This window comes from Vibrio sp. 10N.247.311.51 (assembly GCF_041467855.1).
Taxonomy (GTDB): Bacteria; Pseudomonadota; Gammaproteobacteria; order Enterobacterales; family Vibrionaceae; genus Vibrio; species Vibrio coralliirubri.
The window spans coordinates 1-57,671 of record NZ_JBFSVK010000022.1 but is presented as its reverse complement, the minus strand read 5'-3'; the positions used below and the strand labels follow the sequence as shown (position 1 = coordinate 57,671).

General features: G+C 42.0%; 45 protein-coding genes and 3 pseudogenes (1 of these 48 running past the window's edge). 10 read left to right on the top strand and 38 right to left on the bottom strand.

Features of this window, described 5'->3' with window-relative positions; all coding sequences use genetic code 11:
* The 4 genes from AB6E85_RS18140 to AB6E85_RS18125 all read right to left on the bottom strand — a co-directional run.
* Window positions 1-137 carry the 5' portion of a hypothetical protein gene (locus AB6E85_RS18140; RefSeq protein WP_372143484.1) on the bottom strand. 181 nt of this gene lie to the left of the window's left edge, so 137 of the gene's 318 nt are visible here — the first part of the coding sequence; it begins with the start codon at window positions 135-137; its stop codon lies beyond the left edge, outside the window.
* 300 nt (window positions 138-437) lie between these two features.
* The gene (locus AB6E85_RS18135) at window positions 438-818 is read right to left on the bottom strand and encodes a hypothetical protein (RefSeq protein WP_372143482.1); all 381 of its coding nucleotides are present in this window, start codon (window positions 816-818) and stop codon (window positions 438-440) included.
* Window positions 819-1,055: 237 nt separating this feature from the next.
* Window positions 1,056-2,519 carry a hypothetical protein gene (locus AB6E85_RS18130; protein ID WP_372143480.1) on the bottom strand — a complete coding sequence of 488 codons (1,464 nt, stop codon included), beginning with the start codon at window positions 2,517-2,519 and terminating at the stop codon, window positions 1,056-1,058.
* The gene (locus tag AB6E85_RS18125; protein ID WP_372143478.1) at window positions 2,512-2,700 is read right to left on the bottom strand and encodes a hypothetical protein; all 189 of its coding nucleotides are present in this window, start codon (window positions 2,698-2,700) and stop codon (window positions 2,512-2,514) included. Before AB6E85_RS18125 ends, AB6E85_RS18130 begins: the two co-directional genes overlap by 8 nt.
* A 979-nt stretch (window positions 2,701-3,679) precedes the next feature.
* Here AB6E85_RS18125 and AB6E85_RS25855 point away from each other — a divergent pair.
* The 3 genes and pseudogenes from AB6E85_RS25855 to AB6E85_RS18110 all read left to right on the top strand — a co-directional run.
* Window positions 3,680-3,838 (top strand): annotated as a pseudogene (locus AB6E85_RS25855) (IS3 family transposase); the annotation flags it as partial.
* A 741-nt stretch (window positions 3,839-4,579) separates the two neighbouring features.
* Window positions 4,580-4,702: a hypothetical protein gene (locus AB6E85_RS18115; protein WP_372143476.1), complete on the top strand. Its 123-nt coding sequence runs from the start codon at window positions 4,580-4,582 to the stop codon at window positions 4,700-4,702.
* A gap of 251 nt (window positions 4,703-4,953) precedes the next feature.
* On the top strand, window positions 4,954-5,976 hold the full coding sequence (locus tag AB6E85_RS18110; protein WP_372143474.1) for an integrase domain-containing protein: 1,023 nt from the start codon (window positions 4,954-4,956) through the stop codon (window positions 5,974-5,976).
* Between the two features lie 1,616 nt (window positions 5,977-7,592).
* Here the strand turns inward: AB6E85_RS18110 and AB6E85_RS18105 are convergent.
* The 18 genes and pseudogenes from AB6E85_RS18105 to AB6E85_RS18020 all read right to left on the bottom strand — a co-directional run bounded on the left by AB6E85_RS18105 (window position 7,593) and on the right by AB6E85_RS18020 (window position 23,164).
* Window positions 7,593-7,919, bottom strand: coding sequence for a hypothetical protein (locus AB6E85_RS18105; RefSeq protein ID WP_108122693.1), 327 nt, complete (start codon window positions 7,917-7,919; stop codon window positions 7,593-7,595).
* 67 nt (window positions 7,920-7,986) lie between these two features.
* The gene (locus AB6E85_RS18100) at window positions 7,987-8,466 is read right to left on the bottom strand and encodes a hypothetical protein (RefSeq protein ID WP_372143472.1); all 480 of its coding nucleotides are present in this window, start codon (window positions 8,464-8,466) and stop codon (window positions 7,987-7,989) included.
* Window positions 8,467-8,648: 182 nt separating this feature from the next.
* On the bottom strand, window positions 8,649-9,182 hold the full coding sequence (locus AB6E85_RS18095) for a hypothetical protein (protein WP_123284782.1): 534 nt from the start codon (window positions 9,180-9,182) through the stop codon (window positions 8,649-8,651).
* Between the two features lie 135 nt (window positions 9,183-9,317).
* A complete protein-coding gene (locus AB6E85_RS18090) occupies window positions 9,318-10,064 on the bottom strand; it encodes a hypothetical protein (RefSeq protein WP_108021172.1) in 747 nt (248 codons plus the stop codon).
* A 180-nt stretch (window positions 10,065-10,244) separates the two neighbouring features.
* Window positions 10,245-10,643, bottom strand: a complete 399-nt coding sequence (locus AB6E85_RS18085) for a hypothetical protein (protein WP_372143470.1) — start codon at window positions 10,641-10,643, stop codon at window positions 10,245-10,247.
* 180 nt (window positions 10,644-10,823) lie between these two features.
* Window positions 10,824-12,014: a HEPN-associated N-terminal domain-containing protein gene (locus AB6E85_RS18080; RefSeq protein ID WP_123284787.1), complete on the bottom strand. Its 1,191-nt coding sequence runs from the start codon at window positions 12,012-12,014 to the stop codon at window positions 10,824-10,826.
* 167 nt (window positions 12,015-12,181) lie between these two features.
* A pseudogene (locus AB6E85_RS18075) lies at window positions 12,182-13,361 on the bottom strand (IS3 family transposase).
* A 31-nt stretch (window positions 13,362-13,392) separates the two neighbouring features.
* Complete coding sequence (locus tag AB6E85_RS18070) at window positions 13,393-14,397, bottom strand: DUF4238 domain-containing protein (RefSeq protein ID WP_123284789.1); 1,005 nt, start codon at window positions 14,395-14,397, stop codon at window positions 13,393-13,395.
* Between the two features lie 140 nt (window positions 14,398-14,537).
* Window positions 14,538-15,122, bottom strand: a complete 585-nt coding sequence (locus tag AB6E85_RS18065; protein ID WP_102250272.1) for a hypothetical protein — start codon at window positions 15,120-15,122, stop codon at window positions 14,538-14,540.
* A gap of 105 nt (window positions 15,123-15,227) precedes the next feature.
* Window positions 15,228-15,803, bottom strand: coding sequence for a hypothetical protein (locus tag AB6E85_RS18060; protein ID WP_123284796.1), 576 nt, complete (start codon window positions 15,801-15,803; stop codon window positions 15,228-15,230).
* A 104-nt stretch (window positions 15,804-15,907) separates the two neighbouring features.
* A complete protein-coding gene (locus AB6E85_RS18055) occupies window positions 15,908-16,681 on the bottom strand; it encodes an FRG domain-containing protein (protein ID WP_372143467.1) in 774 nt (257 codons plus the stop codon).
* Window positions 16,682-16,873: 192 nt separating this feature from the next.
* Window positions 16,874-17,095, bottom strand: a complete 222-nt coding sequence (locus AB6E85_RS18050) for a hypothetical protein (RefSeq protein WP_372143465.1) — start codon at window positions 17,093-17,095, stop codon at window positions 16,874-16,876.
* A 168-nt stretch (window positions 17,096-17,263) separates the two neighbouring features.
* Window positions 17,264-18,337 (bottom strand): PIN domain-containing protein, encoded by a 1,074-nt coding sequence (locus AB6E85_RS18045; protein WP_372143463.1) that lies wholly within the window; start codon window positions 18,335-18,337, stop codon window positions 17,264-17,266.
* Between the two features lie 155 nt (window positions 18,338-18,492).
* On the bottom strand, window positions 18,493-19,158 hold the full coding sequence (locus AB6E85_RS18040; RefSeq protein WP_372143461.1) for a hypothetical protein: 666 nt from the start codon (window positions 19,156-19,158) through the stop codon (window positions 18,493-18,495).
* A 157-nt stretch (window positions 19,159-19,315) separates the two neighbouring features.
* Window positions 19,316-19,723, bottom strand: coding sequence for a DUF1330 domain-containing protein (locus AB6E85_RS18035; RefSeq protein WP_372143459.1), 408 nt, complete (start codon window positions 19,721-19,723; stop codon window positions 19,316-19,318).
* Window positions 19,724-19,862: 139 nt separating this feature from the next.
* Window positions 19,863-20,723, bottom strand: coding sequence for a hypothetical protein (locus AB6E85_RS18030; protein ID WP_048612026.1), 861 nt, complete (start codon window positions 20,721-20,723; stop codon window positions 19,863-19,865).
* Between the two features lie 1,142 nt (window positions 20,724-21,865).
* Window positions 21,866-22,246, bottom strand: coding sequence for a cytidine deaminase (locus tag AB6E85_RS18025; RefSeq protein WP_372143456.1), 381 nt, complete (start codon window positions 22,244-22,246; stop codon window positions 21,866-21,868).
* 117 nt (window positions 22,247-22,363) lie between these two features.
* On the bottom strand, window positions 22,364-23,164 hold the full coding sequence (locus AB6E85_RS18020; RefSeq protein WP_372143454.1) for a hypothetical protein: 801 nt from the start codon (window positions 23,162-23,164) through the stop codon (window positions 22,364-22,366).
* Between the two features lie 293 nt (window positions 23,165-23,457).
* Between AB6E85_RS18020 and AB6E85_RS18015 the strand changes: the two genes are divergently transcribed.
* From AB6E85_RS18015 to AB6E85_RS18005, 3 genes are all read left to right on the top strand, one after another.
* Window positions 23,458-23,736: a hypothetical protein gene (locus tag AB6E85_RS18015; RefSeq protein ID WP_065546146.1), complete on the top strand. Its 279-nt coding sequence runs from the start codon at window positions 23,458-23,460 to the stop codon at window positions 23,734-23,736.
* A gap of 247 nt (window positions 23,737-23,983) precedes the next feature.
* Window positions 23,984-24,958: an integron integrase gene (locus AB6E85_RS18010; RefSeq protein WP_017091129.1), complete on the top strand. Its 975-nt coding sequence runs from the start codon at window positions 23,984-23,986 to the stop codon at window positions 24,956-24,958.
* A gap of 427 nt (window positions 24,959-25,385) precedes the next feature.
* Window positions 25,386-26,345 carry a nuclease-related domain-containing protein gene (locus tag AB6E85_RS18005; RefSeq protein WP_102384131.1) on the top strand — a complete coding sequence of 320 codons (960 nt, stop codon included), beginning with the start codon at window positions 25,386-25,388 and terminating at the stop codon, window positions 26,343-26,345.
* 50 nt (window positions 26,346-26,395) lie between these two features.
* Here the strand turns inward: AB6E85_RS18005 and AB6E85_RS18000 are convergent, their stop codons facing one another.
* The 8 genes from AB6E85_RS18000 to AB6E85_RS17965 form a co-directional block, all read right to left on the bottom strand.
* Entirely contained in the window at window positions 26,396-27,658 is a 1,263-nt protein-coding gene (locus tag AB6E85_RS18000) for an integrase (RefSeq protein ID WP_372143451.1), read from the bottom strand.
* Window positions 27,659-27,868, bottom strand: a complete 210-nt coding sequence (locus AB6E85_RS17995) for a hypothetical protein (protein WP_010434910.1) — start codon at window positions 27,866-27,868, stop codon at window positions 27,659-27,661.
* 494 nt (window positions 27,869-28,362) lie between these two features.
* Complete coding sequence (locus AB6E85_RS17990; RefSeq protein ID WP_372143559.1) at window positions 28,363-29,124, bottom strand: nucleotidyltransferase domain-containing protein; 762 nt, start codon at window positions 29,122-29,124, stop codon at window positions 28,363-28,365.
* A 14-nt stretch (window positions 29,125-29,138) separates the two neighbouring features.
* Window positions 29,139-29,675 (bottom strand): GNAT family N-acetyltransferase, encoded by a 537-nt coding sequence (locus AB6E85_RS17985; protein ID WP_372143449.1) that lies wholly within the window; start codon window positions 29,673-29,675, stop codon window positions 29,139-29,141.
* A 40-nt stretch (window positions 29,676-29,715) separates the two neighbouring features.
* The gene (locus AB6E85_RS17980) at window positions 29,716-30,111 is read right to left on the bottom strand and encodes a DUF3465 domain-containing protein (RefSeq protein ID WP_372143447.1); all 396 of its coding nucleotides are present in this window, start codon (window positions 30,109-30,111) and stop codon (window positions 29,716-29,718) included.
* A 67-nt stretch (window positions 30,112-30,178) separates the two neighbouring features.
* The gene (locus AB6E85_RS17975; protein WP_372143445.1) at window positions 30,179-30,427 is read right to left on the bottom strand and encodes a TIGR03643 family protein; all 249 of its coding nucleotides are present in this window, start codon (window positions 30,425-30,427) and stop codon (window positions 30,179-30,181) included.
* A gap of 125 nt (window positions 30,428-30,552) precedes the next feature.
* Window positions 30,553-31,365 carry a hypothetical protein gene (locus AB6E85_RS17970; protein ID WP_372143443.1) on the bottom strand — a complete coding sequence of 271 codons (813 nt, stop codon included), beginning with the start codon at window positions 31,363-31,365 and terminating at the stop codon, window positions 30,553-30,555.
* Window positions 31,366-31,583: 218 nt separating this feature from the next.
* Entirely contained in the window at window positions 31,584-32,009 is a 426-nt protein-coding gene (locus AB6E85_RS17965; RefSeq protein ID WP_372143441.1) for a hypothetical protein, read from the bottom strand.
* Between the two features lie 528 nt (window positions 32,010-32,537).
* Here AB6E85_RS17965 and AB6E85_RS17960 point away from each other — a divergent pair.
* A complete protein-coding gene (locus AB6E85_RS17960; protein ID WP_231624734.1) occupies window positions 32,538-32,729 on the top strand; it encodes a hypothetical protein in 192 nt (63 codons plus the stop codon).
* Between the two features lie 335 nt (window positions 32,730-33,064).
* Window positions 33,065-33,484 (top strand): BLUF domain-containing protein, encoded by a 420-nt coding sequence (locus AB6E85_RS17955; protein ID WP_372143439.1) that lies wholly within the window; start codon window positions 33,065-33,067, stop codon window positions 33,482-33,484.
* Window positions 33,485-33,591: 107 nt separating this feature from the next.
* Here AB6E85_RS17955 and AB6E85_RS17950 read toward each other — a convergent pair whose 3' ends face one another.
* The 3 genes from AB6E85_RS17950 to AB6E85_RS17940 form a co-directional block, all read right to left on the bottom strand.
* Window positions 33,592-34,542 (bottom strand): OmpA family protein, encoded by a 951-nt coding sequence (locus tag AB6E85_RS17950; protein WP_372143437.1) that lies wholly within the window; start codon window positions 34,540-34,542, stop codon window positions 33,592-33,594.
* Between the two features lie 62 nt (window positions 34,543-34,604).
* Window positions 34,605-38,120, bottom strand: coding sequence for a hypothetical protein (locus AB6E85_RS17945; RefSeq protein ID WP_372143435.1), 3,516 nt, complete (start codon window positions 38,118-38,120; stop codon window positions 34,605-34,607).
* 33 nt (window positions 38,121-38,153) lie between these two features.
* Complete coding sequence (locus AB6E85_RS17940) at window positions 38,154-48,542, bottom strand: hypothetical protein (protein WP_372143557.1); 10,389 nt, start codon at window positions 48,540-48,542, stop codon at window positions 38,154-38,156.
* A 306-nt stretch (window positions 48,543-48,848) separates the two neighbouring features.
* On the opposite strand from AB6E85_RS17940, the gene AB6E85_RS17935 reads away from it, so the two are divergent.
* On the top strand, window positions 48,849-50,708 hold the full coding sequence (locus AB6E85_RS17935) for a helix-turn-helix domain-containing protein (protein ID WP_372143433.1): 1,860 nt from the start codon (window positions 48,849-48,851) through the stop codon (window positions 50,706-50,708).
* Between the two features lie 137 nt (window positions 50,709-50,845).
* Here AB6E85_RS17935 and AB6E85_RS17930 read toward each other — a convergent pair whose 3' ends face one another.
* The 5 genes and pseudogenes from AB6E85_RS17930 to AB6E85_RS17910 all read right to left on the bottom strand — a co-directional run bounded on the left by AB6E85_RS17930 (window position 50,846) and on the right by AB6E85_RS17910 (window position 56,958).
* Window positions 50,846-51,349: a membrane integrity-associated transporter subunit PqiC gene (locus tag AB6E85_RS17930; protein WP_372143431.1), complete on the bottom strand. Its 504-nt coding sequence runs from the start codon at window positions 51,347-51,349 to the stop codon at window positions 50,846-50,848.
* Complete coding sequence (gene pqiB / locus AB6E85_RS17925; RefSeq protein ID WP_372143429.1) at window positions 51,349-52,974, bottom strand: intermembrane transport protein PqiB; 1,626 nt, start codon at window positions 52,972-52,974, stop codon at window positions 51,349-51,351. The genes AB6E85_RS17930 and pqiB overlap by 1 nt, the downstream gene beginning before the upstream one ends.
* A 24-nt stretch (window positions 52,975-52,998) precedes the next feature.
* A pseudogene (locus AB6E85_RS17920) lies at window positions 52,999-54,253 on the bottom strand (PqiA/YebS family transporter subunit).
* Window positions 54,254-54,481: 228 nt separating this feature from the next.
* Window positions 54,482-55,876 carry a polysaccharide lyase family 7 protein gene (locus tag AB6E85_RS17915; RefSeq protein WP_372143427.1) on the bottom strand — a complete coding sequence of 465 codons (1,395 nt, stop codon included), beginning with the start codon at window positions 55,874-55,876 and terminating at the stop codon, window positions 54,482-54,484.
* Between the two features lie 215 nt (window positions 55,877-56,091).
* A complete protein-coding gene (locus AB6E85_RS17910) occupies window positions 56,092-56,958 on the bottom strand; it encodes a LysR family transcriptional regulator (RefSeq protein WP_372143425.1) in 867 nt (288 codons plus the stop codon).
* A 141-nt stretch (window positions 56,959-57,099) separates the two neighbouring features.
* Here AB6E85_RS17910 and AB6E85_RS17905 point away from each other — a divergent pair, with 141 nt between their 5' ends.
* On the top strand, window positions 57,100-57,474 hold the full coding sequence (locus AB6E85_RS17905; protein ID WP_372143423.1) for a nuclear transport factor 2 family protein: 375 nt from the start codon (window positions 57,100-57,102) through the stop codon (window positions 57,472-57,474).
* Window positions 57,475-57,671 lie beyond the last annotated feature (197 nt).

Here is a 57,671-nt window from a genome sequence, read left to right as displayed (position 1 = left end):
ATCGAACTCATTCCCTTGTCAGGATTTGAAAAGCGGCCATTTTGAATATCTTCAAAAACTGATTGTTGGTGATCTCTTAACGTTTTCTCATCACCACACAATTGATCTAACTCTGCTGAGTTTCTAATATGAGCCAATATTTCCCGCTCTGCTGTGCTTACTTTTTTACAAGTTCAGTTACCTTTTCATTCACGGCCAACGTAAACCATACGTTTCGATCGTGCCTAATTCAGAGCTTGTGGGATCTAGTTGCGAAATTCTAACTTCATCTACCATCGACTACTTCCTTTCTATTCCAATACCAAAATTAACTCTTTCGAGACGGATGGTTGATCCGCTTCTTTCCATTACTAAAAACCGCCTAGAAATTGCGACACAATAAATATTTTCATGAGGGATAAAGAACGGTGCATAAATGACAGTGATTTTGGTGCAACTCATGAATTATTCCCCCTAGTGCTATCGCGTGTAATCGTAAAGTCACCACTAATGATCCGCCTTCTAGGGAAGCCCGATGGAGGCGTAAGCTCCAAATCAAAAACGCCGTAAATCTCGAGATAGCGGAAGCGGAAGGATTCAGTTTTACCTCTATCAATGGTCATTCGAAATCGGCCGTTGCTAGCATCAGTTATTGCAACGCCGTCACCAAGGTTCACACTGAAAATGAGCCTGCCGTTAGCGTCCTCTAAACGAAACTCACCCTCTATAACATCTCCAGTTAAATCTCTTGGCTGCGAATCATCCTCGCCTTCGTAAACTGTAAAGTCGTGCTCATAGTAACCTCCGGCTTTAATTAATAAATCAACGCTTGTCGTCATAGTTAGCCCACCGATAAATTGAGTTTTGCGATCATACTGAACACTCTTCAGACTTTGCCCATAGGGCAAATGGATGCATTTGAGCTATTACCGATTTTAGCCAGTGACAAGTTTTGATTGCATTCGCTTTTGTTTGAGCTCTCCTTGAAAACCCCAAAAAAGCATAAAAAAAACCGAAACATTTCTGCTCGGGTTTAATCGCTAATAATGGCGCCATCTAGTCAGCTAGTCAGCTAGTCAGCTAGTTTTATTTAGACACCGTATGTTGTTGGATAGCTGCTTCTTTACAGAATCAACTGGAATAAAGTCACGACCTAGAATTGCTTTACGAGAAAAAATGGCGTTAATCTCATATGAGAGTGGGTATCTCTTGTAAATCTCAAGGAGCGTCTTGTAGTTAATTTTCTCAAAGTTCACCCTCAAGAATTTATACTGACTTAGCAAGATCTTGTGCTTTTTATAATTAACTTTGACTATATCCATATAGCCATCAGGCATTTTTTCGTTAGTATTGGTAACTAGGTCAAACAGCCTTTTGGAATCACGTAAGCTACCCAACTCTACTGAAACTGTCTTTTTAATAACTAGTGGCACTCCCGCACTCTCTAGCTTGTATCCTTTCGAATCCCAACGAGAAAGTAATAAGATTGCCGCCTTTCTCTTGTTGACACGAACAGCCATGAAGATAAAAAACAGTTCAAATATTGAAGTAACGTAACTCTTTTGACCAAGCCCAAATTTTTTAACCAAATTAGCAAGTAACTTTGTGTGGACCTTTCTAGTGTCAATATAATTCTGGAATGAATGCTTTGAACTTAACGCTCTGGCAAAAACAGAAAGAGAAAGTTTGTTGAAGTCATCAATAGACAATACACCAAACCTTTCCCTTAGTTTGATACCTCTTACTGCGCAATCATTTTTACCAGTTACCAGAGCCGAGAAAATCACTCCTGACAAACTATCTGAATCAAAGGGATGGAAGCTCAAAGACTCCAAGCAATAGACACTGTAGTTAACTAGGTCGCCACTATTTAAGTATCTATGTGCTAAGCACTTATTGGCAAAGTAAGCACAGCTAGGCTTTTTGCTAATTTTTTCTAACCGGGCGTTTGCAATGCTATTCCCTCCACCTACCCTCATAGATTGTATGAAGTGAAAATCGCTCAGCGAATGATGATCAAGCTCTCCAACAAGATCTTCATAAAATGCAGGCTTATGGTGGTAAAGCAAGTTAAGTACAAGTTCAGAGATATTGCTGTTTTCTTCAATTAGCTTTTTCAGTTTCACATTGCTCTCACACAACGCAAACTTTCTGATCTTGCCCAGCCTTACAAAATACTGATATTTGCTCTCAACCAAGCCCATGCTTGCTCTAAAAACAGACAAGTTAAGCAGCCCAACATGCGTAAGCATTGTTAATGGGTACAAAGCTTGTAGTTCCTTCAAAAACGGTTCATTTGGTTCAACGGCATGAACCAAAAATATTATCCCTTTCTTATTGAAACTAGCTGCTAACATCTCAATTTCAAGAAAGTTCTTATAAGAGTATTCGATATAACCTAACTGGCACTCATCTGGTATTTTGTGTTTAGCAAATGTTCCCGTTGCAACAGTGCCAAAACCTAAGTGCTCAAAAAGTCGCTTTACTTGAAATGATTTTTCTCGGCGTTCTGATACGCATAAAACCGCCTTGCTAATCATGCATTTCTCTCGGCTGTGCTTCTTTCTTCAGATATCCACTTACCGCTATTTCTTTATCAAATAATTCTGCGATTTTTGAATAGTCATCGTTACACATGCAAAGTACCTCGCCATCATCGATAATCCCCCAAGGGTCACAATGACAACAGTCTTTTGCCTTTACCTTGCTTAGCTCTGCCATAGAAAAACAACTCCAAATATAAAAAAAGCCCAAAGAGGACAGTCAATGGGCTGAGCAATAAGATGATTTCGGAATGATTCAAAAAGAAATCACGAGCCTAATTAACTCTAAAAAATGAATTTCCTTATCCATAAAAAAAGCATGTCATAGCGCGGGTACGCTATGTTTAGCCCGACAAGCGAGCTAACGGTGATATTTTAACAACAAAGTAATGCACAAAGTAACAAAAAACAGATCACAATCAATGACTTAGGCAGAAGTCGCAAAAAACCATACAAACAATAAGCCTAAGTAATCAATAGAGGTCAATTGATCGATCAGGGCGATCGAAATATAAAACGCACACTTATCACAGCCATATAAATCCTACAAAACCATCAACTAGATGTATTAAAAATCATTACAGAAGACTCACGAGCTTTAACGTATAGATCGGCCGGCAACTCGTCATAGCCGAAAACTGCCCGTTAGATAACGTATGCCCTCAGCCACCTTCTGATTCGCCAACAGTGAAAACCACATGGTAAGACCCTACACACTAATTAGTTATATAATCTAACAAACGAGGAGAAGTCATAATTAGCGGAAAACGTTATCCCGAAGATTTTAAAATCCGGGCTGTCGAACAGGTAACTAAACAAGGCCAAGTCGCTCAACTCAATAGCAGAGCGATTTAGCATTAACAACAAATCTTTGTGTAATTGGGTTAAGAAATACGACAAACCAAAGAAACAGCGCAGCATGAGGATGACCAAAGCGCGGAGTTACGCAAATTGAAGCAGAACTTAAGCCTGTGACGACGGAAAGGTCATTTAAAAAGAAGCCGTGGTGTCGTCACCACTCAGGCCAAAGAAGCTCAACGTTTACTCGGAAAAATCAAACAGTTTTGGCTCGAAAGTGGATTGGCTGCCCCTAACCTTCTTAAATGTGCATTTACGGTCGATAAACCAGATGTACACTGGGTAACTGATTTTACCTATATACGCCGAGCTATTGGCGCAGTTTCATTAAAGACCACAATATGGAAATTAGTATGAGTCGAAAACATAACTGCCATGACAATGAAATTGCTGAGAGCTTTTTCTCATTGCTTTTAAAAGACAAGGTGAAGAGGAAGATATACAAAACCCGAAAAGAAAACATAAATCGTGCTAGGTTAAAATTTGCAAAACATCAGGGGCTTGTTCCTTGCTTCTCACATTAACTGAAAGTATGGAATAATCATTTAGCTCAGTGTCTAGTCTTTCTGTAGCATCCAGATTTCATTTGATATACAGCAAGATCTCAAATTTTTCATTGGATAACTTTTAGTAGGTAAAATCCCAATTAGCAGAATGTGATTGAGTTATTAATCTAAATTATTTTGGGGCACTTTCGAGTTAATAAGTGCCATGGATAAAGATTCAAACTAAGAAGCTTTGGAACAAAAGACTTTAACCGTTCTCCCCCTCTGACTTGGTGCTGTCAAAAGTAATCAACCTGTTTTGTATTGAACTGTTTAATTGTACCCCAACAGTTAAACAGCCAAATTGGGTTCCCTAATTGAGAAGTAGCCACGAAGAAGCAGATATCCTGCATGTAAACCACGAGGTAGGAGCAGCATTCTTAATGCTGTGATTATCTCTCACATGTTAGAGCGCATGTACGAAATGCTATCATCAATTTGATGCCCCAACAGAGTATGTATTACTCACACACTCAAATGAAAGATCGCTTTCAACCCTTGGAGTTCGACTCCATTACTCAAGATTTATTATCTGTGTTGCTAAAAGGACCGCTAAAGTCTCCGTCTATTTTGGACGGCAGACAAAAATAGACGGAGACTGCATCCGATAACAGATCCATTGGTATCTCTAGCCTGACAGAGGTATTCAAAATCATGAAAATGCATGAAATGCATCGAACCAATCCATCAGTTACTGCCGGAACTCGTGATCATTCCACTCACTTGTACGTGACAGCAGCCACCAAGCAGCCTGAATTCAACGGACAAAACTTCTAGCCGACCGCTAAGGCCAACCTCAAAGTAAACATAGATTGTTCTCTCCCACTAATCAGTGGCGTCTTCGCCCACTCTATGTAAACGCCTTTGAGTACCAACCTTTGCCAAGTCAGCTTCAACAGCGTAAGCGCTGGGATCGCTTCTTATCTTCCCAACCTCTGCTAATGACGTGCGACATTTTAAACGCGCATAAACACTTAACACTATTCGCTGCTTGCAGAGCCTATAACTGAAAAAACTGAGAGGAAAGTATGAGTCCAAGTAGGTTCCCCACATCTAGGATGGAGAGAGAAAACCCTAATGCCAGAAACTGTGGCCTAAGATCTCGAGATATAAATCAAGCGGCTAAGAATGCGCTTTATGAAAAATTTAATGCCGGTCAAATCGGGTTCAAAACCGTAGCAGACCAAACAACTCGATTTACACAGTTCTCGACATTTATCAAAGACCATCATGGTGTCAAGGATATGCGAGCGATAACGAAAGAGCATGTATCTCAATACGCTCAAGAATTAGATTCGAAAATTGATAACGGCTCAATCAGTATCAAGACAGCGCATGAATACTTGTCTGCCGTCAACTCCGTTCTCAATCAGGCTATTGGGGATTCATCTCTTAGGGTTACAGCATCGGAAGCTGGCCTTCCAAATCGTTCTGGCATAACTACGGAAAATCGAGCTATTGCCCAAGAACAACATAACAAAATTACATCACAATTTTCTGACAGGCTCTCTGCTATCAGTGAAATGCAAAGGTCATTAGGCTTGAGATTCGAAGAGGCTTGTAAAGGTAACCCCGCAGCCATGCTAAAAGAAGCCGTTATAAAGCAGAGCATTTCTGTCACAGACGGAACGAAAGGCGGTCAAGCACGGACAGTACCAATCGTATCCCAAAATCAACTTGATGCACTTCAGAATGCCAGTGTCATTCAGGGACATCATCACTCCATGATCCCTGCAGATCAAAGCTATATACAGTTCCAATCTCAATCCTATCGAGAGTTTGGAAAACTTGATTATAAATCACATGGTGAGCGACACGCCTATGCGCAAAACAGTTATACCAACCACATGCAACAACAAACCGCAGTAGCAGGAATAAAATCAGTTGTGGAGTCGGGTTATAAGCATGGTTCTTCACACCACCAATACATCGCCAATAAAGTGGGATGCACAGTTGAGCAAGCTAAAGCTTTTGACAATGCGGCAAGACTTTCTGTTGCTGAAGAACTTGGCCATCATCGAACCGACATAACAAATGCATATCTGGGGTAAATTATGACTAGAATGGAATATGAGTTAAATCGAGCTATACATCTATACTTAAGGACAGGGGGGCAAAAAGAACCGTAAAAATCAGGCAGAGAAAATGAGCAGCTTCTGTCGCCATGTTCAGAGGCACAACCCAGCCATCAAATCTATCGGCCAAATTGGACGTAAGCAAGTGGCTGAGTTTTGGAGGAGCAAGAACGAGTTGGCTCCCTCAACTAAAACCGCCTATTACTACGCAATTTGTTATATTTGGAATCAGGTACTCGGCAGAAGATCGACACCACCACATTATAATATGGTCAATAAAAGGTAGTCACAACCAGAGAACTCTAAACAACACAGTAGGGAATTATTGTCTCGATTTTCCATTTTTTGCTGTTTACTCTTTTTGCAAAATACAGTGATAATAACTCAAATCACGATAATTAAATCAATGAGTTAAGTTAATAAAATTTGCATTTTTTCTAAGGAGAATTATCAGAATTAGTTAGATAACATATTGGAATATATTCAGTTTTTATACTATCGTTCTTAACACTACCAACATCGGGGTTTCACCGTTTCTGAGCTCTCAAAAACGTCGTAAATCTCGCGCAATACACTGAAAAGAATCAACTTTCCCCTTCCCCACTTTGTCCCAATCTTGCTTGGGTGGATTAAGGGTGGACGAAAGGTGGACTTATACAGTAGTTTTTCTAACAGTAAGACTAGACCGCTTTTTCGCTAGGTTCAACACACTACTCAAACAAAAAGGCAAAACCGACTAGCATCTAGAATGTTACTTGTATGGCCTTGTACGCACTTCAAAACGAATATCGTCATCAATAATGGGACGACTCCTTTGGCATAACTAAAAATCGCTGAGAGCCGCCTATTTACATTCCTGTGTATTGGACAAGACGTTACCACCACGTAATACACTCCAGGCTAATCAAACAACACTGGAAGGCGATCAAGAAAACACTTCTAGCCTTTCGTTCATTCTTAACACCACCTTCCAACCTAATCCTTCAACTCTCATTTAATGACATAACATGCCTGAACTACCCACCAGCAAGTAAACCTACTCATCCAGTATTAAGAACTTTAAAGGCCTATAGGCACTCACTGATCCGCACACTCACTTTCAAAACATAACACTCGGCTTCTATGGCCAAAAATCATGGATTCGGAATCCGAATAATTGCTAGAACGTCTATGCAAACCAAAAATATTGAAGCATTTGGTCCAAGAATTTGTGATGGTGGGGCTCTGGTCGCATCACAAGCATAAAATCCCGCCCCCCCCCACCCTCGCACACTCTAGGTGACACTTTCAGTTCACCTAGAGTGCACGGATTTAAAGAGCTAGGGAGAGATTTTATTGACAAAGTAACGTTGACACTTTTTTGGAAGAAATCTCAATCCAGATTCTAGTGCTAATTCTTAAAAATCAACGGCATTTTGAAGGAGAAAAAACCGAGTAACTCTACGATTTTCAATACAACTCGTATAATAAACTCGTAAAAGTGAGGTTGCCGAAGCAAAAATGTAGCGGATATCCGAATTCGCGAATAAAAAGGAATAATATTGAGATGGTTGCAGCTATGAAAAAGAAGCGGCCTGATTAGCCAACTTTCCTTAGGCTCTTCTTTCTAGAATACTCGTAATGTCTTTTTTGAGTTCGTCTGAAAGGCGTTCAAATTGTTCTGGTGCAACCAAGCCTTCCTCACACATTTGCATGAGCTGAATAAATGCACGGCTTCGAGAGTGGCCATCAAAGATAGACTTCATTTGCTTTTGAGATTCTTTAGAGTGCTGACACATAAAGTTGAACCTTTCCCCTACAGATTCTGCTTCATCAGTAATCGTTTTGATGGCTTCATCTAGCTGTCGAGTACAAAACACTTTCGCTGCTTCACTCTTTATTTCGCAAAAGATTTTCCAATCAGACTCTTTGATATTCATACCGACCTCCATAAAGTGTTACTTCTTAGGGTAGGACATGGCGTCTTAGACACTTGTTATAACACCGCTAGCTCATATCGCTAAACCACTGAGAACACTTCCATCGTAAATAGAACAATAGTGTTAAGCTTATGGAAAATAGAATGATGATAGCTGCATCCATAAGGTAAGCACTGTCAAATAAAGTTGCTTCATATTTAGATAAGGCGATTAGTGCCGATGCCGTAATTGAAAGAATCAACGGATCAATTGCTTCATCAGGACCGGGGGTAAATAGCATATATCCAAGCTCTATCGCCGATGATACAAGCAATGAGCCACCAATAATCTCAAGAAATGCTTTCCCATACAGTTTAGTTGCTAATGGCAGTATCTCGAATTGAAAACCTGCAAACTGAAACACCTTTAAGAAAATCGTGTAGAAAATAAACAAACCAACAACAAATTGAAGTAAAACACGCAAAACCTCTACTTTCGGTTTAGCCCATTTATACAACCTCTCTGCGCACGTTTGTTCTGACTCGACCCCACGGTCATCTGTACCCATAGTTATAGTGACTCAAATAATATAATTTCTTTCTAAATGGGGATTAAATTTGATATTTCAAGATATTAACGCCCAATTAAGTAGTGAGCTACGCTGCCACTTAACCCGAACATTGTGCCTTAATCACTAAAGTTGATTCAAACCTAAAATACCGAACGTTGCGAATCTGCTTAAATTGATTGTTAGCTTTGTAGTGATTTTCTTAGCTGTTCAAATAGACCTTTATCTGGTTTTACAGCAAAGGTCTGCCCTTGTGTCGTATGAACCCACAGTTTCAATGAGTAAAGGTTAAACTTAGAAGTTTCAGTAACTGATTTAGGAAAACGGACAATCCAGTCTTCGTCATTTCCTTTATAGCGGAACGGAACTGCAAATGTTGCGTCTTCTCCCTCAGCTAAAACTTTTGGTAAATCGTCAAAACCAGGTAGCTTGAACATTTGAATGAAACTAACCTTGTTTTTCCAAAAACCCGCTCTCCATCCTATGCTTTCAATCTTAGCTGGTTTATTACTCAGATTAACAATTTTAACCACACAATGATCTGGGGCATTTTCCTCGGTTCGGCTAACTAATTGCATATGTCGAACTGTGATGCGTAGCTTAATTTTGTTCTGATTATAAGCAAACCACAAAGATGTGATCACAGCAGAAACTGTACCAACACTTGCAACCCATGTACCGATCATCGACCAGAATTGAATATCTAACGAACTCATTTATTTCCTCCAAAAAACTAACGCCCAATTAAAGTGTGAGCCACGCTACCACGAGACTCAATTTGGACACCGTAAACACAAAACTAAACTCAAACCCAAAATGCCAAGTGTGGCGAATCACTCATAAATTGTTTGTTATAAGAGTTCTTTTTTACTAAGGGAGACTAACCGATCTCCTAGCCAAGTAAGCCGCCAAATATTGAAACGTTTGCCATTACCTGCCTTGAGGTACTTTATAATACCAATAGCACTTAACCCAGAAGCAATCATAGGTAGGAAAGCTACAGTTTTAGAAACTGGCTTGGAAAGACTTGCTAGTACTTCGGGAGGAGAAAATAGAAGAACGACCGTTGATAAGAGCGCTAAAAATGTGATTGCCATAAATAAAAATTGGATCAACCCTGTTTTTAATTCATTTTGTTCGACCAATCCCAAAGCTTTTAAAGTTGTTAGACGATAACGATCCTCTCTACTCAAGCTATCTCGATTGAGCACCTTAATTAGAGTTATAGCGTCTCCAGATGATAGTTTCTTAAGCTTTGTCAGCAATACTTCAGAATTAAAACTATCCTCAGAGTTTAATAGTAAGTTATGCCAGATACCTGATAACGTTTCATCTGAGGGATCTATCTTTTCTACTTCCCCTGCCCATTGCTCAAATAGTTCCAGTTGCGAATAAGAAAGTTCGGTCTCTTGCTTGCTAACCGACTTTTTGCGAACCGATTCAATGTGTGAAAGGAGGTTTTGTTCCTCTCGTTTAGCTTTAGCGCCTTCAATTCGATGTTGAAAGTAGCCCTTTAATTCAGTGCCTAAGTAATCTGTACTGGGTTTCAGTAATGACTCGAACACCGAAACTGATAATTTTTGTTTTATTTCAGACACTTCACGCTCCAAACGAATAAGAATATCACCTTGATATCACAGGTTAATCTAAATGCATATATTGAGCTTATAACGCCGCATTAAGGTGTGACGCACGCTTGCCATACTGTGAGCGAAGCGAAAAATGGCATGCGTTTTTTGTCCGTGTTGAACAACTTGTTATATTTTACTACACCACTGTTAAAGCGCTTTGATGAGATCTTGAACTTTATCAGTATCTAAGTAACTTGGATTTACTTCATCTCCAACCATAAAACCGTCAGCAAAAATCTTACTTAATTCTTCCACTGCTTTTTCATTAAAAGTATTAGGATATATCCGTTTATATGCATTTAATATTGCCTTGAGCTTAAAGTTAGTAGATTCCGCCAAATCAACAGAAATTACCTCACCTGAGTTAAATGTTGGTATAAATATCTCAAGCAAATTGTTTTTTAACTCTGTCTTAAGCTTTCGGCGACTTGACCATTTTTCAAAGAGAAACCCTAGAAAAAACGTGAATACCCCCGGCAGCCAGCTATTCATAAAGTTTAAAAGCGAAATTGCTCCCCAATCAACGTCATTAACTATCGTAATCACTTAATTTTTCTCATTTTTTGTATTATTAAAATAGAAGTCTTTAGTGTTCAAAAAATATAACGCCCTGTTAAGGTGTGAGCAACGCAATACCGAAGCTCCCGCATACCACCTTAAATACTAAAAACAACGCATAGTAAAAATGCCACGCGTTGCGAATCACTCTTAAACAGATTGTTATACCTATATGTATTTATTGGGATTAGTTCTTTTTAGGCTAATAAGTCTCAAAAGACCATCCTTTGCATCATGCTCCACGCAGTCTTTGTCGTCACAAAATAATACTATTGCATTTCTTTTATGAAGCTTTGAACTCGGATAAATAATACCGTCAACTTTCTTACCTTCTTTGGTCTTATGGATAAATCGAAAATGTTCGCTGACTACTTGTGTTGGAACATAATCAATATGCTCAAAACCATCTTTTCTCACTGGAGCTGTAAAGTCCGACAGAAAATCGTACACAAAGGATAGTTGATGACGATAATCTCGTTCACATCCTGACAGCAACCCTTCGTATGGAGGTAGTTTACTAAAGTCAATCACGACAAGCTCTCGAGTAACTTCAAAAGTCCCAACACTCGCAACCTTAGCTTGATTTGGCCCTTCAAAGGTTTCAGCAATTGCAGTACGTCGATCGAAAGCCCCATAGAACATTGATATTCCGGACGGACTCATTCTATTTGGATATACTGCAAACTCTACTGGGGGAGAACCAATCTCATTAGCTGAATTGAGTTTTGCTTTTTTATCATGAATTCTTACACGAAGTACTTTTTCGCCGACCTTAATATCCCTATATAAGTTTAGGCTGTCTACAACATTGCTCAAAGAATCCATGAAATATTTAGGTGGAATTTCGTCGAAACTATTGAATTCTCTCTCATCTTCAGTGCGGTAAAATGAGTATCGAGATTTGTGCTTCACTAGATGTACAAAAGATTTCCATCCATGCAAATATGCCTCCGAGGGAGATAAATTGTAAAAATCTCTCTTGCACCATTGTTGGACATTTAAAGATTCAATGATGTCATCTTGAAGATCCATATTTTCTATTGGGATACTTAGTTCCCCTAACAGATCGTATGAATCCATTACATCTCCACACCATCCCTTATCCCATGGAACACCAACGTTGTTCGGCTCCCCATATTCCTCACTGATACAATCCACTAAGAATTCCATAAGCATGTCAAAATGAATGATTCTTAGTCTTTTATTTCCACAGTACGTACATTCCCCTCGCTCCCCTTGGTCACGCACATATCTTCCTAAGTCTTCTTCACCGATACATCGAGAACATAAGAATTTGTCACCAACAGAGTAGAACCCTCTTTCTTCTTGTTCCAGCATGAACTCTTTAGCTCTACCCATATTTATTCGCTCCCCATGTGCCAATAGGTATAACGCCGCATTAAGGTGTGAGCAACGCTACCACAAAACTCAACCATACCACCGTAAACACAAAACCCAACGATGGAATGAAAAATGCCAAGCGTTGGGAATGATCTTCACCCGATAAAATGGACACCCTATCTTCTTTAACCCGTCATGACTTCATATTCATGCGGGCTTCGATATCCAAGACTTGAGTGCAGTCTATAACGGTTATAAAAATGCTGGATATAACCGGCAAGTTTATCTCTAAGCTGCTTCTCACTTTTAAAACTATTTTTCCTAATTATGTCGCCTTTGAGAGTATGGAAGAACGACTCTACCTCAGCATTGTCTGTGCAATGACCTGGACGATTCATACTTGGGACCATTCCATTTTTTGATAATAAAGCTTGAACTTCATGGGCTCGATATTCAGAGCCTCTGTCGGTATGAAACAACAAGCGCTCTTGTGGCTTTCGATTTCTAATGGCCATTCTCAACGAACTCATCGTTAGCTGTGTACTCTTCTTACTACCAAGCGACCAACCGACGATTTTACGTGAGTAAAGGTCGATAACGACGGCTAGATACATCCAACGTTTACCTTGCTTTATATACGTTAGATCTCCAGACCATTGTTGATTAACTGCCGTTCGTTTTGGTGTATCTTTTTTAATATTCTTAATCGATTGATAGAACCGATGTAGCTTGGCCATTCTCATGTAAATGCGATAACTTCGCGCTCTTAGCCCTTGCTCTCTCATGATCCGAGCTACACGCTTGCGGCTAACCAAAACTCCTTGGCGCCTCAGCTCTGCATGAACTCGTGGACTACCGTAAGTCTCTCGACTCTGACTAAACACTTTAATTATGCGCTTCTTCAAAGCCTGCTCTTCTTGATCGTAGCGGCTTGGCTCTCTATCAAGCCATGCGTAATAACCCGACTTAGAAACAGATAGAAAACGACACATCAAGACAATGGAATAACGCGTTTTGTAATGGGCTATGAATCGGAATTTTGTCGATTTTCTTGGGCAACGAATCGTTGCCACTTTTTTAGCAAGTCATTCTCGAGCTTAAGTTGTTCATTCTGACGTTCAAGCTCTGCAATCCGACTAGACTCAGTTTTCTGGCTCGGGATCTGAGTCCTTTTCTTACGTTTATCTTCCATAATAACCCCTGCTCTATAGTCCTTTCGCCATTTAGAAAGCATATAAGGGTGGATATCTAATGATAGCGCCACGCTTTTAACTGTAGCTCCTTCTCGAAGCGAAAGTCGGACAGCAGTTACCTTAAATTCCGTAAGATATTGTTGAGTTTTTTACCTGATTTATAAGCTGGCATAAACACCTCCAATTACTATTGAAGGTGTCCACTAGATCGGGTCAACTACAGAATCACTCTTAAATGCTTTGTTAGTTTTACGTTTCCACGGATTCTTAACGATACTAACCCCATTAGATGATGCATTCGAAACTAATCGCTGAGAGTTCCCTTTAGACAGAGACAGTGCAGATAACCAATCTAGCTTTTCAGTACTAAAAATGTTGTCTATAGCAGCATGACTTACCTTTGTATTTATCTGGTGTAAAAGCTCGCTACTAAACTGCCCGATTACAATGTGCTCTTTTGGATTACTTGTTGGCGTCAGAATTAGAGCTGTATTCTTAGATATAGGGTACAGAATCTCAGCTAAGGGATGGGCAGGACCAATATCACCTAAATGTTGCTTATAAGGGTAAAAAACAACTGGTACATCGCCAGTCACAAACATTGAGCCTGCTGGAGCATTTATTAACACCCATTCTTTCTTGAGAAATTCAAGCGCTGCTGTTTGAGCCGCCTTAACCATATGTTCTAAACTAACCGTCGAGTTAACTTGTAAATCAACGACATTAGATAAACCTTCTTTTTCAACTAACTCTTTTAATGCAGTTGGAACCTTAGAATTATCCCAAACTTTATTGAGAACTAGTTTTGCAGCCTGCCCATAGATTTCAGCGATGCCGTCTCGAAAACTAGGTCCACGAAACATCAGTAAGGCAATGTAAAATGCTAACTCCCCTTTCTGAGAACCGTGGATAGGTACATAGGGAAGAAATCTAGAATCTAACACCTTATCAATGATGTTATTCCCGATCATTTCTACTTCTGAAATGACGTCTTCTAGTTGTATGTGGTCCACTTGTCCTTGAGGGTCTATCTGATAATAGTAGTAATCTTCTGCACAGATCTTATTGATAGACGCAGTTTGGCGACCATATTCACCTTTGTTTTTATCAAATGCCCAAATGAGTGACTTCTGTCCCTCGATGGTAAAGCGCTTCAAATGAGCTTTTGGGACATAATGCTGGTTTTTCTTTATTTTTCTATTATTCATATGACCAAATCAATTGTAAAACTAACGCCGCGTTAAGTGGTGAGCAACGCTACCACCTAACCTAAACCATTGCACCATAAACACTAAAGCTGACTAAGACTCAGAATGCCGAGCGTTGGGAATCCGTCTTAAACGCTTTGTTAACTGTTTTTAGGCTTCAGGACAAAGTCTTTTTCTCTAGTTGGTCCATTGATTCTATTGATTATTTCATTCGTGAGAGTTAAGTCCCGCTTGATATTTTGCCCATTTATATTGAAGTGTAGTTCTGACTTGGAACCAATAACTAACGTTGATACGTCAAGACTACGCTCTTTTGAACCTTCTACACAAATTATGTTGTTTTGAGCAATTTTAAACAATTCAGATATAGGAAAACGGTACGATTCACCCGCAACCAAACCTCTTTCAAATAAAGTATGGAATAGCCTGTCACCACTTTTTCCTTTTTCATGATGAACATGAACGTTTTTCAGCAAAGTACATGAATAGTTCGAACGTTTGAAAAAACGTTCCTTAACTAAGATCGATATGTCTAGAACGAAAACTCGTTCACTTTCTGAAGTCGCCGTGACCGTTATCTCATCAAGTCCAGAAGTGATAAAAATATTACAAGTCCTACTTAAGCTTTCAGATATCTTATAAGACTTCAACGCAGCGAATGCACTGCATATTGCTGCAATTGTAGCTAAAGATGTCAAAACTAAATTCCAATCAATAATGCCCATACTTCCTCAAAAACAGTTAACGCCGCATTAAGGTGTGAGCGACGCTTGGCTATACTTGAGCGAAGCGAAAACGCCAAGCGTTGCGAATCACTCTTAAATGCTTTGTTAGCTTTTTCTCACCGCTAAAACGAGATATTTTGCGTACTTAGCCAACCAGTAGGTTCTCGCTTTAAACGCTGAAGCAAATATCTTACTCGATTGAAGGCCTAGCAGAACGGTTTCATCAGTGACTACATTCACTTTTGAACTACACAACTCAAAATACCCATGGGATGTATCTAAGTGGATAAACAACTTTTCACCGCTGTTAGCTCGGATATTATGAGTTTTATAAATCAACTTATCGTATCCATTTGGCCCAATCGTTTTGGGTTCTACAGACTCCAAAACAAAGCCGTTCCCCGGAAAGGAACTATATATTACAGGTTTCTTTCGCACTTCTTGCTCAACCCTGTGTTCTTTTTTAGCAAAGCAACGGCATGTGTTTACGGTTATTGCATAATCTCGCCTGTTGCGAACAAGAAAAACATAAGCTGCTTCTTCGTCATCAAGATCGACTAATACTTGCTCAAGTTTAATTGGTTTTCGATTATTTGAAATCCAAACAAATAGGAAAGTAACAATCGCAATAATGGAAGCTAAAGAACTGAGTATATCTACTATTAATTTGAAATTGTCCATACTTTCCTCGACATGCTAACGCCGCATTAAGGTGTGAGCGGCGCTTGGCTATACTTGAGCGAAGCGAAACTGCCAAGCGTTGCGAATCACTCTTAAATGCTTTGTTATGCCTTGGTTTCATGCACCGATGGCGGCGGTGGTGGCGGTATCATTCGTTGCTGACTTGTAAAGTGCACTTCTTTCAAGTACTGACACAAACCATCAAAGTCTGGGAACAAAGTCATGTCATTTATTCCCATAGAATTAAGCTCTCGCATTACCATCGTTCGCTCACTAGCTGGCATATCATAACGCCATAAATACGTCTGATTGCTTTCAGTGCCCTTGCTCATGATGAAGCCCTCAATATCGACGACATTCGTTGAAGTAGTAACACCCATCTGCCTAACCATTCGTTGATTACCTGTTGCGTATGGGACGAAGTTACTTACAAAATACTCGGTACCTAAAAAACTAGTTTGTGAGCCAAATGCTTTATTCCAACCGTCAATATCGAAGATATACACTGTGACTTTATCTGTTGGTTCTGGCTCTAATGGAGCATTTTTAAATGCGAAATATGCTGCGACATATCCGGAAAGAGTCCAATCTAATAATGGCGTCGGGAATCCATGGTGCTGCAACTTCCCTAACAAAGCGCCATATTCGATGTTGTTTTCGAGATTGACCGGAGATTCAAAAGCAGCCAGTTGGTAGTTGACGTCATTAATTATCGAACCAAAATAGTCGGAAAGAGAAATACTCTTGAACTTAGCACTGCGATGGAATGTAGTTTCAAGCCTCCACTTACTATCGCTTTGTCCCCGATAATAATGCTTTCGATTGTTACGAGTTGCCTCGGCAATCCATTGTTTATAAGAAGCCCAATTCTGTTGCATATAATCTCCGAATGTACCGAATTTAAGAGGCATAACGCCCAATTAAGTAGCTGACAACGCTGCCAATATACTCAAATTTACTACCGAAATCACTGAAACTAAACCGAGCTGAAAATGCCAAGCGTTGGCAGTCTGCTTGAATTGCTTGTTATGACTATTTACTGGGGATTCTAAGCATAAAGACCGCCGATCTTACTCAGCATTATTACTTTGGTCTTCTTTTTCAGCTTTTCGTTTATAGTACAGACCTTGAACTACCATCAATAAGATACTGACAGCTACAAATTCCCACTTGTTGAGTACGAAAATCATTGCATCACTGGGCAAAAGGGCAAAGAGAAAACCTAACGGAGCGAGTATAAAAGAACGCCTCGCTTTTTCTCGATTACTTAACTTCCACCACAAAATTTTCATACGCTAAACTCCATTGAGCTTCGAATAATCATAACGCCCTGTTAAGGTGTGAGCAACGCAATACCGAAGTTGCCGCATACAACCTTAAACACTAAAAGCAACGCATAGCAAAAATGCCAAGCGTTGCGAATCACTCTTAAACAGATTGTTAAGCCTCAACTTGCTTGGTTATCTAATACCATAACAACTAATACTCACATCTTTATAGAGTTCAGTCTCTGTATTGTAAATTAAACTAATTTCATAATACGGACGAATAACAGTCTCAATAAAAACACTATCTGTTTTAATTTCGACATCGTAGAACTGCTCATCTATGATGTCTTTGTTAGCTTCATAATCGGATTTGGGAATCTCAAGCGAGAGAATAACTCGTCGCAAATTAAAAGAATATGATACAAACACATCATCTCCTTTCATTTCCTTGCTACTTTCTAGATATTCGTCTTCTAGACCTTCAAATATTTCGGCATTAGAAAAAATAAGATTTTGAAGAGGAACACTACTAAGTCGACTCTGCGACAATACACTCGATAACTCTGAACCAGAGATATCGGAGAGGTAATAGCAGCCTTCTCTTTCCAGAATGTCTTCGATTTTACTATGTTCTACTACATGTTGATCCTTTTCTATATTTCCATTTACGAATGAAAACAGCGAGTCATAAGGGATTATATTAGCTGTAACCTCATAAGATTTTAAGTCTTCTAACAAATCAGCATGAAGGTGAAACTCCGACTTTTTTTTGACAAAAAAATCAGAAGTATTCTTAGATATGAAAGCGACGTCGCCGCTATAATTTGTCTCTTTTAAATACTGCAGCAATGATAGCCAAATTAATGTATCTCTATATCCCTTCTCTCCTTCAGTGAATGGTTTTCTATTCGATAGTGCCCTTGTTACAACCTCTGATTGACTGATATTTTCATAATCGATTACAGTTAGGTTCTCACATTTATTTTCTATTTCGTCGATGAATCCATAATCAAATGATTGTATCTCATTCGAATCGAATGAAACTTGAAATGGTAATAACTTCTTAAGGTTCTTTAACTCGTCATTAATCTTAGTTAATGAAAGCGCTGCCTCACGCTTTCTAATATTCTCAACCTCTTCACAAACGACTTTAGACATAACTAAGTCCTCGCACTCATTAGCAATGTAATGAAATAGGTACTTAAAGTTTGCTTGCTTCATAAACCAATCGTTGTAAAAAACGTTTGTATCAATAAAAATTTTCATTATCTTCCCATGAAAGGTCTGTATTTCTCATAGAGGCTTAACGCCCAATTAAGGTGTGAAGCACGCTGCCACAATACTCAAACTGGACGCCGTAACCACTAAACTTGACCCAAACCAAAAATGCCAAGCGTGCTGAATCACTCTTAAATTGTTTGTTATGTTTGTTGTCCAGATACACAGTGATACTTGTTGTACACTTCTTCTGCTTTTGCTAAAGCTTGTTCTAGTTCGACTGATGTTGATTCTGAGATTTTATCCTCAAAGGCTGTTAGCTTTTTTGAATGGAACAAGTCAGACGAGTAGCCAACAATATGATGCGCTGGTTTTTCTCTACTGTTACGAACCAGTTCAAAACGTGCTAACCCCGCATTTATATGAGTATTTGGGATAGCATCTGCATCATATGAGTAGCTTAACTTTCCATTTACGATGTCAACTGTTGCGTCTGTTGAAGTGTGACTACTATGGTACGAAAAATCATCTCGATACACTCGACCACGAACTTTTAATAAAGATAGGTCTTGATCAAAGCTTTCGACCAAATATCTTATCTTACCTTGATGCCCAACGAAGAAACCTACCCAAGTTCCCTCCATATATGTCGCACCCAAAATAAACTTCTTAAACCATTTAAAATTGCGGAATATCGCCAATAAAATGGCATTTACCATGCCATAAATCCCTAAGGTAAAAACCCCTGCAATTACTACAGAAAGAGCAGGATATGACTGTACTTTTTGTAAAGCGAAACTCCATAAGGTAAATACGATTAACGTAGTCACCGATGTAACATATGAATGAAATTTAATTTCTGGACTCATAACTTCTTAATATTCCTCCGAAAACATAACGCCGCGTTAAGTGGCGAGCAACGCTAACCACCTGACCTAAACCATTGTGATATAAACACTTAAAATAAATTGACCCGAAAACGCCATGCGTTGGGAGTCCGTCTTAAACGCTTTGTTATGTTGTAACTTAAGGCGCCTTCGTTTCTATGTTTAACTGTCCTGCCAAACCTGCCTCACGATGAACGCTTAGAGCCTTGAACTCTTCCGATGACGTCATTTCAATTAGAGCTTGTCGTGATGGATATCTTACGATTACAAATGAATCCCAGAGCTCTTCAACCTGACCTAGAATCAGTCCCGTAATTTCCGAATAGAAAACCACTTTTGCACCGTATTCCTCAAGAATCTTCGCCATCGGATGACCATACAAATCGTATGCCTCCCTACCCGTTAAAGTTGATTCTCGACCATCTGCATATTCCGCTTTTTCTCGAAATTTGAACAGGTTCAACAAATGAATTTCACCAGAATCAGGTGAAGATTTCAGTCTATCCATCTGACTATCTGATGGGTAAAGTTGATTAAGAACTTCCATTTTTCCTCCTTCAACATAACGCCTGCATAACACGTTTGCTACGATACAGACTTAGCTGAATTTTACTGCCTTAATCACTGAAATTAAAGACAAACTGACAACGCCGAATGTAGCAAATCGTGTTGATGCATTTGTTATGTCACTTCTCAAAGTTAACACCTATAGCCTCATTAAAAAGCTGTGAAAATCTCTCTTTACCATACTTTTTTTGTTTAGAGATGAATTCATCGGGTAGTATGTAATTGATTGTCAGATATGGTGCATATTCAAATTTTATACCTCCAATACTAACTGGATTTTCCCACTGAAGTTTTTTATGAATATCATCTAAACGCGAACTAATGATACTTATTGTATCTTCATATTCATCGATTAAGGGAAGTTTCGCTAGATTTTTACTTTTACTTAATTCTCTAACAAACCATATATCAAATTTTTGTTCATGCTCAGTTGAGTACACTGAAAAGAAAGCTATACAAGCCGCTAACATTGACATCACTCGATATTGGCTAGTCGGGTAACGTAAACTTGTATTATTAACAAAAACTTGCTCATTTAGAGAAAAAATAGCATTGATTATGGTTTTAGGTTCTATTCCTTTGTTTTCATTATTCAGATTATATTTTTGTAGTAAACCATGAATACTTTTACCAAAAGTCATCAGTGTTAAAGCTATTTGTGCCCCAAAAAAATCAGCACGAGACTCAATAGATACACTATCTAATTTTTCTTGGTCATTATGCATGTGATGAAAGCTAACGAAATGTGCTAATTCATGTGAAACGATGAATAAAACGAATAGAAACCGTTCTACGCTATCAACTTCAAAGTTACACAAATCTTTAGAAAAGTATATTCGAGCTTGATCACCGACACTACGAACAGCTGCTATTCCAAGGTCATTACAATCCAATTCATACTTCACAGTAAACTCAACTTCATCATAGAAGAAGGTATCAATATCTTCCATCGCTGAGACAATAAGATTTTTAGCCAACATACTTTATTATTTCCTCTTGTGACATAACGCCGCATTAAGGTGTGAGCAACGCTACCACTGAACCTAACCATACCACCGTAAACACAAAACCCAACGATGGAATAAAAAATGCCAAGCGTTGCGAATCACTCTTAAATGCTTTGTTAGGTGTGGCTACAGCTCAACGGAATTCAGGTTGATGAACTTCGTCACCGCACTTTGTGCACGTTCCATATTGCCCGCTTCCAGATGTCTCACGCCAATTGTCAACAGTATGAACACTCCAATCTTGATTACCTTTACATTTAGGGTCTTTATTGAAACCAAAAAATTTTAAAATACGACTAATCACATTTACCTCTAGCTAATTCGTTTTAATAACAATTTGTACCGCACGCTTAACGAACTAATTAAGTTCATTAATAATACTATCGAGTTATAGAAGTGCAACGCAAGGTCAAGTAAAGCAAGAAAATTATGTGATTGCCGCATACGTGATAGAGTTCACTATGACGAACGATTTATAATTTAGGGTATTGTGCATACTCGGACACCTAACGCCTTGTTAACGCGCGAAAAACCAGTGTGCCATACTATTGAGCGAAGCGAAAATGGCACACGTTTTGAGTCGCTGTTGAACAATTTGTTATGTGTAGGATCCAAGTGAGTATGGAACTTAAAAAGTACTATGAGATGAGCTTGTATGAATTGTAAAGAAAAAGCGGCCCGAAAGCCGCTAACCAAAATTTAGAACCACAAAGAGAGAAGACTCTCATGCATGTAGATCATGGACAACACCAAGATTGTCCCTAAAAACAGATATGTTTTATACATAATCAAATTTTTTATTTTTAGTGGCCGAAGCCTTTCCTGCTGACCTTGTGAGGTCAACTTCGGTCAGGATAACTGCTCTGATTCATAAAAGAAACGGGTAACCTTCATATTTCGCATTAACTGCTCCGAAATCAACCAAATCGTTCAACAACCAATCACATTTCTCTTGAGAGGAAAAATTAAATCAACTAAACGTGGGGTACTCGGTCACATAACGCCTTGTTAACTAGTGACAAAACAGTACCACTAAACTAAATATGACCACCTTAACCACAAAAGCCGCCCATTGCTAAAATGCCGAGCGTTTTGGAATCCAGTTGAACAATTTGTTATGTGTTTCCCCACCAATGCGGCATAAGTTGATTTAGCTTCAATACGTCGCCACTTTGATTAATAAGAACTGCTATTTCTGAATTCTGTGGGTGAAGCTGCATTAGTAGCTCTAAACACGCACCACATGGCAAGATGAAGTCGTCGCCTTTTACACACACCAGTTTAGTTATTTGAAACTCGCCCTCAGTGACCATAGAGCCAATGGCATTCCTTTCAGCGCAGATACCTAGGGAGCATGAAGTATCAATACAAACGCCACTGTATAAATTACCTGCTGATGTTTCAATTGCTGCTGATACCTGTCCACAACTAATACGGCCACTAAACTCTTGCTTTCGCATCTTTAGCTTCGCCAGTTCAACTAAATGCTCAAACACTGAACTTCCTCTTGTTCGCTCCAAACACATAACGCCGCATTAAGGTGTGAGCGGCGCTTGGCTATACTTGAGCGAAGCGAAACTGCCAAGCGTTGCGAATCACTCTTAAATGCTTTGTTATACGTCCTTGCACAAGACTTTCTTTATATTAGTCAAATTAGTAAGTACTAAATAGAGCATTACGCCACACAAAACTTCCACTAGGCTAATTTTTGGTAAAGGCAGACTACCTTGGAAGTTCTCTGTCACCATATTGTATATAAAGATGGCAATTATGAATGATGCCATGTAAATACGTTGATCTCTAGTTACCTCACCAGCTTGCTCTTCCGTGTCAACAAAACGTTTTGCCGCATAATGCCCAGCAAACATAAATAGAGCTACAAAAGTTGCAATTATAACCACCATAATGGTCACTAAAATTAAAGGATTATTTACTGGGGACTCTTTTTGCTCATACAAGTGTTTACCAATAATTTTACCATTACGTATTAAGTGATCAAATAAAACATCTGACTCTGGAGAATGGGCAATAGTGATTGACGCACCACCAGTCGGTCGAATAGAAGCAAAGTCGATATGAACTTCGTTACCTGATACTTCTGTTAGCTTGAACTTATCAGCACCAGAAACGACTGCGATTGATTTTTGGCTCAAAGGCTCTGTTGATTTAAATATTAATGTAATATCTTCAGCAGTCGAGCCTTGGGAATGCTGTATAGAGTATGTGGAGGTTATAGTTTTTATTTGTTTTCGGATCGGTTCATCCAATGACTTTAAAAATGGTTTGCTGATTTCTGACAGCAATAATGGTTCTTTATTTGAAGAGAGCCAATCGTTGACTATCGGCGTCCCAAATGCAGAAATAATGGCGCCAACGATTGCACCTAGAACTGCACTAAGCAACTGATTTTTCATATAACAATCCCTGATTAAGAAGCTAGGCAATTATACTCACATTAGCATATAGATCCAAACAGACGTATAACGCCGCATTAAGTGGTGAACAACGCGACCACCCAAGCCTAAACCTTGCCACATTTAGCACTAAAGCCGACCTAAGCTGAAATTGCCAAGCGTTGAGAATCCGTCTTAAATGCATTGTTATACCAATTCCATTCACGCGCAATAGACCTTTGATCTAACGCATTGTTCTTAATATGCAAATGCGATTATAACTTGCTATACACCTTATATGATAGGAGTTTGCTATGCCTTGTAATCAAACACATATCCGCCGTTTAGATGAATCTGTTCTCACGAATCTTAGTAACCACCAAATGCACGACAATGGACGCCATAAATGTTGCCAATGTGCATACAACTCCGGTTATGAACAAGGGCGACAGTTAAAAAACTCGATCCACTTAAATATCGATGAATTGGGTGATAGCCAAGCAAGAGCCGATGGGCGACATAAGAGTGTTCACCAAGCATTCGCTCTTGGGTATTCACACGGAATTCGAGATTTCATCGCATTGGATCAATAGCGATTTAAGGGGGCAGGTTCCCCCTTTTGGTATAACAGCTATATTAGACAGAAAAATTCTGCACTTAAATACAGAATTATTCTGTCTAGTATCTCAATGACGTAAACGATACCCCGTTTTTATGAAAACTAACAGTAACTTAAGCACTACAGCTCTCTGCCTACATCCCAAAATACAGAATTTTTCTATATAGCATGAATTGATGTGCCAAACTGAAACTCATGTATAGATAGCCAGTTACAGTTTAATGAAAAAATCACCATTTCTATCGTATATACAAGAATATATGCTTGGACGGCACTATGCCCTTCGTACAACGGAGGCGTACATTTACTGGATTCACCAATACATTCTTTATCATGATAAAAAGCACCCAAAGGGCTTAACTTCCAGGCATGTGGAGGATTTCCTAACACACCTAGTTGTTAACAAAAAGTCAGCGAGGAAAACGCAAAGTCTAGCTCTCAATGCATTAGTCTTTTTATACAAAGAAATTATTCAAGAACCCATAAAGCTTGATATGCAGTTTCGACGCTCAGATAAATCACGAAAACTGCCAACAGTCATGACTCCAGAAGAGATTGGAAGGCTATTCAATCACTGTTCACCTAACTACAAATTACCTTATCAATTAATGTATGGATCAGGGTTGCGTTTAATGGAGTGTCTACGCTTACGTATACAAGATATCGATTATGCATATAAATCTGTACGTGTATGGCAAGGGAAAGGAGGTAAAAACCGCATAGTGACAATAGCACCAGAGCTTTTCCCCGCTATCAAACAGCAGCAACAGAGATCGGCGAGTTACTATCATCAAGACATGAATGACACAGTTTTCTCTGGTGTATACATACCTGAAGCTCTTGCTAGAAAGTACCCGAGCGCAGAAAGGAGCCTAAATTGGCAATTCCTCTTTCCCTCTAGTCGTTTGTCGCCAGATTTACAAACAGGCGAGCTACGTAGACACCATATTCACCCAACAGCACTTCAAAAACACATTAAGGTAGCAGGCCAAAAAGCCAACATTGAGAAAAACATCTCGTGTCATACTTTAAGGCACTCATTCGCTACGCACCTTCTTCAAAGCGGAGCAGATATCAGAACCGTTCAAGAACAACTTGGGCACACCGATTTGAAGACAACGCAAATCTATACTCACATCATTGATAGAGGCGCCAATGGTGTTGTTAGCCCATTATCAAGAATATTCGTAAAATAGTGATAAATGAAATTCGGATTCCGAATTCTGAAATGACTTCATAATCACGAAACAGGGCACTATCACCTGCTCTTAGGGCTGAGGCCTCTAGTCACTCCAAAAGCTCAATAACAATTTATGTGTGTGTTTTTCTCTGCAGCAATGGCTGCGTATCACCTCTTATTGTTACGCCACCATTGCCTATTTACAACTTTCATGGCGTTCACAACGCCCTAACACGCACAATAATAGGATGCCTAACAAACACATTATTAAACAGCGAGTTGCAGGTTTCCTACTCTCTACTTCGAGCTTTCGAAAAGAGATATTTCACAATTTTCATCAATAACAGTGTTCGAAAAAGAACATATGTCTCAAAAACATACACACCATCAATATGAACAAGACTGCATGGTAAACTGCTTTTATAAAAAAGCAGGAATAAAGAATGATTACTAAGGATAGAGATTCAAAAATCGACAACAGTCTTCAACAGAAAGCTGGCGCAAAAGTAGAGCAAGATGTCGCGTTTTACTTACGCAGAGAGTTTGGAGATGCAAATGACGTTTTCATTATTAATGACCTACGCATACAGTTTAAAAATGAAACTGCTCAGATCGATCACTTAGTCCTTTATAACAAAGGATTTATCATTATTGAGTCGAAATCGATTCGTGGTGAGGTTAAGGTCAACAATCAACTCGAATGGAGCCGAACCGTAAGAGGGAAGTGGACAGGAATGCCCTCACCTATCGAACAAGCTAAGTTACAAACCAAACTATTGAAAGCACTTTTAAATGACAACGCTAAGTCGTTACTAGACCGGATTGCATTTTTACAAGGGTACTTTGGTGGTCGCTGTTGGGATCAACTCTGTGCCGCGTCCAATGACGCTCTAATCGATCGAACTTCTATCCCTAAAGATATATCGAAGAAGCTCATTAAAGCCGAATCTATTGGTAGCTGCGCTAAGAGTCTCATCAAAAAGCACCGCGTAGGTTCAATACTAAATCCGAATCCTACGTTTAATCGTGATGAACTGTACCGCCTAGTTCACTTTCTAAACGAACAACATGTGCCTACGTCTTCTCCGGCTCCCAAAGTACATATCGCAGAATTGAGCGAAACTAAAAAGGTAGACTTGATTCCAGCTCAAGAAACAATTGAAGAGGCCAAAGTTCCACAAATAAGGCATGGTTTTAATTGTAAGAAGTGTCAAAGCCCGCAGACCGAGCCGAGGTATGGAAAGTATGGGTATTACGTCTACTGCCCACAATGTAAGGTGAATACTGCAATGCGTATTAGTTGCCATTCTTGCCAATCAAATTCAGCCAAAGTCAGTAAGAAAAAGAACACGTACTCCATTGCATGCTCTTGTGGTGAAGGGACTCAAGTCGTATTTCCTTAATCTAATAATTCGGATTCCGAATTTCTCCAAAACTAAACAACTGACAAACATCACTTCTGGCCACCTTTAGGCATAACCTCAACAGGTGGTACTTGGTGCCAAACAATGTCACTTGTGCCTGTATAGATTTTTGTCGTTTTAGCGTTCGCATGTGCCATTCGCTCGGTAGCGCTCTGCCCTTGCTGTTCAATCATTCGAGCAGCCAGCCCTCGAATTTCATGATAGGTCGGCCTTAACGATTTCTTTAGGTGACTATAAAGCCCTAAAGAGTCTCGAACCTTACTGAACTCTTTACTTATATTGTGGTGGTGCACTTGGTAAAGATGGTCGGTCTCTTTTGAAATGCCACGTTGCTGCTGTTTGGGTTTACGATGAACGATATAAGGACAAATCAATCTCGATGTTTTAGAAAGATCGACAATGTCTTTAATCGTCTGAGTGACAGGAATGGCGACAGTGGAAGCATCGGACTTTTTCACCTTTTCTCGATGAACATAAAGCGTTCCATACACTGCATGCCCATCCACATACTCCACCTCTTTGTCAGGGTTCCAAAGAATCCCACAAACGCCTTCCCGTGGTTTGTATATACGATAACGAAGCCTATAGATCTCTCTCACAGCATGAGGCGTCTCAAGTGTTAAGCTCATTGCGACCTTAAGAAACAGTGGCGCTGCATCGTAGACCTTTTGGTAGTTTTCAATATCTAGGTCGTGGCGAGCTTTTGTGTAATCTTCTCTGGTCAATCGACGCTGTTTTTTATTGAGTACAAAATTACTCTCAATAGCGCTTTCATCGGCAAGGTAGGAAAACACCTTTTTAAGGTTACTGATCTTATTGTTGAGCTGACGATTACTTAACTCTGAATAGTATTTCGAAAGGAACTCATTGATATGCTGTAACTTGATCGATTTGGTTGGCAACCGCCCCATGAACTCATCAAGGCGGTAACAGTCCCTCTCCAAATTTCGATAAACGTCTTTGGAGAGCCGTTCCTCTTTTTTTACACGAGACAACACTAATGGAAGCCAATCTTTTAAAGGCCGATTGAATTTGTCCTTTCGGCCTTTAGAGACAGCTTTGCGAAATGGGGTCATCTCAGAAAGGGAAAACGCGCTTCCTAGCTCAGGACGATATTGCAAGTTGTAAACATGCGCAGCTTGTATCGCTTCTTGCTCTACAGTCCCGATAGGAAATAGCTTCTTCACACCATCTACGGTCGTAAACCGAAATCGAGATTGACCCCTATGGCTCATTTTCACCAAGAATGGAGGGTAATGAGCCGTTTCTTTGCTTCTAGCTCTACCAACCATTTATGACTCCAAGAATCTTAGAAGTTCACTCACCCTGTCTGCAGGGTTCCCTATCTCGTCGTCAACACAGACTAAATATCGGCCCGTTGGCGTTCTAGTGCCCTCAAGCTTGCCATGTTTAATCCAGTTTATGATGGTGGTATTGCATATCCCTGAGTCAGGGTAAAACTCATCAATAAATTGTCTAGGTCTGATTTTACGCGTCGCCATGTCGTTCTCCTTACCTTTCTCACTACATGAAAATTAAGATTTTTCATCTACTGGTAGAAAAACTATGCACGATTTTTTCAGCGACATTCTATTTGCGCAGCAATTAACGAAAAGGATTCCCGAAGCGTCAAACGATTCAACGAATCGATTTCAAGCCCACTTTAGGGTGGACTAATACAGTAGTACCGAGTTGCTAATACATTGATTTTATTTGACTATTTCATTGGCCTTTTTAACCGTTTTTTAGGCCAATTAGAGCTTAACCACCAGCTCTAAATACATGAAATGCATATAAATCAACATCATACAACTAAGATTACTACCAACATCGGGGGTTCACCGTTTTTGAGCCCTCAAAAACTTCGTAAACAGGTTATCGAATCCAAACTAAAGATACCTACCCACGTGCTCTACTTCTTTCAAAGCAATACCACGCAACATCATAAGCTTCTTGAGCGGTGATACCTCCTTCATCCATTGACTAGCCGATTCACCTACTCTCGAATCAGCTCTTTGCTCAGCCTTTTATACAATTCAAAAGCTTCTGTTTTAGATATCAAGTTTCCAAGAGCATATTGATACGCTAGCTCAATATCGTCGCTTTGATTAGGGTAATAACGCTTGGCTACTACAGCGCACTGGCTCAGGTTGGTGTACCAACTTCCGTCTTTCTCAGCCACAAAGTAGTACGCTGCACGCACTAACTTCTTGCCAATCACCTTAGCGACATCCCCACCAGCCATTGTTTGAAAAGACGGACTCAATTGCTCAAGAAAAGTAGACAAGTCGCCATTAAGCGTTTGGGCGATCTCAATGCTTGGTTTGTATAGTGGGAACTCATTAGATAAATCATTCCCCCAAACACAACAGCAGCAATGCTTGATCCAAAAGTGCCAATGATACTTTTCCGTGGGTTGCAGAACATCGCGCAGGAAGCCAGGATCGATATCAAGCTTGCTCACTTGCGGATATGCTTTGGGAATGGTGTCAGAAAGGTGCTTAAATACTCCCTTCTCTTTTTGGCCGATAGGCGTAGTGAGTATGATAGAAACATCCAAATCAGAGCGACCAATAATGGCAATTCCTCTTGGCACGCTACCGTACAAGTAGATACCATCTATTTGTCCTGGGAGCTCTCTTAGCAGCGAATCAACGACTGCTGACACCACTTCTTGAAATTCAGGCGCAATGTTCTTTGGCGAATAAAGATTTTGAATAAATCCGTCTTTATCGAGCCCTTTATCTAGCTTCTGCATGCCACTTTCCATCACTAAGCCTTTTTCCAATCAGATCCAACAACTGCCAACCTCACAGTATCCCACCATTTACCTTTGAAGAATCGATGATTCTCAAAGCGCGCTTCTTCTTTCATTCCCAGTGACTGACACAATTTGATGGCCGCTAAGTTCTTACTGATGGTTTCGGCGTAGATGCGTTGCACGCCCAACTCTGAAAACCCAAAATTAGCGAGCGCTTCAGCCGCTTCTGTAGAAAGCCCTTTTCCCTGAGTCTCCCTTGAGAAAGCGCAACCCATTGAAGCTTGTAGGTTGCCTTCAAGACGTAAACAAACGGTTCCAATAAACTTCCCTGAATCTTTACTTTCAACCGCGAGCTGATAAGACTGGCGTGGTACTTCCAAAGCCTGCTCAACAAACAACTGGGTTAGCTCTCGATATTTGTTAGGTTCACAATCACTTTCGTCATAGAAACGCTGATACTTTACGTCTTGAGACATGCCAACAAACGCAGACTCATCTTGAGGCGTCATATCTCGAAGAATCAATCTGCTGGTTTCGAGTTTGAACATCAAATTTCCTTTTTCATGTTAAAACAAAACGAGGTGTAGCTTACTCGTATACTTTCCCATTATGCTTTAACCAACCATGAGCATGATGATTGCGAGGATCTTTGTGCGTCCAGTGCATTACGCCACCTTTCTTGTTCCATTCATATTCACCATAAAACTCAACTCGGTCGCCCTTTCCCAGGTCCTGAACACGAGGAGCTAAGTCAATATTATGTGCGACTAGCAAGGTTTGTCCGCTATCGAGTCGCAAAATGAATTTCTGATGTCGAGAGCCTTTATTATCATCAGGAAGTACTCGATACACCGTACCCGCTCCGCGCACCTGAACGTCGCTTTGATGATTTTCGTAAGCTTGCTTAAGTCGCGTATCATTCGCTAGAACATGATTGACGCCAAAGCTAAGCAGCACCAAAAGTAGAGCGCAAAATTGTTTCATTCCCTTCATTTCTTTCGTTTCCCATATCTGAGTGTTGATTTGGGATACTGACTGGTCATCCCCTCTTCTAACGATGTTTGTACTGAGTTGGACAATAACCTCTCGATACATCGGTATTACGCAACTTTACATGTTTAGTCGAGCGCCCAGAAACACGAGAGCGCCACAGCTTAAAACTGCCGAACTTAAGATGACTACGCATAAAACGAATCACTTGCGATTCATTCAAACCAAATTGCTGTTCTATTGCTTCAAACGGCGTTCTGTCTTCCCACGCCATTTCAATAATTCTTGATTCATTTTCTTTAGATAACATTGGGCATACTCTCCTTAATAAACTGGGAGAAATACGCTCGTTCTAAATTTAAAGATCACAGGACAAATACTTTGAATTGAACGTGTTATGACGTTCAATAAAACAACAGGCTAGCCGCAAGGCAATCATGGGGTTAAATAAGATTGTGCAAACTCTCTAAGCACTCTCGCATTGTTGTAGTATTTGCTATCCCCGCACTTTATGCCATCGACTCTAATGTCCGGGCTGGAATAAGCAGGTATAACATCTCTCTCATAAGACATCACTGTTCCTCTGTCAGCACAAATTATGCCGAAGGAATATTGAGGAGCTCTTGGATACGTGCCAGAAATGTAACTTTCAATACTATCAAAGCCTTTCAATAACGTTTTGTAGTCATGATGCGCACCACTTAAATGGCCAATTTCATGCTCCATTAGGTGATCAGGGCAGTTTATCGCTAAAGAGAAAAAATAGGATACTGGAGATGAGACGCCGCAATAATCAGACTCGAAGCTAGAATTATAGTTAGAAAATACTATCCCTGTAAAAATGGGAACGCCGCCTTCTGTTGTTTCTGGGATCGGTTCTTCCAACGAGAGTTTTAATAACCTCTCTGCAGTGCTCAAATCTTGAAACCAAAGGCTGTCAATTTCCGGCGTGTAAGTCACCTTGGTAACTTTTCTCGTGATAGGGATGCAGGAGTTATTCAATACCAGATTCGAATAACTTTCCCATGTCGCTATTTTAGCGGCAACAAATGCTTTGGAATATTCAGATAACAGCGATTCATCAACATATAGATGGATCTCTGTATTCAATATCTCACTCTGTGCACAAGTAGGAAACTCGACACTTTGAGCATTGGAGAGTCGGCTATGGCTCAACACGATAATCAAAACATAGCCAACTAACTGGATGAGCCTTTTAAAGGAACCCTCTCTGACTAATGTATTCATCTCCATCCTCTTCCTATATTCAAAGCCGCAAAGATCACCAAAAATGCCGTGACTTAAGATTCATGCAGATAACTATTACACATATAAGCGCTGGTCTCTCAAAGTAACCGGCTCTATCGATGTTTTTCAGAAAACAAAAAGCTCGCCATACAATGACGAGCCTTATTGATTATGGGAGCTTAACGGTTATAAGACCCAAGCATTAACCGATCTAGCCATTAAGACACTTGCTCGCGTAAAGCCAATTCAACGTTTTTCAACACTTTGAACTCTTCTCGAGTACAACCGCGCGCCACGGAAACCCAATGGTCGCCAGTTTCATCGGCCCCTTTAAACTCTGCACGTAACTCATATCTTCGCCATGTAACAAACGCCAAAATAAAGGTCAGTGCAAGCATCGGCAAACCGAACTGAGGAACGAATGCCCAAGTCGCTGCCGAGAGGACTAAAGCCAACGAAACGATATTGATTGCGTTTTCTTTAAGGCCCAATTGACGAATTTCTAACTGTTTGATTTTACGTAAGCTGTAAACATCCTTCTTAACTCGGAGTTCATCAGAACTCACCAGAAAGTCTGATGCTTTGTATGACCTACGAAGTCGCACTAAATTCGCTAACCTGTTGCGTGTTTGATTCTTTTTCATCGCCTTTCTCCATGTCATTAAAGGTTAGTAAAAACTAATATAATCATGAAGTTAATGAACGAATTCTTATTTTATAAATCAAGCCAATGTTAAAATCAAGCCTATGTAATTAATAATAATTATAACAATATCACTTGGTATACAAAATTCAGATAAAAAGAAGGTTCATTAGCGCGTTGCTTCATCACAAACCGGTGTACTTTATTTAAGTGGGATATAGGCCGACAATGGTTCCAATAACCGACCAAACGGATTAACCGGCGGGCATGATTTCCCCCTGGTTTGTAACCACTTATTTCAACGCGATTTTTGCGACAAATTTCGTGTTCAAGGAATGCTGAACAGTGATCACATAACGCCCCACTTATTATAAGCAGCATAACTTCTTAACCACTTATTCATTCGGTCTTTAGATGTCTGAATCACTCAATTGAACATATCAACATAGCTTATCTATTAAGCAATTGATCTCATAATGTAGAGCCTGTACGCTTACACTATGCACACGGTTACCTAATGGAGATCACGATGAACGAACTACTGACATGCGCTATGGAACAGAAACAACGAACAACGGTGACGAGTTTGTTCGCAAGAAATGGATTTAAGATCGCAACGACTGACTTTGATGATGTGACTTTCGAACGTGAAAGTGTGTTGGTCAACGTTCGATTTGATTCCTCTTCTAACGTCGAATCGATTTCGGTTTTAAGCGAGTAGGATTTATCACCTCAAACGTTAGCGTAAAGCAGGTAAGGGCAATCAACTGAAGGTGTGGAAGCATCAACTCTCTTCATTGACCAAATACAAGTGTAAAATAGAGCTTATTGCCTGCTTTTCACGCCATTCTTAAAGTGCGCTAACTGCCAACGCTCGAATAATTCCATCTTATTTCTGAGCTCCCTTTCTTCTTATGATCAATTCTTCTCCACTTGTTCACCATTCTCACTATCCTCAAAAAAACGCATTAATGACAATTCTACCAATAATTAGCAATTCCATGAGCTTGGCTTATATTTGTTAGTACCCTTTGAACAAAAATCGAAGTGATGCCTATGCTCCTAACTCGGTTAATTTATGTCAGTACGCTCTGTGAAAGTTGCGATTCTCAGGCTTTGAACGACATTCTTCAGATTTCACACGACCGCAATAAGCAAAGCCATTTAACTGGCCTTCTAAGCCACAATGATAAGTATTTCCTGCAATGCATTGAAGGTTCGAGAACCGCAGTGAACCATACTTACAATCATATTTTGAATGACAAGCGACACGAAAACGTCATGATTTTATATTTCAAAGAGATCGATTGTAGGCAGTTTGGTGATTGGTCTATGGGTGATATTCCACAATCTAGTCTCACTGAACTGGTTAATTTACAGTTTTCAACATCAGATCAATTCAACCCGTATGAGATGTCAGGAGAAAGTGCTTATCGAATGCTTCTGGAATTGAAACAGAATTTGCCATCAGAATAGATCTTCGACCCAACTTAATCCGTAGAGCAAGCAACAAAAAGCCCCAACGTATGGGGCTTTTTGGCGTTTTGTTATAGAGACATCTATTCGTTATTCTTCGGTGAACTCTACTCGCTCTCGCTGCTCACCGCTTCTTGTTCACTGCCAGCAAGAGCTTGCTGTTCGGCGGTAATATCAGATTCTTTGAACACAATGAACGCGCGGCGGTTTAATGCATCGGCTTTTTCAGAGCGTTCATTAATCGCAGGCTGCAACTTACCAAATGACTTCACTTCCCAGATGAACTGCTTAGGGTCGAGTTTGGTTTGGAGGTATTCAACCACCGTTTCTGCGCGGCGCTCTGCCAACTTTTCATTGTAAGAAAGTGAACCCGCTTGGTCGGTGTGCCCTGCTACCATTATGCTACCTTGCAGGCCGCTCAACTTCGTTGTGAAGTCATCTAACTGCGTTAGATCTTCTTGCTTGAGTACTGACTTATCGAAATCGAAGTGTGGCGTCATTGCCATATAAACTTTACGTTCTGGTTTTGGTGGCTCACAGAAAGGCATCTCTTCGTACTTCTGAGCTTCTTCAAACACGATAAATGCACGGCGGTTCTCCGCTCGGTCTTTATCTGTCTTACCAAACAGTAGAGGTTGAGTCTCACCAAGGTGTTTCACTTCCCAGTCATATTGCGTTGGGTCTAGTTGCCCTTTCAGATAATCTGCGACCGATTTAGCACGGCGCTTTGAAAGACATTCGTTGTATTCCAGAGAACCTTTGTAATCAGTATGGCCGACAATCGTGATACGCCCTTTGAGGCCTCTGATCTCTTTGACAAAGGTATCCAAATTGATCTTGTCGAGGTCACGTAATTGGTATTTATCAAACGCAAAATGCTCTGCGATGGCGATATGCACCTCACGCTCTGGCGCCAAACACTCGCTGATTAAAAACTTAGACACATCGATGCCTGCGAACTTGTCTCGGTTCTCCTGGCTCACGTACGTGTCGGTTACACAGCCGGGCAGCAGCAAAGTACTCATCACTGCGCTTATTAGGAAAATAATTGTTTTCATCTTACTCTTAACTGTCACTTCGAATTCTCAACTCTTAACTTTCATCCCAGTTTGGGGCTGGTTTAGATCTTGCCGACTAAGTTAATGAACACACCGGATGCGTCGTAGTCATCATCATTGGTTAAGTCACTATCAAACGCAGAGAAGTTATAACCAATCCCCATTTTGAAGTTCTCGCCGATGTGCTTGTTCACCGAAACTAGTGCACCGTGTTCTAGCTCATCGTTGAGAGTGTCTGTTTTCCAGTGGTATTCCCCCGTCACATCCCACTCTTTCATCACGCGGTAAGAAGCGCTTAACCCGTATAGGTCGATATCGCTTTTAACCAGCTCATTCGAACCAGACGCTCGTTCAAAAGCTTGCTGTTTGTCTTTATGCGCGTACTTAGTACCGACATCCCAGTGTTGGTCGATCGAATAGATCGCTTCAACTTCAATGATCTGACTGGTTTCGCCTTGATAATCCACATCGCGATCCAGTTGGTCGAAATCTGCAATATAGGTGTAGCGGCTCAGTAAATTGAGTCGATCGTTGTAGATCGGACGATACGCGAGGCCGCCAGTGGCTTCGGTAAATTGCGCCATGGTTTCGCCCGTTGTTTCGCTTTCGGTGATGGAGTAGTTGTACTTACCAAATAGCGTGTACTCTTCCGTTAAGTGATGCGTGTAACGGTTGGTCGTCACGATTTGTTGCAGTTCTCGCTGAGCGATGTCAGGATCGTCTTCACTCTTATCCACTCGATATTCAAATTTGTGACTTAAGGTGATGTCATCTAGGTCAATTAAAGCATTGAAGCTAATAGATTCACGCTCTGTGGTGATGTTCTCGTCATCTTCAATTTCCCCAAGTTGATAACCGATCCCCATCTCGACATCTTCCGTCACATCGTAGCCAAAGCCGTACGAGTCGATACGGCCATGACCATCATTTTCATCAACAAACTGGTTCTCTTGGTAAAAGTCGACACTGCTGGTGAGGTCTGCACGCTGACCAACAATCACGTTGTTTTGGCCTTCGTAGTTATCATCTACATAAGTTACATAGGTTGAGTGGTCATCGGATACATCGTAAGTCACGGTAGCTTCTGCTACTTGGCCTCGGTCGCCATCGGTGTATTCACCGCCAAGAGACAAGTCTTCCAACACTTGGAATTCAGCACCAATCGACGCGCTGTCGTTTTCGTCATAGTCATCCGACTGGTCGACGGTCTTTTGCCCTTTGACGTAAACGCTATTCTCGCTGTCCCACATGTATTCCAAACGCACACCTGCTAAGGTCGCATCGCTGTGCTCGTCGTTTTGGTTAAGCTCTTCAGTTTGTTGCCCTGCCGCCGAAACTTTGATGTGCTCGGTGATTTTAACTTGAGTCTCGATCTCAATCGTTTCAGTATCTGTTTCTAGATTACCATCGACATCGCGCTCTTCATTAGTCGAGAAGCGAGATAGAACCGCCAAGCGATCGGTAGCTTGTAAACGAACTTCAGCACCGTATGCCTCTTGCTCTAGATCATCGCTGCTGCTCGCGTAGCTGTATCCCGCATCTTTATCTCGGTACCAAAGTTTCAGGTCATTACCAACAGCACCAAAGATAGTTGGGGCAAGGTCATAAAGGCTAGTCACAGCTGTGATTTGAACACTATCACCCTCGCGGTCTTCCAACGTGTCGCCAATGGGCGTAAAGGTTAAACCACCATCGGTAGAGACGAAATTCGACTCGGTTTGCCTACCTTCACTGTGGGCAAACTCAGCCTTAATGTAGGTACCTTCTGTTGCACGCAACGTTAAGTCCGTACCGTAAGACTCGTAATCTTGATTGTCTTTCTCTTGGGTCGCATACGTCACGCCAACACCAACGTAATCGTTGATCCAACCTTTAGCACGACCACCGTAAGACATCGCATCTAATGAGTCAGAACCTTGTGGGACGTACTCATAGTCGACAACCAGAAAGTTTTCGTAATCATCGCCGTTTTCAATAACGCTACCAAAGCTATCGGATAGGATGTTGTCGAGCGGCTTAGTCAGAATGATTCGACCTTGGTACGGGTCAAAGTCATAGTCGACGCCAGGCTCAAGTGGGATTTCATTCTGCACTAGGCCAGATTCATCTTTTACTTTTACATAAACTTTGTCACTTCCCGGTACTGCTTCACCATGACGAAGGAAGTACAGAGAACCGCCCGTACCTAAGAACTCATCGTGTGCATACAACGAATCTGCTTCTGCGGTAAAGCCGACCACGTTCAAACGATCTTCACCGTATTGTGTAGTATCGCGAGTACGATAATCAGCTTTGAAACCATAGAGGCTACGGTTGTAATCGTTGTTCTCGGTGCCTGTTAAACCCGTATTGTAGTTACCCCACAAGTATTGAGACTTATCGTATTCAACATTGAGGTAAACCTTGCCCTTGGTGTTGACCACTTTTTCGATGTTTGAGCTGTCACCATAGTTACCGTAATACAGCTCATCGTCGTCTTCGAGGATATCGAATACATCCGAATCGTCCGAGGCGAACGGATGTTTGAACATATCCTTTATCTCACTTTCTCGAGTATCGAAGTGAGTGGTCACGCGAAGCTTGTCACCAAATTTACCCTGACCAAAATACGCTAAACGGCCTTGGTTATAGATGTCATCTTGATACTGGTCATCGACACTCAATGCATCGCTGTTGCCAGAAACGTTGTTCTTACCAACATAAAGATCAGCCAAGCCCGTTTGTGCGTAGTACGTATCTGGGATACGAACGTACAACTTGTAGCGACGTTCATCACCGTTATCAAACACAACCTTGGTTGGAAAAATGTAGGAGTCTGTAGGTAAGTACTGCTCTGCGTATAAGTTGCCATCTTCGACATCAAATTCATCTTCACCGATGATGACTTTATCAACGCCCTTTAAGCCAGTACCGATGAATTTCGCTAAACCCGCATTGGTTGGAATGTTGTGACGCATCAACTTAGCTTGGCCATAGCTTTTATCTTTACTCTCTTCATCGTCGTTATCGTTTCGGTCGATCTCGACTTCAGAGTCCGGCTTGACTAAGTCAGTCACACCAACGGTGGTCACATCCATGTTGCCATCTTTGTCCCACGCTTTTAGGCGGAACATCAGCTGCTCACCGACATTAAATTGGTAGTCAACATCGGTTTGACCATCCCAATTGATGTCAGAGTCGTTCGCCAGTTTATCGCCTTCAAGCACAGCGATTGGCTCAGACAGACCAAAGTCACCCACTCGGTACACTTCCAACTGGTACTTTTTGATGTAGTAACCATAATTGGTGGTAATGGTGAAACCTACGCTGTCTCGTAGTGTTCCCTGCTCGACTTCCAACTCATCGCTAACACTGACATCTAATACTGGGTCAAAGCGAGTGATGTCACGGCTTGCCCAAATAGCACCTTGTTCTAGGTAAATACGCGAACTGTCTTGGTCTTGGTTCGGCTTAGTGATTTCAATGCCAGTCGTCTCAGAACCGAGTTTTTCAAGCTTACCTGTGTCTTTCGCTACCGCCATCACAGGAATGGCCGTTAACACACACGTCGCTAAACGAGACTTACTAAATACTTTCATACAATTTCCAGATACGGTTCCAATGGCTTACTTCTATTCACTTTGTTGGTCTTTGCGATGAACGCTAAAGTTGAACTTGGTGAGCTTGTTCGGGGTAATTCGCAACACTTTCGGGTTTTCGCTTACCACTTCCATGGAGGTGGAGAGCGAATCAGTGTCCAACTTCACTAGGAAGTTCTTACCTTTCTTATTGAGTACCCATTGGTCGGGCACGTGGTAACGACCGTACTGGTCTGTGTAAATAACGATTCCCTCAACCGTCATCAACTTAACGCCCGGAATACCATCCTCGTAGATACCTTTGTTCTCGATAACGATTTCCCACAGATAATCCTCGCCATCGCGATATAGGTTTCTGGTTACATTGAGGTTTTCCGCGCTCAGTCCCTTCTTCTTATCAGATTCATGCTTAAACTGAATCTGACCTTGTGCGTCGAACTCGATGCGAGAGCCCGCATCGGTCGTGACGTAGAAATCAAAGCTTTGCTGCGTGCGAGTTTTAAATTGAATCACCACTTTGCTGGTTTCTGGCAGTGTTCGGTTCACTGAATGTCCCCAAAGATCACCAAGATCCAAGCCTTGCTCAAGTGCAGTGGTTATCGCACCATCTTGAATAGCAACGTCTTGACCATCACGAATGATGTGCGTCGAATCAGCGATGTAGCCTTGTGTTGCTAAGTTCGCAGTTAGCTCAACATCAAACGCGGTTGCATCAGCTTGGAATCCATCTTTGTTGTGATCTTCAAAAACTTTACCGATGATCGATGAGGTATCGAACACCTTGTCCGGCTCTATGGTCACTTTGGCGGTGTCTTCATTAGAAACAGCCGAGCCATCAACCTTCGCTACTGCGGTGTTGATATAATCACCAAAGGTGGCACCTACCGATACACGTAATAAATAACGAATACGCAGCTTCTCGCCCGGATCAAAGTTCAACGATGTGAACATTAACTTGCCCGTGTCTGATGGCTCTTGAGACATAACCTGATCGTCTTCCGTACCAAACTCACCATCAATGCCGCTTAGCACAACTTCTGATGTATCCACGATGTATTTAAGACCACCTGGGTAACGGTCTTCCACAGTCACGTTCTTAAAGTAAGATTCATTGTTGTTCTCGACGATGATCTCGTACTCAACCGCATCACCCACTTGCGCGGTATCTTGCAGCGCAGACTTGGTCAGCTCCAACTCCCCAGAGTTATCAGGAATCTTCTTGATGTGAGTAGTTACACTGTCGCTGGTTTCAGTACCGTCAGATTCAGTCGCCGTGAAGGTATTGGTAATGTCGTCATCCAAGCCCTTACCTAGCGTACCCACGACCTCAAACGCGTAAGCATTTCGTTTGTTGGATTTCAGGTTAACGGTAGTGTCTAAGTCTTTGCTCGACGGGAAAGTAAGACGCTGAATAACCACGCCCGAATCGTCGACTTCCACACCTTCAATGGTCCAATCGGTAAAGACTTTATTAGCTGTGCTGTTTTGTAGCTCACTGATCTCATCGGTTAGACGAACATTGGCCGCGTTACCTTGACCGTTGTTGGTCACAGCTAAGTAATAAGTGACACTGTCGTCATCTTCGGTGTATTCAGGTTTATCAGAACGTTTTTCAACAACCAGATCAGCACCCACTGGCGGTAAATCTAAAGCCGATACTTGGTCTGCCACTGCCTGCATCGAGGTTTCAGACGCCAATATGCCCTTAGAACGAGCGCGCATCGCTGGGCTGCCAGTTAAGTCGAGGTAGTAACCAAGCACATCGATGTTAGTCAGCATGTCTTCATTGACCGTCAATGTGAACGTGTAATCAATCTTGCCGCCCGGCGCGATGTCGACCAAGGTGAACAGGTCTTTGTCGTTATCAAAGGTGCCCGGTTGAGTTTCAGCCCCTTCTGATGCTGCCGTTAGTGTCCAATCATCAAAAGCATTGCTGCGAGAACCATCAATGTAGTCACCCATTGACTCAGAGAACTGGGTGTAAAGCGCCACATCTTTAGCAATACCGCGGCCAATGTTTTGTACCACCAAGTGATACTCAACTTGGTCACCCGGTACGTAATAAGGCGCGTCTGTATAGAGCTCGGCTTGAACCACAGCCGCGACTGTTTGAACTGGAGGGCTAACCACATCACCGCCGTCTACTTGCGCGGTATTAATAATGTGTCCAGTCGCGGTATCGACTACGGTGCCTTTTGAGCGGAACACAACTGTGCCGTGCGGCGCGATATCTACGTTGTACTCCGTCGGGCTAACTTGCTCGGTAGTGGTGCCTATTGTGGTTGAATCGACCACTAAAGAGGTGGAACCAGCCACAAAAGCAGGTCCCGTCGAGCCGTTGTAGTATGCGACCTCAATCGACTCCATATCATCAACAACACTTAAGTCACTGATGTAGTTGTTCGAGGTGTTTTCAATGGTGATCAGGAACTCAAGATCACCACCCGGCTCATACTCGGTTTGAACGTTGGTTTTCGTCGCAACAAACTCCGCCTCTTTCGGTGTGATAATCACTACAGAGTCTTGTGGGGCACCGTCGTAAGTGATGGTGGCCGTATTGCTGATATCACCAATCGCTGTCGTGCGAATTAACGCCTTAACGTGGAAGGTTACTGTGCTCTGTGGCGCAACATCCATACTCACATCGATGTCTTCACTCAAGTCGAACGTCTTTGGAGTGACAACAGATCGATCATCCGAGGCGTCAAAGCTCACTTCCCATAGCAGGAATGCTGACTCTTGCTTATCAGCCGTCGTGTCGACTTGAATGTCACTGATGATGTCTTGAAGTTGAACACCAGATGCAAACGCATCAGAACTGTTGGTTACGGTGATGTCGTAGTTAATCAGCTTGGTTACTTCATACGATGGCGTATCAACCGTCTTCTTGACCGAAACCGTCGCCAACACTGGTGTACTGGTAGCACTGTCATCAAATGTTGTGCCGTCAAAGGTCGCTGATGCGATGTTAGTAATATCGCCTGTCGCCAACGGATTAGTCGTCACTTGAATAGTGAAAACAAGGCTGTCTTGAGGCGCAATATCGAGCGTCTCATTAAGGTCTTCACCACTGGTTGCATCCGGTACTGGGGTTTCACCGGTTATCGATACCGCAGATATTTGGATTGAAGCAGGGTCAAAAGCTTGTTCAGTCGCACCGCCTGCGATCGTGGTTTCAACCGACTTCAGCGCATCTTCAATAGCAACATCTTCAGCCCAACCTAAGCCGTTATTCTTAACGGTCACGGTGTACTGAAGCGCCTCTCCCGGAAGGTACTCTGCTTTATCGACGTCTTTAGTGATCTCAACTTGCGCGTCTTCTGGAATGTAGGTCGCGTCGGCAGAGTGCTCACCGTCGTCGCTATCAACTTTAACGACGTTAGTGATCTCGCCTTTGGCTTTATCATTAACAGTGTTGGTCACGACAAATGAATAACTGTCACCCGGGTGAATGCTGTACGTCGCACTATAACCCTGCGTGTTATTAATCACATCTTTACGAGCGTTCAGTGCTGGATCGCCACTGCCATCAAGCTGTTCGTCACTAATGACCCAATTACCTGTCAACGCTTGTTCTTGATCTGGGCTATTAGCCACCTCTGTCATGATGGTGTCGATACGATCGGTTAGAACTTGATCAACAAGGTAACCTTCACCCGTGTTAGCCACAGTGATCTTGTAGGAGATTGGTTGACCCGGTTGGTATTTGGCATCAGGTTCTGCAATTGGCGTCGTTTCTTTGGTTAGAACCAATTGACCCGACTTCGGAGTGATAAAGCCTTCTCGTAAGCGAGCAATCTTCGAATCGTCAAAACCATGTCGTAGATAAGCCGTATTGGTAAAGCGTCCAATCGCGTCATTTCGTACCTTGCCTTGGACGTGAATACGGATAACTGTGTACTTATTGCCGCCCCCCGTACCTGCATCGTCACGCCCTGCCATCTTGATGGATTCAGCAGGTAAATCGATGTCTGGACTGTTTTGGCCAACTAACTTATCAAGCTCTGAGAAGTCATTAGCGTTGAGATCTGACGGCGCCGAGTTATAAAGCACATCATAATCAACCGTCCACTCAGTGAGTGCCGTTTGCATCGAGCCATCGACGGTTTCGACTTCAAAGCCGCTGATGATGTCACGAATCGAAAACAGGCCAGAATCCACATCGTCATTGGTGATGTCGATGTAGTAATTCACTGTTCCACCCGGCACGTACTCAGGTGTATCCGTCCATTTATCAATCAGGATATTCGAGCGGCCCGGATCAAGTACGATGTCGTTGGTGTTATCACCGTTCACTTGCGCCGTGTTGGTAATAGTGCCTGTCGCTGAAGTCGACACGGTGCCTTTCACGTCAAACACAATACGCTCACCAGGACGAAGATCGACAGTTGCATTCAATGGGACGCTACCGTTGTAGTTACCTTGCACGTCGTAAGTGCCAACAGGTTCAACCGCAATAGCCGTTGTCCAGCTAGAGAACGCATCATCGCCATCTTCAGTTTTGATGGTATGAATCGCATCGATAACACTCACGTCATTTGCGATGCTATCGCCTGTGTTATCTAACGTAACTTGATACTCAACATCACCACGTGGTGCGTAAGTACAACCGCTGCCATCGTTTGAAGGAACAGAACACCCTGCCGATTCACCATCGGTATAAACCAAGGTTTTGAAGTAGTCGAGCTCAGCATCTTTAGGTGGTATCACTTGCGACGTCGCAGAGTCACTTCCTGCGGTCACTTGGTTCGCATCAATCGTGCCCAAAGCGTCATCACGAACGACACCGGTTAAGTTAAAGGTCAGCACTTCTCCCGCGGCAATATCGGTTTCAATATCAAGGTTGCCACTGGTGTTGTAGCTTGGTACATAAGTATCAGCGTTGGCATCAATACCATTGCTGACTTCATGGGTGATATCGCCAGAAACAAAAGCGGATTCCGTTTTACCGCCAATCACTTCGACTTGAATGTCTGTGATTGTGTCTTTGATCTGAACATCATTCGCCCAACCGTTTTCAGGGTTTGTGACTACAAATTCATACTCAACTTCGTCACCCGGAAGATAGGTATCACCATCACTGAACGGGTTGCCGTTGATCGACACAACACGTTTTTCAACACTGGTATTATTTTCAAGCGGCATTAAATTCGCTGTTCGAGCACTACCGTCGTACGTCGCTTTATTTTGAACGTCACCCAATGCATCTTCACGAATTTGAGCATGAATAGTGAACGTTAGGCTTTCTTGAGGCGCGATAACAATTTCGTTATCAATATCGATGTTATTGCCAGGTACAAAGTCAATCGCGTCGGTAATAGAGCCTGTCGCAGCCGTTTTATCTAGGCTAACGTCCCAGCCAGCCAAGAACGGTTGTCCAACAGGATCACCACCTGAAGTGGTGCTGTCTTCTGCAATACGAGTTTGAATGTCCGAAATCGCATCTTCTAGGCGAGAACCATATTCTATACCATCACCCGCATTCTTAATCTCAACACGGTAGTAAACCTCACTCTCGCCAGAAGCTTGAGAATATTCAGTTTTTTGCGAAGAGAAGCCTGCATCATAAAACGCTTTTTTAGAGAACGTGACTTCAGGATCCGCCATCGTTGATGGTGGCGATACCGCGATCAACTCATTGCCATTGTCTTCGTCGATGAAAGCTTTGTTGGTAAAAGAACCAACCGCTTTCGGACTGATCTTGGCTTTTATGACATAGCGGACAAACGCTGACGATGCAGCTCGGCCAAAGTTGTCTGCCGAGATATCGAAGTGAGTATCAATCGGCTTATTGTCTTGGATTGAGTTATCAACATCTGGGTTGGAAATACCTGAGCTATCTGAAGACGTTTCAATTTCCCAACTATCGAAGGCAGGACCACGACTACCATCGAAATATTGTGTGGTTATTTGGTCGATATCATCACGCAAGCTCATATCATCAACGTGGGCGCTCGCAATGTTCTCAATTAAAATTTCATACTCAACATAACCACCTGGCATGTAGTTAGTTGCGCCAACCAGTTCGTTTTCATCCGTGTCGTAATACGCCAGAATGTTCTTTTCAAAATCAACTTTTCGAGCTTCTTGACGAATATCATGAGATATCGTGTCGCCATCAACGGTTAGAACGTTAACAACATCGCCATTGGCTTTGTCATTGATGGTCGCGACAACTTGGTACTCAAGCTTAGCGCCCATCGGAATATCGGCTTCAACATTTAAGTTGCTGTTGGTTGATGTGTAAACATTGCCAGCACCTGCGCCCGCATCCACATACTCAGAATCGGTTCCAGTTGCGATCGATGTGATGGTCCAATCTGAATACGCTGGCCCTGTCTTACCGTCCACTAAGCTGACCGTAATATCTTCGAGGTTATCGACGATTGGAATATCGTGAGCGTTACCTTTGCCGTCATTCTCAATCACTAAGTGATAGGTCACGGTTTGAGCTGGCTCGTACACCACTTCATCGGTGGTTTTATCAAAATCTAAATGGTAATCATCGGGAATCACGACGGTATCCCGGTAATGAATATCACCGACCGCATCCGGTCTTACTGTACCTGTTACTGTGTAAGTCACGTCTTCGCCAGCATCGATATCAATCGAGGTTACGATGTCAGTGTCGTTCGCAACATCACCGTCTTTGGTACCATCTGTTGTACCCGCGTTCGCAGGGTCGCTCTTAGCAACCGCCACCGTAAACTTGTTTGAACCTACCGAATCATCGAAAAATGGATTGCCTGAATTGCCGTCTTGTAGCTCCACTGATATGTCATTAATCAGTTCGTTAACGTCAACGTTATTTCGATAACCGTGCCCGTCTTGAGAGTTGTACTTGATGGTATAAGTCAACTGATCGCCCGGAGAGTAGCGGTTAATGTTAGTTGTGCGAACAACGCCGCCACTGTTATGTACCTGATGGTTTTCAGCCACGGCACGTTTCGCATACTCACAATCGTCAGTACAACCGGCATTATCGTCATGAATCAGCACAGCTTCGTTGCGGATTATGCCGCCGTCTCTGTCAGCGACACCGTTAGATACCGCATTGTCTTTGACATGCGCCTTAATACGCACCGTGACAAAGTCTTTGGCCGGAATTGAAACTGGGAACTCCACATCTTCAGTCGTTTGAGGGCCGAAACCTGAACCAGTATCAACAGACCAATAGTCAAACGGGTTTTGATTAAGAACATCTTCTTCTTCACCATCTTTATCATTCGCCAGCGTAGTAGTGATCTCACTCAGGCGATCCATGAAGATAAGATCAGTCTCATCAGTGTCGCTGTTATTGCCAATAACGATGGTATAGGTGAGATCTTCACCCGGTGTGTAACGGACAACATCGGTCGTTTTAGCTAGTGAAACATTGATGTCATAGGTACTGTGTGAGTTATCTATTTGAGCGGAAGAGCTGTGGTCACGGTCTGTAATAGGATCGTAAACATCAACACGGTTCGATACTTGTTCTTCTTCATAGTCAGACTTAACAATGCCGCTCACCTCATAGTGAACCCACCCTCCGGGAGTGATATCAACGTCGGTATCGATGTCAGTGTCGTTAGCAATGTCACCGTAACGAGAACCCGGTTTATCTGTATTGGTCGAACCTACAATTGTCCAACTATTAAAGAAGTTGAGCGCTGAAATGCTATCTTGTACCGTTGCGTCATTTGCGTAACCAATGCCGCGGTTATAGATATAAATATCGAATGTAGCGCGCTCACCTACAACAAAGTCGGTATTTTGAGCGGTCTTAGCGACTACAAGATTCGGTTCGCTAGGATAGGTACGTACCGTATCCGATAGATTAGTATCTAGTCCCGTCACTGTTGCGGTATTGGTGAATGCTCCCCAAAGAATCTCACTGTCGACACTGCGATCGAGTGTCCCAACAATGGTATAAGTAATCGTAGCACCTGGCGGGATCTGAGCGTTGGCATCCAGATCATTGTTATCCGAGAACGATCCAGGGTCAGTCACGGCTTTCACCCACGGGGAGTCTGCCTCTCTTTCTGCATTGATCGTCCACGAAGAGAACACAGACTTGGTTTCACCCGGCTCGTGAAGTAACTCAGCTTCTATGGTGCTGATTTCATCTTTGACATTGATGTTAGAGGCGAAACCGTTCCCTGCTGGGTTGGTAATGCTGATCGTATAAGTGACAGTATTGGTGGTGTCGGTATACGCGTTTTGTTCGTTATGACCATCAACACGCTTATCCAATACTAAGTAGTAATCTCGTGGGTATGAGCCTCTATCGGAATAAAGTACGCTGTCAACCGTCACTTCATTACGGATTTCATCATCGGCAATGGGGTTTACGATCGCGGCAATGCTATAAACGATCTTATCGTGTGGAGCTAGCTTTGCCTTCACATCTACGATCTTTTGATTCTTCTGATTACCTTCTATGTCATCAGTAAAGCCGGGATCACTGTTTGTCGAAATTGAGCCGTCAGAGGCATAGGATTTCGCAGTAATAACCCAGCTCAAATATGCTTTAGTCGGTGTATCGGTAATAGACTGAGTCATGACAGAGACTAAATCATCATAAACCGGTACATCAATCGCGTAGCCGTCACCGTTATTCTCTACCGTGATGTCGTAGTTCAGGGTACCGCCAGCTGAGTAGTAACGAGAATCCACTTCCTTTTGGACTTTTAATTTCGAGTTTGGCATTTGAACGCCAGAACCCGACTCACCTAAGTTATCCCCTAAACACAAACCCGCATCGGTACCATCATCAACAATCTGACCCACACTGGTGTCTGCCACTTTTGCGGTCAGCTTATAATGAACGTAGCCCTCAGGGGCGAGGTCGACTTTCAAATTGATGTCGTTTGTTGTCCAAGTATTGTAATTAAATGAACCATAATTCGATCCATCACCACTTCTATCGGCGACTTCAAGCTTCCACTCGGAAAATGCTGAAGCGTTAGAGCCATCCGCTTGCTCTGTCACGATACAAGCAAATTTATCGACAACTTCGATATCGTTGGCAAAAAACTCTGTGTCCTTGTTAGAAATAACAATGTCATAGACCACTTCGTTATCACCGGCTATCCCCGGAACATAAGTAGTATCTGTGGTGTTCTTATTACGTGTAATTTGACTTGATGACGTTGTCAGAACGTCTTTCGAATCAAGAATATTAGCCAAAGCATCGCCAGAATCAGCGAGGCCATCAGCATCAACCACTCGAGCAGCAACTTGGGGAATTTGACCAATAGACACAGGGCTAACGTCCACCACAACGGAATAAACAATCTGCTCACCGGGATAGATAGACACTTTGTCTTCTAGTGACTTGTTGGACTCCTTTCCAGATGCATTGAGTTCTGAAAGGCTATTAGAACCGATTGAGCTCACTTCATTAGTCCAAAAATCGTAAGGATTGCCAACCGTGTCAGTTGCGTTCTTTTCGTTGCTGACATCGTTACCTAGATCGGTTTCAAGATCTGCAAGAAACTGCTGAACCGAATAATGGTAAGCAATACCGGAGTTTGCTTGATTGGCAACCGTGACCGTATAGGAAAACTCATCGTCTACTAGGTAGTTATCCGATTGGTTCAAGGTATGTGTCAGGGTGATACTAGGCTCAGTGGGTGGAGTGATAACCTCATCAACTGTAACCAAGTCATCGCGTGTTTCAGCAGTTATGTCGTCATTAACAATGTCGCCGACTAAATTGTCGGCAACAGTTGCTTGAATTTCGTAAGTCACAGACCCGCCAATATCAATCGACGCACCACTTACCGATAAGTCCCCTGATTCGGCGAAGGTGCCTGGTTCGCTCTTGCTACCTTCAACCTTGCTGACTGAGTTAACGTTATCAGTAAAGGCTTGTTGCAAAGCCCCTTCAATATTGAGTGCTTTTATGTCTGAAAGGACATCTTGAACGTCGAGCGTCTGAATAAACGTATCGCCAGTATTCGAAACCTTAATCTTATAGGTGAGTTTGTTATGGAGTTGATAGTTCGCCTTATCGACCGAAACAACAACATCGTGTTGATACACGCCACGCTGAATGGATTCTGTATTTGATTCAACAGCATCCAACAGTCCAGTGCTCGCACTTGCGACGTTATCAATCGTTCCGGCTGCGTCACCAGAAACGGTGGCGACCATGGTGTAGGTCACCGACCCACCAGCTGCAATACGCACACCTGATGCATCTAAGTTTCCGAAGCGACTGTAATCACCTGGAGATGAAAGGAAGGAGGATTGCGCTTGAGTCGAGACTTGCGAGAACGCGCTGACATTATTCCCTTGGTCATCTGTCGTTAAGATATTTAATAGCTCATCTTTAACGTCCAACTCAGCAATAGCTTTATCCGACTCATTCGTTAAAACAAGCGTATAAGCCACCTCTTGGCCGTTGTCGTAAGACGCGCTGTCAACAGACAGATCCATAACAAGACCCGCTGTGTCCGCATAGGAGGCAAATGGAAACAATAGAATGGATAAGAAAAAGGCAAGATTGTATCTGAACATTAACGCGCACTTCACAGTAGATTGACAAGCGTCTAGGCAAAAAGCCATAGATTTGACGTCACTAATTTGGCACCCAGCCTGTTAGGGACATGCGCAACATACAGTTCAAACAATCCGAACAATTAACATCCGTAAAAAACAAATTACTGAAGATGTTAAATAGAGAGTCTGATGTCTAAATTAGAATCAAGACATTGAGTTAATTATCAGAAGGTTAATGTTTTAATGAGTGAGTTTTCACAGTTGTTACGTAACTTCAGAAAGGAACTTCAATTTACGCAAACAGAGTTTGCAACCTACTTAAATCAGCTGGACGATGAGTTTAATGCGGTTGACGTCGTAACGATAAATCGTTGGGAAAACAGTAAGGTAAAGCCTAGTACATACAAAGCACTCAAGATCTTACAGTACCTTGGCGGAGATTTGTTTGAGACAATAAAGAGCTTTAAGTCCGAACAAAAAGACACGTTAATCGAACTGTTTTTAAACGAATCCTATGGCTCATTTCAAAGTAGAATTTCAGCTCTATCAGGCCTGAATCAACAACAAGGCAAACGCAACTTTAAGTCACTGCCTTTAATGTCAGAGCCGTGTGACACTGGCGTTATCGACAGAATCAAACTACTTTCTAAATTCACAAAAGTCGATATTTCGCCACTGGACCAAATTGATTTATATCTCTACTACTGTGAGAAAAAAGCACATGGTCACAAGCTGATCAATGTAGATGGCGACATTGTGAGTCACAACGTAGGCTTTTTCTTTGAAGACCATCAATTTGAGACATTAAAAACTCAAGAGCTAGATCTAAGAATGGCCTGCTCTTTAAATTCAAGCAAAAGCATAAATTATTTTAATATAAGCTCACACTCAGAGACAAAAGATCATGTTATTGAGCATATAGTTTCAGATATACAGTTACTTTCTCAGAACAAAAACATTAAAAAATATTCTGTTTTAGTAAAAGACCCCAATATGATGAGACTCTTGAAGAGTGTGGGGTTTGAAGTATTTAAATTTTCAGAACCTTCTGCTAAAAAATGTAATATCACATTCAAAAATAAACATTATAGCTACTGTATATTAACGATTGATAAAATAGACTATCTGACGAATCGGAACGTAATGTCACTAATCAAAGATGAATATTCTACCATGATGAAATTTCCGCAATTACTGCGCGAAGCGCGCAAGAAATTGAAGTTAACGCAAAAGGATTTTGCGGCATACATTAATCACTTAGATGATGAATTCAGCTCTGTAGATGTCGTAACGATAAATCGATGGGAAAATAGCAAAGTAAAGCCAAGTAATTATAAAGCCCTAAAGCTATTGGACTGCCTTGGTCTGGACTTGTATACAACTTTGAAATCCTTTGATTCAGAAGATAACGAAGACAGTGCACTACTTGAAGACTTCCTTCGTGAGAGGTTCTTTTCGTTTCAAAGCCGAATATCGTCTATCACTAAAGGGGAAATAGAAGAAGGCTGCGACTGTCAGATCATGCCACTAATGACAGATCAGAATGACAAAGCAGTAATAGATAGAATAAAGCTGATTTCGCAATATACAAAGGTGGATCCTTCAGCTCTTGATACTATCGACCTGTTTCTCTATTGCAGTGAAAAAAAGGCGTATGGCAGAAAAATGGTCGATGTTAAGGGCGATATTGTTAGTCATAGCCTAGGTTTTTTCTTCAACGAAGAGGTATTCGAGCAATACCAAAATAAGCATCTACATATTAAGCAAGCCTGCTCTTTAGATTCTAACCAGAACTTAAATTACATTGTGGTTAGCGGTCACTCTGAGAAGCGCGAACAATCTGTTGCGAACCTAATTTCCGATATGAAGCTTCTTGCAAGAAATACTAAGATTAAAAAGTATTCCATGATCATTAAGAACCCAAGTGCATTAGAACTTATGAAGAATATCGGATTTGAAATATGGAAGTTTTCAGAACCAACTGAAGAAAAGTCGAACATTACTTTCAAAAACAAAAACTACCGCTATTGCGTACTGACTATCGACAAGATCGAGTTACTGAGTAACAAGAATGTTATCGCATTTATTAATAAATATGGTTAACGACTCAGGTTTACTGGATATAAACAGCCACCAAGCAATAGGTGGCTTTTAAATTCCCCGAGAGGCTACGCAATAGTACTCAGGCGAATAAGTCAATTAGCCAGATAACGACCAGCGGTATTCATACAGACAAACACCTACGGCAATTGCGTTTGTATCTCAGATAGCACCTCATCTAACCCCTCACCTAAGGCTTCAACAAGCGCTTCATAACCTACTTCTTTCAAGGGTACTTTTGATTCGAAATCGGCACGAGCAAGCTCTGAGCCTTGCTCGCTCAATACCCAAGTTCCTTTCACTTCTGCGCTTCCGGTATAAGAACCGTTGAACTGCTCAAAGGTTATCGTCAACTCTCTTTCGGGATCTCCTGATGTATCAGAAGTATTGACCCGCTCTTCAAGCAACCCTTCAAGGTTCTCAGCCCAAACGTGTTTACGTGCAGACACCAATTCATTTTCCGACTTGCGATACGCAATCCCTATTGTGTCGAGATAGTCTGGTAGCTCCACTCTCGTTTTGACCTTAAAGATCGGCTTATCTAGCGTACTTTCTGGCAAGAGATACGCGTTAGTGCCATCAGTAGGCGTTGAACACCCTAAAAGCCCGAAGAGCACGATAAGTGATATAAATAGCTTTCTCATTATTCCACTCCTTTAACTGGAATCGGATCTTCTTCTACTTCGCTGCCGAACACCAGCGCATTCGGTTTATCGTTCAGCACTTTAATCAGTGGACGAAGCTCTTTTAACACATGTTCTAACTCTTCAGATGCACTGATCAATTGCTTGTAGGCATCTGAATCATCGTCGTAGCTCTCTAATGTCGTCTCAAGTTGCTTCATGGTGTCACTGAGATCCTTTGGTAACGCTTTTGCGCCCTCACTATCCAGCAGTTCATCCATACTCTTTAAGGTGCTATCTAACGAAGCAAGCGAGCCATTTAAGTTAGCTACCGTTGCGTCTAATGGTAACTCGTTAATCTTGGTTAAGAAGTCTGTGATCTGCTTTTGAATCTCGGTCAAGCCACCAGCCACAACAGGGAAGACAGGATAACCATCAAACTCTCTTGGCTCGTACGGGTCTTCGTCTTCATAGAAGTTTATGTCGACAAACAATGCGCCTGTAAGCAAGTTACCCGTCTTCAGAGTCGCTCTTAAACCTTCTCCCATTTGAAGGTCGACTCGTTTGGCAAAGCTTTCAGCATTCACAGCCTTAAAGACTTCTGAAACTCGTTCTATCTCCAGCTTGATTAAGATGGGAATGCGGTTCGAGACCTTGCCGTCTTTATCCATGCGAATCTGTAACGGCACAGTATCCACTGTACCAATTCGAACGCCACGATACTCGACGGGAGCGCCCTTCTTTAGACCTCTGACTGACTCTTCAAACAACAATACGTAATCAATAGAAGTGGTGTATTTACCTTGTAAAACTGCGTCGTAATTATCGTAAAGTGTATATTCTTGTAAGTTCTCTTTGATCTGCTGTCCCGGCTGAATGCTCTCTGCCACATCAAAACTCACGCCGCCCGTTATTATGCTTTCTATCGACGCGAAGTTAACGTCGAGGCCATTCGCACCAAACTTCACATCAATCCCAGAGGACAACCAAAACTGAGTTTTCTCGAAGATCAGCCCGTCATAAGGAGCAAAGATAAACAGTTGGTATTTACCCACTTTATTCTCGTAATCGAAACTTGTTTTCTCGACACGCCCAACAACAAAGCCATGATGCAATACAGGTTCGCCAACGTTCAGTTGATTCGCTTTATGGTGCGATAACACCACACGAATGCCTTTGGTGTCAGGTCCTGCGACGGGTGGCGTGTCTAACACGTCAAACTTCAATTGCGACTCACTGGATTTCCCTGGCTTCAACTCGATGTATGAGCCAGACAAAATGGTTTCCAATCCGCTGATTCCATCAGTACCAATGTGTGGCTCAACCACCCAGAATTGAGTCTCAGTATTGATCATGCGAGAGGCTTTCTTATCTATTTGTGCTTTGGCGATGATGTATTCATAGTCTTCACTTAACGCCACATCTGTGATGGTCCCAACGTGCACGTTCTTAGATTTGATCGCCGTTTTTCCTGCTTCTATCCCAGAAGCATCTGGCAAGATCAGGGTGATCTCAGGTCCACGATTGTTGAAATATTGGAACAGCATCCAACACCCGACCAGTACCGCAATAATCGGCACAATCCAGACCGGAGACAGTTCGCTTTTTTTTGATACTTTCGCATCTGAAGTAGTTTGCTTTTCCATATGTCCCACACCTCTTTGGGGAGATTACTTCCATATAATCCGAGAATCGAAAATCATCGCCGACAACATCGTAAAGATAACAACCGACGCAAATGACAGTGCCGCAGGCCCAGGGTAAATAGCCATCACACCATCGAGCTGAACCAAGGCAACAAGAATCGCGACGACAAAAATATCTATCATCGACCAACGGCCAATAAATTCGGTGATACGGTAGAGCTTAAGATAGCGACTCGCCCTTTGATTGGTGAGCCCATGTACCCTTTTTGCATTCCAGTACAGATAAGCCAAGGCAAACATCTTTGCCATTGGGATGAAAACACTCGCGATAAGAATAATAAGTGCCACGGGGTATGAACCCATATTCCAAAGCAAGATCACCCCTTCCATGATGGTGGAACCTTCACTCGTCCCGAACGCAGACGTATACATCATCGGGTATAGGTTTGCTGGAATATAAAAAACGACAGAGGTAAACAACAGCGCCCACGCAACTTGCAGGTTTTTTATTGGCTCAAATCGATGTAAATGTGTGTGGCAGCGCGAGCAATGGTGAATAGCCTCACTGTAGCTATGCACTTGACCGCAAATGTGGCAAGCAAGGTGCTGCTTTTTCTGAAAGGTACTACCAACCGTTTGTTCTTGTGCGTTTTTAGTCGGAACTAAGCGATCCCATAGCCAATCAAAATCAACCAACGAAATCGTCTTCACCACCAACATGGCGTAGATACAAAATGCCCAAAATGATATCCCCATCGATACATCGGCTAATGCTGCGATCTTGATTAAGCTGACCAATACGCCGATCAAAAACACATCGACCATCAACCAAGGCTTTGCCCAACTTAATGACTTCAATGCCAAAAAGGTGAATCGGTTAGCCGCATAATGAATGTGCTTCTTTCTGTCTACCAGTAGATAAAACCAGAGAGAAAGCACCAAAAAATAGGCAGGCAAAAGAATCACGGCCAGAAAAAGTAATATAGCAATCAGGCTGTTATCCATCCGGTTCATCATATCAACAGCTTGATACAAGGTGATTTGCTGGCTGATGCCTTGAACGCTGAACGACATATACGGAAATGTCAGGCTCATGATTAAAGCAATAAGGCTAGCCGACGCATAAGCCATCACACCCTGCTCTTTATGATGCCCGAGGCTCGAGGCTCGATAAGGTGTGAGAACATCTCGGGCAAGAAGCTTCGCTGCCCGCAGACAGTTCTTCAAACTGACTAACCAGCCCGCATTCGTGGCATGACTTGGTAAAGCGCTCTGGCAATGACGTCCCCTTTTAGTCTTCATAAGCAACTAGACACTCTAGGTAAATATAAGTAAGGGTTGGATTTTTTGCCAATATGCACCGAATTAAACGCGCACGATATATTAGAAATGAGAGGTAGAAAGTAAAAGGGGATGACCAACTGGCTATCCCCTTTTTAATCATTGAACGAATACAAACCGCAACGAGTAAACTAGCTGCCGTAGCTACGCACTATTTATAGCGTGATCAGTTGTGATTGTTGTCTAACTGATAGAAAGTCACTTGCGCATAATCGCTGTCGTCACTTGAGTTGTCTTGCAAGTAGATACCCGCTTTAAAGTACATGTAGTTATCCGCATCATCATAACCGCTGTTACTCATATCCACTTCTTTTGCCGCCAACTCTGAGCCATTTTGACTAATGGTCGTAATCAACTTGTCACCTTCAACAACAATCGAATACGAGAAGGTTTCATCGAGTGCAATACCGTCACTTGGGTTGCTAGTGCTGTTTAAGTCACCATCAGACGTCACCATGTTACCTAATAGATTATGCCAAGTTTCATCGCCACCGCTCGAGTTCGAGGTTTCATGAGCAAAGTAGATTGCGCCTTTGTCGTTGCCTGGTAGTTTATGGTAGTACAGGCGAATAGGTTCGTTTTTCTCGGCATGGATCTGGCCAATCACGATTCGACCCACTTGTTCAGTGTTCGAAGTGGTTGTTGTCACGTGGTTGATGGCTAACGTCGCATTTAACGTCCCGTCGATACCACCAAAGTCCGACTGGTCACTCGATGGAATAGACGAAAACGCCCAGTTATTGTCTTTACCCGAAGTGGAGTAAGAGGTATCACCGCGACGAAGCATTTCTCTTAATTCAGTACGAACATATTTTGTTCCGCTAGATGTGGTCACGCCTTCTACTGGCGTGTAGAACACCAAGCCACCATCGCTACCGGTATAGAAGAATTGGTCTTCATAACCTGCATCTAGCGTGTTCTCTTTGATAGAAGTTGCGTAGCCGTCACCTTCATCAACGGGAATGCTCACATACCAGTCCAGTAAGTCGAAGTTACCTGACGGCGGTAGGTTTGGATCGAGTCCATAGTCAGGGCTATCATTGCCACTGATTTCGACTTCAGTAATATTCGTCCAAACACTTTCCGCACTGTTTTCAAAGACTTTGATACGAACCCAACGAGCCTGAACATCCGTCACATCGTAGGTTTCAAAACCAGATGTGCTGCCACTACTATATCCATAATAAACCTTGTCCCAGCTGCTTGAACTTTCATCAGCTAGCGCTCTGATCTCGAACTTATAAGTTTGCTCTTCGCCTTTACCCCAAGCTATCGCGACGTCTTGAACATTTTGTACCGAGCCTAGGTCGAGCACTAAATTGACAGGCGCATTCTGAGCAGCCCAACGTGATGACCAATCAGTACTGCCATCAATCGTATTCGATGCTGGGTAAGAGCTGTGCGCTCCGCCCCAGTCTGATGCGGATTGAATGTTCAGTGTTTCAGCCGATACGCCATAAGTAGCCATCGCTAAAAGAACCGCACACGACAATTGTTTGTACGGTTTAAATTGGTGAGTTCGAGGTTTGCAAGAAGTGAGTTTGCAAGGTTTAAAAGTCATACAAGTCTCCATGATATGTTTCACGTATATTATTTATTCCATATTTTGTAGGGTGTTACCGAAGTAACGAGAACCACTATAGGACAATATTTGTACGACAAGTTGAACAAACATCACGATCATGAATTATTATATTACAAATAAATAACTATGTGACATGAACCATTCTTATACCAAACACATCATCTAATAAGACGGCAATATAACGAAAGGCTTTAAACCAAATTACACTTGAGCTTCTCTTCCAACGCTTGGATACACAGCTTGATGGCGATAGGCGTATTAGAAGCGAATGGGTTTAGCGCATAAACCGTGTTAGTCGGTAGTTGGAAGCTTGGCATTATGTCGACAACTTCATTGGATAACTGAGAAAGATAGAAGTCTGGAATCACACCGATACCAACGCCAGATTTGATCAAGGCAAGACAGCTGTGAAAAGAGTTGGTGGTGCAGCTTGCTTGTTGTTGGTAAACGAAGTCTGTTTCAGTGTGAGAGGTAAAGTAATGAGAGATCTGCTTCCCCTGCCACGAGTTAGCAATATAAGGGATAGAATCAAGCTTACGAGAGCGCATGCTTTCAACACCACACAACACGTCTTTAAATTCACCCAAGCGTTTCTGTTTGAGGTTACTGTCACGAGAACTGCCCACTCGTACCGCAAGATCAATATCGTGTTCCATGAAATCTAGATGTTGATCGTCGCTTATCAGTTCTGGTTTTAACTTCGGATATTGCTTCATAAGATCTGCAATGACGGGGACGACGAGCAAGTCCATCAGAGCATTCGACGCAGTAATACGAATCCGACCTTGGGGCTCTTCTAGCTCAGCTTTCGCCATATCCCAAGCCGATTCAGCGATCACGTTGATGTCTTTGCAACTCAAATAAAAGCGCTCACCCATACTAGTCAGAGATTGCCTACGTGTTGTGCGCTTAAGAAGAGAGGCGCCTAACTCTTGTTCTAGAATTTTGAGATGTTGACTGACGACAGATTTAGACAACTCTAACTTTTCAGCCGCAGCCGAGACTGAACCCTGCTCTACGATATGAGCGAAAATCGACATCTGCTTTAGCTTACTCATCTTATTGTTCTCTTTTTACAAACAGTATTTTCCATTATCTCTGTTTTTCAAATCAATTTCCAAGACTAAACTCAATTCAACTTATCGAGATACCAAATCAAAAAGACAGTGCTCGAAACAAGACTGTTATGGAGAAAGACAATGTTAGACAACCAAATTTTAGAAGCATGTAAGCAAGGCATTAAGGCGTGGCAGAAAGCATTCAACAGCCAAGATGCAAAAGGTTGTGCCGATCAATATACTGAAAGCTGTGTAATGGAAGCGCGTCCATTTGGTACTTTTGAAGGTCGTGAAGCGATTCAAGCATTTTGGCAAAACATCATCGACCAAGGCTTCAAAGACGTTGATTACACAGACGTTCAATGGGAAGAGCACCCAGAAGGCGGTTACATTCTTACCGCTAGCTGGACAATGAACAAGGCGTTTGGTGTTGTTCATCGTGAACACTGGGCACTTGAAGCCGATGGCTGCGCTCGCTTAGTCAGTGACGACTTCGAAGTTCAAGGCGAACGCTAGAAGCTAGAAGCTAGAAGCTAGAAGCTAGAAGCTAGAAGCTAGAAGCTAGAAGCTAGAAGCTAGAAGCTAGAAGCTAGAAGCTAGAAGCTAGAAGCTAGAAGCTAGAAGCTAGAAGCTAGAAGCTAGAAGCTAGAAGCTAGAAGCTAGAAGCTAGAAGCTAGAAGCTAGAAGCTAGAAGCTAGAAGCTAGAAGCTAGA

Coding starts and splice junctions, on each gene's coding strand:
- AB6E85_RS18135 (WP_372143482.1), bottom strand. CDS start 818: ATGACGACAAGCGTTGATTTATTAATTAAAGCCGGAGGTTACTATGAG.
- AB6E85_RS18130 (WP_372143480.1), bottom strand. CDS start 2,519: ATGATTAGCAAGGCGGTTTTATGCGTATCAGAACGCCGAGAAAAATCA.
- AB6E85_RS18125 (WP_372143478.1), bottom strand. CDS start 2,700: ATGGCAGAGCTAAGCAAGGTAAAGGCAAAAGACTGTTGTCATTGTGAC.
- AB6E85_RS18115 (WP_372143476.1), top strand. CDS start 4,580: ATGAAAATGCATGAAATGCATCGAACCAATCCATCAGTTACTGCCGGA.
- AB6E85_RS18110 (WP_372143474.1), top strand. CDS start 4,954: ATGAGTCCAAGTAGGTTCCCCACATCTAGGATGGAGAGAGAAAACCCT.
- AB6E85_RS18105 (WP_108122693.1), bottom strand. CDS start 7,919: ATGAATATCAAAGAGTCTGATTGGAAAATCTTTTGCGAAATAAAGAGT.
- AB6E85_RS18100 (WP_372143472.1), bottom strand. CDS start 8,466: ATGGGTACAGATGACCGTGGGGTCGAGTCAGAACAAACGTGCGCAGAG.
- AB6E85_RS18095 (WP_123284782.1), bottom strand. CDS start 9,182: ATGAGTTCGTTAGATATTCAATTCTGGTCGATGATCGGTACATGGGTT.
- AB6E85_RS18080 (WP_123284787.1), bottom strand. CDS start 12,014: ATGGGTAGAGCTAAAGAGTTCATGCTGGAACAAGAAGAAAGAGGGTTC.
- AB6E85_RS18070 (WP_123284789.1), bottom strand. CDS start 14,397: ATGAATAATAGAAAAATAAAGAAAAACCAGCATTATGTCCCAAAAGCT.
- AB6E85_RS18065 (WP_102250272.1), bottom strand. CDS start 15,122: ATGGGCATTATTGATTGGAATTTAGTTTTGACATCTTTAGCTACAATT.
- AB6E85_RS18060 (WP_123284796.1), bottom strand. CDS start 15,803: ATGGACAATTTCAAATTAATAGTAGATATACTCAGTTCTTTAGCTTCC.
- AB6E85_RS18055 (WP_372143467.1), bottom strand. CDS start 16,681: ATGCAACAGAATTGGGCTTCTTATAAACAATGGATTGCCGAGGCAACT.
- AB6E85_RS18050 (WP_372143465.1), bottom strand. CDS start 17,095: ATGAAAATTTTGTGGTGGAAGTTAAGTAATCGAGAAAAAGCGAGGCGT.
- AB6E85_RS18045 (WP_372143463.1), bottom strand. CDS start 18,337: ATGAAAATTTTTATTGATACAAACGTTTTTTACAACGATTGGTTTATG.
- AB6E85_RS18040 (WP_372143461.1), bottom strand. CDS start 19,158: ATGAGTCCAGAAATTAAATTTCATTCATATGTTACATCGGTGACTACG.
- AB6E85_RS18035 (WP_372143459.1), bottom strand. CDS start 19,723: ATGGAAGTTCTTAATCAACTTTACCCATCAGATAGTCAGATGGATAGA.
- AB6E85_RS18030 (WP_048612026.1), bottom strand. CDS start 20,723: ATGTTGGCTAAAAATCTTATTGTCTCAGCGATGGAAGATATTGATACC.
- AB6E85_RS18020 (WP_372143454.1), bottom strand. CDS start 23,164: ATGAAAAATCAGTTGCTTAGTGCAGTTCTAGGTGCAATCGTTGGCGCC.
- AB6E85_RS18015 (WP_065546146.1), top strand. CDS start 23,458: ATGCCTTGTAATCAAACACATATCCGCCGTTTAGATGAATCTGTTCTC.
- AB6E85_RS18010 (WP_017091129.1), top strand. CDS start 23,984: ATGAAAAAATCACCATTTCTATCGTATATACAAGAATATATGCTTGGA.
- AB6E85_RS18005 (WP_102384131.1), top strand. CDS start 25,386: ATGATTACTAAGGATAGAGATTCAAAAATCGACAACAGTCTTCAACAG.
- AB6E85_RS18000 (WP_372143451.1), bottom strand. CDS start 27,658: ATGGTTGGTAGAGCTAGAAGCAAAGAAACGGCTCATTACCCTCCATTC.
- AB6E85_RS17995 (WP_010434910.1), bottom strand. CDS start 27,868: ATGGCGACGCGTAAAATCAGACCTAGACAATTTATTGATGAGTTTTAC.
- AB6E85_RS17990 (WP_372143559.1), bottom strand. CDS start 29,124: ATGCAGAAGCTAGATAAAGGGCTCGATAAAGACGGATTTATTCAAAAT.
- AB6E85_RS17985 (WP_372143449.1), bottom strand. CDS start 29,675: ATGTTCAAACTCGAAACCAGCAGATTGATTCTTCGAGATATGACGCCT.
- AB6E85_RS17980 (WP_372143447.1), bottom strand. CDS start 30,111: ATGAAACAATTTTGCGCTCTACTTTTGGTGCTGCTTAGCTTTGGCGTC.
- AB6E85_RS17975 (WP_372143445.1), bottom strand. CDS start 30,427: ATGTTATCTAAAGAAAATGAATCAAGAATTATTGAAATGGCGTGGGAA.
- AB6E85_RS17970 (WP_372143443.1), bottom strand. CDS start 31,365: ATGAATACATTAGTCAGAGAGGGTTCCTTTAAAAGGCTCATCCAGTTA.
- AB6E85_RS17965 (WP_372143441.1), bottom strand. CDS start 32,009: ATGAAAAAGAATCAAACACGCAACAGGTTAGCGAATTTAGTGCGACTT.
- AB6E85_RS17960 (WP_231624734.1), top strand. CDS start 32,538: ATGAACGAACTACTGACATGCGCTATGGAACAGAAACAACGAACAACG.
- AB6E85_RS17955 (WP_372143439.1), top strand. CDS start 33,065: ATGCTCCTAACTCGGTTAATTTATGTCAGTACGCTCTGTGAAAGTTGC.
- AB6E85_RS17950 (WP_372143437.1), bottom strand. CDS start 34,542: ATGAAAACAATTATTTTCCTAATAAGCGCAGTGATGAGTACTTTGCTG.
- AB6E85_RS17945 (WP_372143435.1), bottom strand. CDS start 38,120: ATGAAAGTATTTAGTAAGTCTCGTTTAGCGACGTGTGTGTTAACGGCC.
- AB6E85_RS17940 (WP_372143557.1), bottom strand. CDS start 48,542: ATGGATCTGTCTGTTGACAGCGCGTCTTACGACAACGGCCAAGAGGTG.
- AB6E85_RS17935 (WP_372143433.1), top strand. CDS start 48,849: ATGAGTGAGTTTTCACAGTTGTTACGTAACTTCAGAAAGGAACTTCAA.
- AB6E85_RS17930 (WP_372143431.1), bottom strand. CDS start 51,349: ATGAGAAAGCTATTTATATCACTTATCGTGCTCTTCGGGCTTTTAGGG.
- pqiB (WP_372143429.1), bottom strand. CDS start 52,974: ATGGAAAAGCAAACTACTTCAGATGCGAAAGTATCAAAAAAAAGCGAA.
- AB6E85_RS17915 (WP_372143427.1), bottom strand. CDS start 55,876: ATGACTTTTAAACCTTGCAAACTCACTTCTTGCAAACCTCGAACTCAC.
- AB6E85_RS17910 (WP_372143425.1), bottom strand. CDS start 56,958: ATGAGTAAGCTAAAGCAGATGTCGATTTTCGCTCATATCGTAGAGCAG.
- AB6E85_RS17905 (WP_372143423.1), top strand. CDS start 57,100: ATGTTAGACAACCAAATTTTAGAAGCATGTAAGCAAGGCATTAAGGCG.